The organism is Streptomyces sp. NPDC088354, from assembly GCF_044753585.1.
Taxonomy (GTDB): Bacteria; Actinomycetota; Actinomycetes; order Streptomycetales; family Streptomycetaceae; genus Actinacidiphila.
In genome coordinates, this window is sequence record NZ_JBIVNJ010000001.1 from 641,465 (window position 1) to 693,785 (window position 52,321).

A 52,321-nucleotide genomic window follows, 5' to 3' on the forward strand; every position below is an offset into this window, starting at 1 on the left:
CCCGACTCCTCCCGCGACTCCCTGGCCGGCGCAGGCTGGGAGAGCCAGAAGCCCGGTTCGTACCAGGAGTTGATGCCCGCCCGGGTGGTCAACCTGTCGTGGCTGAACCCGGCCACGCTCTGGAAGGCGCGCAACGGCCCGCTGGCCGCGCTGTTCGGCGACCCGACCGGCGCGGACCGGCAGCGCTGGGTGGCGGGCCAGGTGGAACGCGGAGCCGCGACCGGGGACCTGGTGATCGAGCGGGACGACCCCGACGCGTTCTCGTTCCTCCTGCTCGGCGACACCGGCGAGGGCGACGACCCCCAGTACGCCGTCGTCCCCGGTCTGTTGAAGGCCGGGGAGGGCACGCGCTACGCCGTGATCTGCAGTGACGTCCTCTATCCCGTCGGCAGCGCCAACGAGTACGGCACCAAGTTCTTCCGGCCCTACCGGGACTACGACGCCCCGATCTACCCCATCCCCGGGAACCACGACTGGTACGACGGCCTCACCGGCTTCATGCGGGTCTTCTGCCGCGCCCCGGCGCTCCCGCGGTCCCCCCGGCCCCGCGCGCTCACGCCCGCCTGGTGGCGCACGCTGCTGTGGGCGGAGCCGGACACACCGGACGACGCCCGACTCGACGCGGACCGCCTCATGCGGTCCGCCCCCGCGCAGGCCGCGTCGCTGCCCGGCCCGTACTGGGCCATGGACACCGGGCCGATACGCATCATCGGGATCGACACCGGGCTCCTCGGCGACATCGACCGCGAGCAGGGCGAGTGGCTGCGCCGGGTCTCCCGGGGGCCGCGTCCCAAGATCCTCGTCACCGGCTCCCCGATCTACGTGGACGGCGAGCACCACCCGTGCGCCATCGAGGGCGGCGGCACGGTCGACGAGATCGTCCGCGACCCGGCCCACCACTACGTCGCGGCGATCGGCGGCGACATCCACAACTACCAGCACTACCCGGTCGACGTGGACGGCCGCCGGATCGAGTACGTCGTCTCCGGCGGCGGCGGGGCCTTCATGCACGCGACGCACACCATCCCGCGGGTGGCGGTCGGCGGCGTCACCGAGGACGACTTCCGCTGCTACCCGATGCGCGGCGACTCCCTCGCGTTCTACAGCCGCCTCTACGGCCGCCGGCTGCGCATGCGCCGGTTCTTCGACCTCACTCCGGACCAGGCGGCCGCGGCCCTCGCCGAGCGCCTCGACCTCAAGCCGGTCCGTGCCACCGGCGCGGCGGTCACCGCGCGCACCCGCTTCGTCGCCGGGCTGCTGGGTGCGCCGCCCCGTCCGCACCGCGGGCGCCGGATGCGGCTTCCCGTCCGCCGGGTCCTCACCCGGCTGCTCTCCCCGGGCTCCGCCACGTACAGCCCGCCGTTCTTCAAGAGCTTCCTGCGGCTGGACGTGAGCCCGGCCGCGGTGCGCGTGCGCTGCTTCGCCGCCACCGGACTGCGGGAGCACGAAGTGGACCCGCCGGTCGAGGACGACTTCACGATCCCCCTGCCGGGCGGCGCCTGAGCCACCCGCCGAGGGGGCGCCTGCCGCGCCCCTCGGCAGCCGGGCCACCTGCCTCACCGACGCCTGCCCGTGCACGCTCCCGTGCCCGAACACCTCCACCGCCCGGGTGGTGGAGCGCACCGCTTGGAGGTCGGGTGGACCGGCCGGTGCCGTCGGGGTGGGTGGTCCGTGCGCCGCGTGTCGTGGCGGATGAGGGAGAGGACCGAGGCGCACCGCCGGCCCTGCGCTGCCTGACCGCAAGCCACGCGCAGTCACGGTGCTCCCCGCCCGGAAACCCCTTGCCGGGCCGACGCCACCAGGGTGAACATCGCCGCATGATCGGAGCAGAGGGCCGGATACTGGCGCGGGTCGTCCGGACATGCCACGGCTGCCCGTCCCAGTGGGACGCCTGGACCGTCGGCGGCCGGTACCTGTATCTGCGCCACCGCCACGGCGAGGGCGGCGTCGAGCGGACCCCGGACTCCTGGAACGAGGGACGCCCGGAACTCCTGGTGGAGTGGGACGACGGCACGGCCACCGGCGTCATCGGCCCCGCCGAATTCCTGCTCGCCGCCGGACTCGAACCGGCGCCGGGGGCGTCGATCGCCTAGCGCACGGCGTTGCGTGACCGCGAGAACGCGAAAGAGCCGGCCCGGGGAATCGCGTCCCCGGGCCGCCTCAGCCTCTTGCTTCGCCTATCGAAATTCGATAGATTCCCATCGTTAGTCAATGGGATGAGGGGTCATGGGAAAGCTGACAGTGCACGCGCTGCACGCCGTGCTCGTGGTGGTGCTCGCCGGCACCGTGTTCGTGCAGGTGTCGATGGTGTGGGTGTTGGTGTCGGGGAGCGACCCGGAGGACGGGTCGCTCCCCCTGACGTCGTTCCGCGTGATCACGATCCTGGGCATGGTGGCGGCCCAGGTCGCCCTGGTCGCCGTGTGGCGGCTGGTGACGATGGTGCGACGCGGAACCGTGTTCTCCCACGCCGCCTTCCGCTCCGTGGACGCCGTGATCGGCGCGATCGTGGCGGCCGCCCTCCTGTGGTTCGCCGTCACGGCCGTCAATGCGCCGGGCCAGCGGGAAGACCCGGGTGTCACCCTCATCATGGGCGGGATCGGCGTGGCCATCCTGGGGGTCGCGCTCATCGTGCTCGTACTGCGGATACTGCTCGCCCAGGCCGTGGCGCGCGACGTCGAAGCGGCGCAGTTGAAGGCCGAGTTGGACGAGGTGATCTGATGCCGATCGCCGTCGACATCGACGTGATGCTGGCCAAGCGCAAGATGTCCGTGGGCGAGCTCGCGGACCGCGTCGGGATCACCCCCGCCAACCTTGCCGTACTCAAGAACGGCCGCGCCAAGGCGGTGCGCTTCGCGACCCTCGCCGCGCTCTGCGAAGTGCTCGAATGCCAGCCGGGAGACCTGCTGCGCTGGGAGGCCGAGGTCACCGCGGACGCATGAGCCTTCGGTCACGCATCGGCCCGGGGCGGCGGATCACCCCGGGCCGATGCGGCCGATCGGCTGCCCGATCCGATGCCGGGCCGGCCGGAACCCGCGCCGCCCGGCAGTGCGCTTCACGTGCGGGCCGCCGGGATTCGTCATGCCGCCCAGGAAGCACGCGTGCAACCGAGCCGCGTGAAGGCGGCCCGGTGGGAGACCGTGACGGCGCGGGACGGGAACACTGGGCAGATGTTCATCGAGACTCTTGTGCCGGTGTCGAGTGATCCCGCAGTGGACCTGTTCGTCACGCAAACCGGCGGCTCCGCCGAGCGGCCTCTGCTGGTGGTGCACGGAGGTCCTGACTGGGACCACACCTATCTGCGTGAGCCCGTCGCCGAACTCGCCGACCACCGCCGGATCATCCTGCCGGACCTGCGCGGCTGCGGGCGGTCGACCCGGGGCCTGGCCGATGACGCGTACACCCCCGCAGCGGCGGCCGGCGACCTCGTCCGGCTGCTGGACGCATGGGAGATCGGGCGGGCGGACGTCCTCGGCTTCTCCTACGGAGGGCTGATCGCCCAGCGGCTCGCTCTGGCCGCTCCCGAGCGGGTCCGCCGCCTGGTGATCGCGTCGAGCAGTGTCCTGCCGGTGCCCCCGGACGCGTTCGAGGGCTGGCAGGAGCGCACTGAACGCATGACGGCCGAGGCCGGCGTGTGGTCCGACCCCTCGTTGTCCGGACCCGAACTCACCCGCGCGGCCGCTCTGGCCGCCGCGCCGGCCAACGTCTGGCGCCCGGAGGCTCTGCCCGGTTGTCTCGACGTGCTGAGAGGCATCCGCTTCTCCGCCGAGTGGATGCGGCCCTGGCAGGCCGGCACACTGCCGAGCGCCCGCCATCCGGATGCGGCCCAGCGGCTCGCGGACACCGGCATTCCCGTGCTTCTGCTGCACGGACGCCAGGACATGACCTTCCCCGCTGACCTCGTCGAGACCACCGTCGAGCTGATCCCGACCGCACGAGCCGCGGTGATCGAGGAAGCGGGGCACATGACCCACATCGACCAACCCCGCGCTTGGCTCAAGGCTTTGGACGACTTCCTCTCCGAGGACTGACAGGCCGAGCGGTCTGTCGCGCGGGAAGTGATGCGGGCGCCTGCCGGCACCTGGGCGACCGGCAAGGGCCTGACGGTCAGGCAGGCCCGGTCAGTGCTCCCCGCCGGGGAGCACTGCCACCGGAGAGTCCGTTCTCGCTGCCGCGTGGTGCAGCCGCAACTCGCGGGGGCTCACGCCGTACTCCGCCTTGAAAGCGCGGCTGAAGTGGGGTGCGCTGGCGAATCCCCACCTGTGGGCGATCGCCTCGATCGTCATGAACTGATGCACCGACGAGGCCAGTTCCCTCCTGCACTGCTCCAGGCGCTGCGTCCGTACCCATTCGCCGAGGGTGATTCCCGCTCGGGACAGGGTCAGGTAGAGCTGGCGTACGGACACCTGATGCTCGGCCGCGATACGCGCGGCAGTCAGGTCGGGTTCTGCCAAATGGAGGCGGACGTATTCCTGAACACGATGAAGGAGTGTGTTGTTGAGAGGTGCTCCGGCCAGGTCGTCCCGACCCAGGGTCATGGTGACCACAGCCCTGATCAGGTCGAGACAGGGCTCCGCGAGCAGGGCGGTCTCCGCCTCGTCGGCGGTGGGGTGAGCACGGGCCAGCCGGGTGAAGAACCCGACCGTGGCACCCACGACCGGGCGCTCCGAACTGAGGCCCACGGCTGTGACCTGCTCGAGCAGGGACGGTCGCAGTCCCAGGACGTTCGTCGGGACGCGCACGAGGACCGAATGCATCGTGCCGTGGAAGAAGACCTCATAGGGCTTCGCGTTCTCGAGCACGACGAGATCTCCCGCCCGTGTCACGCCCTGCCTTCCTCCCTGCTGGAACCAGGAGACCCCGGCCTCCTGGAGATGTAGGTGAACGTGCGGCACCAAGTCCTCGTCCACGGGGGGATCAGCACGGCGGAGGCGGGTCACGTTCCAGCCGATTTCCGAGACGGTCACCGACCCCACCGCGCTGGTGGTCGCATTGGCCATCAGGTGATTCGGGTTCGGCGGGAGGCCCACCTCTATGCGGCCGTTGATGGCCCACGAGAATTCACGGACCGCTTCCGCGCGATCGCCGGGAGGCAGCGACGCCACATCAAGTCGATCTGCCATGCGGGCTTCCTCCTGAACCGGTCATGGAGCCTGCGTTGTGCGGGGCAGGCATCCACCGTACTGCGGTAAATCGACCGCTTTACGGGCTTTACTGCATTATGAAACTTTATTTCCGTGTGATCTTGCTGGACGCCGGCGGACCGCGGGTGCCGTCTTGTGAGGCGCCGCCGCTCCCCTTCGGAAGCCGCAGGGGCTCGGGAGCCCGGGGGAGGCGGCCGATCGGCGGCACGGCCGCCACCGGCCGCCGCTGCTGAGGTCGACAGTGGATGCCAAAGGCCCCGCACCATGATCCGTGCGGGGCCTTCTTCCCTGTGCCGAACCGCTCGACGCGAATGGTGGACGCGACGTCGGGACGGGACCGGACCGTCAGTAGCGGGCGCCGATGGGGGCCTGGATGGCGTCGAGGTCGGCGAGGTCGGCGATCGAGAGTTGGAGGTCGGCGGCGCCGGCGTTGTCGGCGAGGTAGGTGGGGTTCTTGGTGCCGGGGATGGGGACGATGTGGGGTCCCTGGGTGAGGAGCCAGGTGAGGGCGATCTGTGCGGGGGTGGCTCCGGTCCGGTCGGCGACGGCGCGGACCTTGGCGGCGATGTCGAGGTTCGCGCGGAGGTTGTCCTGCTGGAAGCGTGGCAGGCGGCGGCGCTGGTCGTTCTGGGGGAGTTCGTCGAAGGAGGTGAAGCGGCCGACGAGGAAGCCGCGGCCGAGGGGGGAGTAGGGCAGGAGGCCGATGCCGTGCTGTTGGCAGTGGGGCAGGACTTCGGCCTGGACGTCGCGGGTCCACAGGGAGAACTCGGACTGGACGCTGGTGACGGGGTGGATGGTGTGGGCGCGCTGGATCTGCTCGACGGTGACTTCGGAGAGGCCGAGGTGGAGGGCCTTGCCGGCGGTGACCGCCTCGGCCATGGCGCCCCAGGTCTCCTCGATCGGGACGTCGGGGTCGACGCGGTGGAGTTGGTAGAGGTCGATGTGGTCGGTGTTCAGGCGGCGCAGGCTGGCGTCGATGGCGGCGCGGACGTGCTCGGGCCGGCCGTTGGGCTTGACCAGTGGGGAGCCGCCGGGGCCGCCGGTGGGGTCGATGGATTCGAGTCCGACCTTGGTGGCGATCACGGCCTGGTCGCGCCGTCCGGTCAGGGCGCGGCCGAGGAGTTCCTCGTTGGTGTAGGGGCCGTAGACGTCGGCGGTGTCGATCAGGGTCACGCCCAGGTCGAGGGCCTGGTGGATGACGGAGACGGAGGTGGCCTCGTCGCGCTGGGTGGCCATGTCGTAGGCGAAGCTCATGCCCATGGCGCCCAGGCCGATGACGCCGACCTCGGGTCCACGGGTGCCCAGGGTGGTAGTACGCATGCCGGTGTTCTGCCTTCGTGTCGGATCGGACTGCTACGACCGATGCTAACTCGACGACCGGTCGTCTACTAAGGTCGGCGGGACCTTGCATCCTTGGCCGGGAGCTGCTGTGGCGTGAGTGATCATGGCGCCGCAGGCTTCCGGCGCGTCGGGCACCCGCGGCCGAGGGCCGATCCGGATGCGGGCGACGTCAGTCTCGGTGACGACGCCGACGAAGGCCACTCGGAGCACCCAGCGCGTCTTCTTGCACATGCGTGGCGCGGCCGTGATCGCGAGAAGGGGCCGGTTCCGGGGGATCACGCCCCTGAACCGGCCGGCCCTGACCCTGTACTCCAGGCAGGGTTCGAGCCTGCGAAGGCGCCTCCATGGACGTCTCCGGTCGTCTTCGGCTTCCTGGTTCCGGGTTCGTCCATCGGCGTTGAGGCCATCTGGTGATGTCGGCTCGCGCCGGTGCCGGTGCTGGGAAGGCACTGCAAGCGGCGTCAGGTGCTCCGGTCGGCGCTGTCAGGAGTGTGCCGATCAGGAGACCTCGACGGCCCACCGCCGGCAGTCCGGAACGCTCAGGAGCTCGGCACCCGGCGGCCGGCCCATACCCTTGATCCGGGTCATTGTTGCCGCCCGTTGCTTCCGCTCAATCGGGCATACGGTGGGTGCGACGGAGTCGCCAGGCGCGGATCTCGCTGTAGAGCACGGCTACCGCAAGGAGCAAGAGCATGGTCTCCGCGCTCGCTGACCATGGTTCAGCGAGCCACCAGTGACCTATGACCACCCACCCGGCGCTGATCAGCACGGCGAGGAGGTAGCCGCGCAGACGGACGCGCAGCCGCATGTCGTGGCGTGGTTCAACTGCCATGACGGCCCCGTGTCATCGCGTGAGGATGCCTGATCACAAGCGTATGGTGCTCACCTCTGCCCGGTAGGTCAATGCTCCCGCAGGGAACCGGTGTTGGAGCGGGTTTCGACTGGCTCCTCTGGAAGTGACGCGCCAAGCACCCTACTTGCGCCGGACTATCGCCCACGGCTTCTGACCTGTGGTGAAGCCGTGCGGTTGTTCTCGTCCGTCAATGGTCGTTCGCCTCGGCCGGCCCGGCGACGGCCCGTGAGAACGGTCGGCGGGCTTCGACGCCCGCACCCGGCGGGAGCGCTCGGCTGGAGATCACAGAGGCCGGCCCAGCAGGCGTCTCGGCCATGAGGTTTTCCCACTGGCCGAGCTCATGGGCGCAGTAGCGCGGCAGCAGGTCGCGGTACTGCTCGAACTCGGCATCGGACGGCGGGCCGTCCGGAGCAGTGCCGGTGTCCACAGGCGCACGCTCGGAGCTCGGCACAGCGGTTTCGCCGGGAGCTGCCGTGGGGCGGAAATTCGGGGCCCGTTCGCCGGCCGCGCATCGGGCTGGCTCTTGCCTGCCCGAATAGCTCGATGTGCGCCCCGATCTTCGAGGCTCGCCCCATGGCGGCTGCTCAGCCACATGGACCGGCTGTTGAGAAGGCGCGTCGCCCGGTGACCGGTCGCCGCATGCCGTGAAAGTAATGGAGACCCCCGGCTATGGCAGCTTGGGGTCTCGTCGTTGAACGCGGGCTCAGTGCCTCGGGGCTGACGACGCTCGGTTCCGCAGCAGTTCGTGAGCCGCTCGGACGACATTGCTGGTGATCTCGTCCCGGGAGATTGTCCAGTCCTCGTTCCAGTCGTCGAGCTGGATGGCGCACGTGACAATGGGCTGCAACTCGGGCGGATATCGGAGTTCCATGGCTGCCTCGGTCCAGACCATGTCCGCGCCTGTTGCGGGGTTGAGTGAACCATCGGCGATCTGATCAGCCAGCCAGTAGGCCAGTTCCCAACGAGCGGCAGTCGGATCGGCTGGTGGTTCGAAGACGAATCCGAGCTCTTCCATCACCTGATCGAACAGCCCGGACGCCTCGGGTTCCTCGCGCCGACCGAGGCCGGCCAGCAGCGGCAGCGACGGCGTGTCCACGTCGACCAGGAGGGCGTCGAGTGCCACTTTGATGAGCCGATCGGAGCCCACGTGGCGTCCGAACGCACGTGACCGCGCGAGCATCTTCAGCTGTTCGACGGCTTCGTCCTCGGTCATGCTGTACCCCCTGTCGACCACGCCGGACCGGCATCGTGTCACGTCAGTGGCTGTCGACCACAAGCGTTCATAGGGCGCTCGAAACGGCGAGTGGGGTGATCGCATCCGGAGAGTCGGCAGACCAGCGGATGGCCGCCATCGAACGCCGCCGTTGATGTCAGAAGTAGATGTCAAAGGCCCCGGACCTCGATCGGTCCAGGGCCCTTTCCCTTGTGCCCCAGGCAGGATTCGAACCTGCGACACCCGCTTTAGGAGTTCGTTCGTGGCTGTGCGCGCGCTGCTACGGCCCTACGACATGGGCCCGAGGCAGGCCGCCTGCTTCCGCCGAGGTCCTCGGGCGTTCGGCTCCGTTGCCGTCATCTTCTGCCGTCGGGTGAGGCACATGGGGGCTGCTGCTGAAGCCACGCTGTTGCTGCGGCTTCAGCCTCTTCTGGCTGGGTCAGTTGGTCCGGCGCCAGCGGAGTGTCCGGGTCGTAGCGGTGACCGGTACGGTCGGCCTCGGCGACGCTGGTGATGGCCAGGTGGGCGCCGTCGCTCAGCGTGAACGTGATGTTGCCCGAGGGCACTCCGGCGGTGGGGGAGCCGAAGGACCGGGTATACGGGCGTCCACGGAAGGAGATTGCGGTGGCCTCACCCGCACTTGCCGTCGAGTTGTCGGTCAGTACAGCCACGGGCGGGACGGGACGGCTCAGCTCGTAAGGGGAGGTCCCGAAGGTCTCTGCCTGGCTGCTCCCGGGGAACTCGCGGTGGAGCTGCCCGCCGCGGATGGCCCAGGACCAGGAGTGGTACGCATCGCCGTTCGGGGCAACAAATCGGCCGAGCCGCCCGTTACCGAACAGCGGTGCGACGGCGGCGATCATGGGGTCCATGCTGCCGCCGCGGTTTCCGCGCAGGTCTACGATCCAGCCGCATACGCCGGCGCGGTCCAGCCTCCGCACGGCGGCACGGGCGGCCTGGACGTACCGCCGGTCCGCCGTGGACCTTCCGAAAAGCCTCTCGGGCAGGACGACAAGTCCAACCCGGCCCGACACGACGCGGCCCGTCGGAACGGGCACCTTGGCGGCCGGGACCGCCTGACTCGCGCTCACCATCTCCGGAGGATCCAACTCGCTGTGCTTGTTGAGGTACCGCGCCGCGTCATCGATGGCACGATGAGTGTCGTCGGCGGTCTGTGCGCCCTGGGCGAGTGAATAGGTCCACTGCCGCAGATCGGCCCAGTCGGTGTGCTCGCTGGCAATGGAGTACTGCTGCAACAGACTCAGCGCGTGATCCAGGTAGGCCCGGGCCTGCGGGGACATACCGTTTGATGCGGCGTTCGGGGAAACCCTGCCTTCAGCCGCCCTCATGGGGACGGCATCGCCCGCGGTGAGCAAAACGGCGCACAAGAGTACATACCCAGCGGTCCGGACCCGGACCGTCACCATGCAGGCCATTGACGTCGTCCCCCCATTGCAGCACCCAGCTTTTGGCGTGCGCGCGAGATGATCTCACCACGTTCAGACAGCGGCAAGCGATCCCGCCGGCGTCGGACCCGACACTGAGTACTGACTTGTAAGTTCAGCCCGGCTCCACGCTGCCTGCTGCCGACGACTCGGGCGACGGCCGGACAGAGACTCTGGTGTACGGCTCTGTCCGGCGTCGTTGATGTCAGCCGTGGATGTCGGAAGCCTTCAGCCTGTGCTCCTACAGACCGCGCAACGCCTCATATAGATCAGCGTATGCTGACCAGCAGTCGATGCTGCCGTCTTCGTACAGGCTGCCCATGTACCAGTCGTCATCATGGACAGGCTTCACGAGGCACAGGCTGTGGAATCCGAGAACGATCTCCGGGTGCAGGACCTCGTCGGGGGCTCCGGGGCGGGCTACCCACTTCACCACCCGGTTTGGATTCAGGGCGACAGCCTCTTTGTCCCCGGATACGTCACGGATCTGCTGAAGGGTCCATCCAGGGGGGAGCTGTGCGTCTGCCATCCATGGATGGTCTCACCCACCAGGCGCGGAGTACCGCTTTAGGAGCGAGGTGGGGCGATCACCGGCCTGACCTGTGGATTCCCCGCCTTGGACGGAGTGGGCGGCGCGTTCCCCTGCGCACCGCGATTCCCCCTGGCTCCCCGCCTGTTCTGGCACGAGAGTGGCACGAGCGCACGGCCCCTCATCGGATGACGCAGATGTCCGGCATGGGCGCTCTCCACTCGCCGAATTCGGCGATGAGGATCCGGCGGGCCAGTTGGCGTGCTTTGATCCACCCTGGATCGCTAAAAAGTGCGCCCTTGGCCCACCGGGCGGCGTTCTGGTCACCGCTCATCTCGTTCAAGACCACGTCTATGTCGTGCAGGTCGGGCAACACATCGCGGCTGAGTTGTCCCTCTTCCACCAGTTGCCCCGTCAAGAGGAAGGCGTGATCGAAGTCCAAGGCGATCTCATCCGTGGGGACGCCGTACTTGTCCAGCCACTCCACCTGGACCGAGGGATCAGCGGCCAGCACGGTGAGCGACTCGACCCACAGGCGCCGGCGGAACGAAGGATCGATAGTGGCCACGGCACGATCCTCGCACGCGCCAGCTGAGCCCTGACGGCTCACTGACCGAGCGCGACGGCCTTTAGCTCACGGCCTCTTCGTCCCGAAGCAATGCATGCGGTGCTGCGACCTGCGGCTGAACCGCCCGTGACCTGGGCGGACTGTCCGGGAGCGTCAGTAATTGTGTGCCCTGGTACGGGGCCGTTGTAGCGCAGTTAGACACTCAGTGATGGCAGATAGCTGTTGCACTCAGGCCTTCAGCCACCGCCGACGATGTTGCCTGTGCGTGGGGAGGCTGGCCGCACTGCGGATGGCATCAGCGACCTCGTCCGCACGTGTTTGCCGACCGAACCATGCGGACGTCGTGGCCTTCTGCACTGCTGTGGCAGTGTATGTCGCGCCATCCTGGGTCGTGATCACTAGGCCCGTATAACCGGGCTCCACTGACGCGATGGTGGCCAAGTGCAGGCTTTGCGTGTGGAACAACCTTGCGATGACCAGAGTGTCTGCCGTGAGCGTGAGGGCGCTCCGCCATAGGTGCCAAGCAAAGATGGCTGAGGCGCCGAGGGCTATGACCAGCACCATGATGGCGCCAGGATCTCCGGAGATCGCATCAGGAGCAGCAAGAACCCCCACTGCCGCGTAGAGCATTGCGACTGCGCCGAGTCCTATGCGGCTGGACAGCTTGGGCCGCCAGGTGCACAACTGATGATGCGAAGTCTTTGGCGCCGGCACCGCGCGGCGCGCGGGCCTGCTACTCGTGGCCGCTGACATCGCCGACAGATGTCCTGCCGTCGTTCCTGGTACTGCGGACTCGGTCGACCACAAGTCCGCCCACTGCAACAAGCATGCAGACCGCGCCTACTCCGAGACCCAACCGCAGCAGCAGCGGCCGCCCTCCGCTCAGCGCGCGGGCTCCGAACCAGATCGCTGCGGCCGTTAGCCCCAGACCTTGCAGCCACCATCTATCGCCTTGGGCTTCCGCCACCGCGCTCTCCTCGACCTTGCGCACGATGATCGCATTATGGATCAACCGCGACTTGCCTGAACCACCGCCTCACACACCCACTCACCTCAGCTCTTGCGTCCCGGGATCACCCGCTGCTGTCGCTGGCGGCGGTCGTGGAGCACCAGTTTGGAAGACGCCGTATGCGGGTGCCGGCTGACCTGGCAACTCCCTGACCTGCGCCGGAGTGTGATTGGCGCCCCTGTTCCCCGTGAGTCCCCGCAATGTCCCGCTGGAACGGGCACGCAACGGGCACGCCGCCACCGGGTGGTGGCCACGAGGTTCGCCCAGAGGCGGCCCAGCCTCTCACCGTCCGCATCAAGCCGAGACCCACTTCGCCATGATCAGACAAGGGGTTCCAGGCCATAGATCGTTAGTCTCCTCCAACGGGAGGAAGCCAAGGGACCTATAGAACGCTCTCGTCCGGACGTATCCGGCGTCCGGATGCGACACTCCGAGGGTCTTGACCTGGAGCACCTGGCAGTCGTCCTTCCTGAGGTCAGTAACGAGAACGTCAACCAGTGCCTTGCCCACGCCTTGCCGATGCCATGCCGGCGCAACAGCCATCAGGTGGATCTCGGCCGACTCGTTGAAATGTCTGCGGTGAAGCAAGACCCCTACGCACTCGGTGCCTGCCTGGGCGACTAGGCCAGGAAGGTGCGTGGCCGACTCCACATACTCGGCGTTGGCCTCCGGGATCCCGAACCATGCAGGAAGCTGATTGAGCAACCGGGAGGTTATGCCTGCAAGCTCGGCGGAGGCTGGGACAGGAAAGATCTGGAAGGCGGCAGAGTCCACCGGTGGATCATGCCAACAAGTCACGGTCGCGGGCACCTGTTTTTTGAGCACTCAACTGCCGGAGAGACAGCCACCCACGAGGCCGGTGGAGCGGCTTTGGGCGGTGTCCTGTCCGGTCTGGGGTCGAGCATGATCAGGGGGCCTTACGCTGGCCGCGGATCGGGCTGGCTCCTGCCTGCCCGCAATAAGCCCGATCGGCCCCCTGGTCTTGCTCGACGTCGGGTCCCGGTCCGGAGAGGTGCGTAAAGCCGCGTAGCCGGCCGCCCCCAGCCACCGCGGTTCTCACCTCATGCCCGCGGGCCTACCTGGTGGGCGCGCGGCGGCGGACGGCGCGCCGAGCGGGACGGAGGCAGGAGCGTGGGCGCGGCCGGACGCGGGCCGCGCGCCCGGCGGAGCGCGAGCGACGCCGGGTGTCTTGATGAGGTAGAGAAATCCGTAACAGGCCTGGTCAGGGGGCCGTGTGTCCTGTCGCCCGTGGGCATGCGTCGAAGCAGCCGGTCTCAATCGGGGTTCAGGGCTGCTCTTTGTCCAGTCGTTCTGCGGCATCGAGCAAACGCTTGGGCAGCTTCGAGCTGGCGGCCAACACCTCGATACCAACGAGGCGTCCTTGCTCGTCGAAGTCGAGGTTGATCATTCCGTCCACCGCGGCAGGATCGCAGGGGTAGCAGCGCGCTACTTTCACGGGCGCTTGTGGATCAGTGAAGTACACGTACGCTGCGTTCGCCTGCCGGTCGTAGGTGACTCTGACGTCTGCCATGGGGGCACTCTAGGCAACTGAAGCTGACATGGTCAGGCCTCGTCGGCTGGTGGCACCGGTACGTTGTAGGTCAGGGTGTAGCGATCGGCTGCGACGATGATGTCGGCGGTTTCGACTGGGCGTTCTCCGGCGAAGTAGGTCCTGGTGATTGCCATGACGGGTACGCCGGGGGCGATCTGGAGGGCTTCGCTCTCGTAAGGGCGCGGTGCTCGTGCGTGCACGTCCTCGGTCACGTGGCTGATGTGCAGGCCGATCGCGTCCATGCGTGGAACCACTCCGGTGATCGCACCGCCTTCTGGCTGCTCGACCGGTGTCCCCTCGGTGATGGCGAGTGCTTCGTATGAGGTGGACAGCATGATGGGCTCATCGTCAGCGAAGAATCGATAGTTGGTCCGTGTCACCGGGGCACCCGGTTCGATCCCGAGACGTTCGGCGATCGCCTTGGTCGCTGTGGTGCGGCGGCTCTGGTACTCCCATTCGGAACGGCGGCCCTCGGCTTCGGTGGCGCGCTTCATGGGTGAGTTGGTCGGCCTCTTGCCGTAGAGGTCGCCAAGGACCCGCCGGCGCATGGGGCGTTGCTCGCGGACGAACGTCCCCCGGCCCTGCTGCTTGATGACCAAGCCTTCGTTCTGCAGGACTTCCACCGCGTTGCGGATCACGATGCGCGATACGCCGTAGTCGGTCATCAGCTCGGACTCGGACGGCAGCTTGTCCCCGGCGCGCAGGGTGTCGTCCGTGATCTGCTGCCGGATGTCGTCGGCGATCTGCAAGTACGCCGGTCGTCCCTGGAATGTGGCCATCGTGCTGGTCTCTCCGTCTACTCGATAAGACAAGTAGACCATGCGTCTCCTGATGACTGAAAGATGGGTGCCATCCAACCCTTGTCGAGTCGTTCTACTCGTTATAACCTTTCTTCTAGTTGGCGATCCGCTCCTGTGAGTGATCGCCGATCGGTCAATGAGAAGGCGCGGTGCCCGCCTGGCAGCTAGTCACCGCGCCCCTGGTTCCCCGAAGGGAAGTTCCATCATGCCTGTGATGCCTGCCCGTGCGGAGGTTGCCGCGTTAACTTCTCGCCCGGCTCCGGTGGTGACGGTCCGTTCGTCTCGTTCCTGCGTGGTCTGTGGCGACCGCCGGTGCCGGGACGTCGCCGCGTGTGCCGCGTACTTCGAGGCTCGGTCCTGGATGGACTGCCCGGAGTGCGAGGGCACGGGTTACGACTCGACCGGGTTCCAGATCTGGTGCCACATGTGCGAGGGCGGCCGTCTGGTCGAGGCTGGCATCGGTGACACGGCCGGTGTGCGACCCGGCACCGAGTGGGCCACGGCCCCGGTGGCGGTGGTCGCGTGACTTTGACGCCTGTTGCCCCGGCGGCTGTGGCTGATGCTGCGGCCGCCTGCGGCACCGACCCCCACACCCTGGCCGACGCGCTACGGCTCGCCAACGACCCCGGCTTCGAGCGGTGGCGCGAACAGGTACAGCGCACCGGTGGCTGTGCCGACCCGATCCACCTGCAAGGGCTCACCGTCACCCGGGACGCCAAGTCCGGGCAGGTTCTCTACTCGTACTCGACCGAGGGGGAGCCGGGTGGCCGGTTACGGGTGGCGTGCGGCAACCGCCGGGCCTCGCGCTGCCCGTCGTGCGCCTGGACCTACGCCGGGGACACCTTCCACCTGATCCGCGCGGGCCTGAGCGGGGATGAGCGCAAGGACGTGCCGGTGGCGGTCCGCACGCATCCGAAGGTGTTCGCCACGCTGACCGCGCCGTCGTTCGGGCCGGTCCACAACCGCCCCGACACCGGCCGCTGCCGCTGCGGCACCGCCCACAGCGAACACGACCCCGAGATCGGCACGCCACTCGATCCCGAGCGGTACGACTACGCGGGCGCGGTGCTGTGGAACAACCACGCGGGCGACCTGTGGCGGCGCTTCACGATCTACCTGCGGCGGGAGATCGCCGCCCGCGCCGGACTCTCGCAGTCGGCCATGCGAGAGCTGTGCCGGGTCTCGTTCGGGAAGGTCGCCGAGTACCAAAAGCGCGGCGCCGTGCACTTCCATGCGATCGTCCGTCTCGACGGCCCCGGTGGTCCGGAGGATGTTCCGCCGTCGTGGGCGAGCGTGGCGCTGCTGGATGCCGCCATCCATGCCGCTGCGGCCCGGGTCTCGGTTCCGATCCCGGCCGCCGGCACCCACCTGGCGCGGGAGCTGCGCTGGGGCCAGCAAGTCGATGTCCGCCCCATCGGCATCGATGACGGCCAGGAGCTGACCGAACAGGCCGTCGCCGCCTACGTGGCCAAGTACGCCACCAAAGCCGCCGAGACCACCGGCACCGTCGACCGCCGGGTCGGCAACCGCGAAGCCCTCGACCTGTTCGACCTCCCCGCCCACACCCGCCGCCTGATCGAAGCCTGCTTCGACCTCGACCCCCACTACCCCGACCGCAAGCTCCGCGCCTGGGCCCACATGCTCGGCTTCCGCGGCCACTTCTCCACCAAGTCCCGCCGCTACTCCACCACCCTGGGCGCGCTGCGCCAGGTCCGCGCCGACTACCGCGCCCGCCAGGAACGCCAGCAACGCGGGCTTCCCGACCCCGACGACACCTTGGAGGGCTCCACGCTCGTGCTCGCCCACTGGACCTACGCCGGACACGGCCACACGCCGGGGGAGTCCTGGCTCGCCGCCACCATCGCCCGCGACATCCGCGCCAACCGCGACACCGCCCGCGAAGCCCTCGCCGACCTGCCCGACGACGACGCGGGGGAGTGGTGAGCGTGGATCGACTCCTGACCGTGCAGGAAGTCGCGGAACTGCTGGGGACCACCGTGCGCTTCCCCCGCCGTCTGATCGAGGAACGCCGGATCACCTTCGTCAAGGTCGGGCGCCACGTCCGCATCCCCGAGAGCGCCGTCTCCGCGTTCATTGCTCAGCACACGATCCGGCCCATGACGGTTCGTGCGGCTGGTCTGAGGAGGGTTGCCTGATGCCGAACACTCAGGGAAGGCGTCGCCGCTTCGGCTCTGTACGGCAGCTCAAGTCGGGTCGGTGGCAGGTGCGATACCGCGACCCGGAAACGGCGCAGCTTCGCAGCGCAGAGGAGACGTACGCGACCAAGACGGACGCGGAAGTCGCGCTGACCCACATCGAGGCGGACATCACCCGCGGCCAGTGGTCCGATCCGGATGCGGGCAAGCTCAGTTTCGGTGACTACGCCGTCGCGTGGCTGAACGACCGGAAGATGGCTGCCCGTACGCGCGAGCGCCACGAATCGGTGGTCCGGCTGCACCTGCTCCCCACCTTCGGTGACCGGTCGTTGGCCTCGATCACGACAGCTCAGGTGCGGGCCTGGCGAACGGCGTGCCTGACACGCACCGGTGAGCCGACCGTGGTCAAGGCCTACCAGGTCTTGAGGGCGATCCTGAACACGGCTGTGGACGACGAACTGATCCGGCGCAACCCGTGCCGGGTCAAGGGCGCTGACCGGTACGACGTGCCGGAGCGGCCGGTCCTCACCGTGACGGAGGTGTACGCCGTTGCGGAGGCGATGGGCCCGCGCTACCGACTGCTGGTTCTCCTGGCGGCCTTCACCGGGCTGCGCTTCGGGGAGCTGGCGTCGCTCCGCCGGCGGGACGTGGACACGGCCAACGCCGTGCTCATGGTCAGGCGCTCGCAGGCAGAGATGCAGACCGGAGCCCTCTTCGACAAGGCGCCGAAGTCCGACGCCGGTATCCGGCCGGTGGCTTTCCCGAGCGAACTCCTGCCGGATGTTGAGCGCCACCTCGACACCTATGCCGGGCCTGGCCGTGACGGTCACGTCTTTCTCGGCCCCCAGGGCGGGCAGCTGCGGCGGAGCAACTTCCGGGACGACTGGATCCGCGCGCGGACCAAGGCGGGTATCACGGCAGACGTGCACTTCCACGATCTCCGGCACACGGGGAACACCCTCGCTGCCTCCGGTGCGAGCCTGCGGGAGCTGATGACCAGGATGGGCCACAGCACTCCGCGTGCGGCGCTGATCTATCAGCACATGGTCAACGGCCGTGATCGCGAGATTGCCGATCGGCTCGGCTCGATGATCCGTAAGGCGCGGGGCGACACAGACTCGTAGTGGGCGTTGTGGCACGGAAATGGCACGGCCGTGACCACGAGAAAGGGCCAGTTTCGGGGATCAAGCCCCTGAACTGGCCCTTCACTACGTGCCCCAGGCAGGATTCGAACCTGCGACACCCGCTTTAGGAGAGCGGTGCTCTATCCCCTGAGCTACTGAGGCCACGCCCGGCGTGGGACAGGGTCCCGGCAGGGCGCTGCCGCCCCGGAGGGCAGCCCAGGACAGGGTAGCGGATCGGGGGCGAGGCGGTGCGGACGTGCACTCGGGCTGCGGCGAACGGTGATGCGGGCGCCCGTGGTGGGGACGCCGGGCGCAGGGCGGCGTCGGTGTGGATCACCGAGCCTCCCGGCGCCGGTCAGTCGGTGTCGGGCCCCTCGGACAGGTCGGCCGCGTCGAGTGCCGAGGTCAGTCGGTCGAGGCGGGTCCGCAGGTCGTTGATGTCGTCGAGGCCCAGGCCGGTGGCGGCGGATATACGCAGCGGTACCTGGAGCGCGCGCTCGCGCAGAGCGGTGCCGTCCTCGGTGAGGTGGACGGTGACCGAGCGCTCGTCGTCGGCGGAGCGTTCGCGGCGTACGAGACCGGCCGTGTCGAGGCGCTTCAGCAGCGGGGAGAGCGTGCCGGAGTCGAGCCGCAGGTGCTCGCCGATCTTCTTCACCGGCAGGGGGCCGTGCTCCCACAGCACGAGCATGGCCAGGTACTGGGGGTAGGTGAGGCCGAGGTCCTTGAGGACGACCCGGTAGACACCGCCGAAGGCACGGGACGCGGCCTGCAGCGAGAAGCAGATCTGCTGCTCCAGGCGCAGGTAGTCGTCGCCGGCCCGCGTGGATCCGGAGGCGGGGGCAGAGACAGGGGCGGTCATGGGACCAGGGTATCTCGACTGCTCCCGTTTTAGTTGTGCGCAACTGAGTTGTGTGCTCTACTTGTCGCAACGAGTTCGTACGCGATCGAAAGAGGACGGATTCCCATGGACGCGCTGTACACCGCTGTCGCCACCGCCAATGGACGTGACGGGCGGGCCGTGAGCTCCGACGGCCAGCTCGACCTCGCGCTGGCCATGCCCCCGGCGATGGGCGGCAACGGTCAGGGCACCAACCCCGAGCAGCTCTTCGCCGCCGGCTACGCGGCCTGTTTCGCCAGCGCGCTGGCCCTGGTCGGCCGGCAGGCCAAGGTCGACACCAAGGACATCTCGGTGACCGCCGAGGTCTCGATCGGCAAGGACGACACGAGCTTCGGCCTGGCCGTGGTGCTCCGCGCCGAGCTGCCGGCGGAGCTGGAGAACGAGACCGGTCACAAGCTGCTGGAGCAGGCCCACGCGGTCTGCCCGTACTCCAAGGCGACCCGCGGCAACATCCCCGTCGAGCTCGTCGTCGAGTAGTCGAGCAGTCGAGCAGTCGAGCGCCCAAGGGTCCGGAAGGACCCCCGGGCCTCGCGGAAGGACCCCGGTCGCCACGGTGCGACCGGGGTCCTTCCCGTTCGCCGCTGAATGTGAGTCAGGTCACAACGGGGGCCGAAATATCCGGGGACAGCCTCCCCGTTTACCCTTGTGTTCGCGCAAGCGGGGACAGCTTCCCCGGATGCGCGGCAACGGACAACCGTCAGGCAGTACACCCGGCACCGTGGGAGAGGGGGACCCGTCATGGCCCAGATCGCCGTGAAACAGCGCGCAGACGCGACCCGCAATCGTGAGCGCATCATGGCCGCGGCCCGCGAGGTCCTCCTGGAGTACGGCGCCGACGCACCCCTCGACGAGGTCGCCCGCCGCGCGGGCGTCGGCAACGCGACGGTCTACCGGCACTTCGCCGACCGCCAGGAGCTCGCAATCCAGGTGGCGCTCTCGGTGATGACCCGGATCACGGACCGCGCCGAGCGGCTGCTCATCGAGGAACCGGACCCCTTCGACGCACTGCGCGCCTTTGTGCACGAGGCCGCCGACGAGCGGGTGGGGGCGCTGTGTCCCATGCTCGTCGCGCGGTTCGGCCAGGGCGAACCGCGCCTGGAGGAGGGCCGCGTCCGGCTGCAGGGCGCCGTCGCGCGCCTGATGGACGCCGCCCGTCGGTCCGGACGGCTCCGCGACGACATCGACGTCGGCGATCTGATGGTGGCGATCAGCCAGCTCACCCGGCCCCTGCCGGGATCGCACTGCGACATGAGCCGTTTCATCCACCGGCACCTGCAGTTGTTCGTCGATGGTCTGGAGGCCCCCGCACGTTCGCCGCTGCCCGGGTCCTCCGTGACGCTCGAAGACCTCCGGGGGCGGGACTGAGCCTCCGCCGGCGGCCGCGCGCCGTGGCCGGCCGACCGGTAATTCACTAGCCGACCATTCATCCGTTACGTACTGTAAGTCGCCTTCGTCTTCTCTGGCTCCATGAGTCGCGCCCGCCCGCATCGGTGCGCGGCGACCATGCGGTCCGCAGAGTTCACCGTCGTGCTCGCCTCTTCCCACCGTTAGTGAGTTCATCCATGTCAGAAACGGCCCACGCCCAGCGCTGGAAGGCGCTGGCCTTCATCGCGATAGCCCAGCTGATGGTCGTCCTCGACGGCACCATCGTGAACATCGCGCTTCCCACCGCCCAGGCCGATCTGGGCATCTCCGACGCCAACAAGCAGTGGGTCATCACCGCCTACGCGCTGGTCTTCGGCGGGCTCCTGCTCTTCGGCGGGCGCATCGCCGACATGTGGGGCCGCCGCCGGACCTTCATCACCGGTCTCATCGGCTTCGCGGCCGCCTCGGCGATCGGTGGCGCCGCGGCCAACGAGGCGGTGCTCTTCGGTGCCCGCGCGCTGCAGGGTGCTTTCGGCGCGCTGCTCGCGCCCGCCGCGCTGTCGCTGCTCGCGGTGATGTTCACCGAGCCCAAGGAGCGCGCCAAGGCGTTCGGCATCTTCGGCGCCATCGCCGGTGGTGGCGGCGCTGTCGGCCTGATCCTCGGCGGTGCGCTGACCGAGTACCTGAACTGGCGCTGGACGTTCTTTGTCAACATCCCCTTCGCCGCCGTCGCCGTCTTCGGTGCGCTCCGGGTCATCCGCGAGCCCGCCGGCAGCCGCAACAACAGCAGCCTCGACATCCCCGGTGCGCTGCTCGCCACCACCGGTCTGGTCTCGCTGGTCTACGGCTTCACCGTCGCCGAGTCCGACGGTTGGGGTGCGGGCAAGACCATCGGCCTGTTCGTGGTCGCGGCCGTGCTGCTGGCGTCGTTCCTGGTCGTCGAGTCCCGTGTGAAGGCCCCGCTGCTGCCGCTGCGCGTGGTGACCGACCGCAACCGCGGCGGTGTGTACCTCTCGCTCGGCCTGGCCATCATCGCCATGTTCGGCCTCTTCCTCTTCCTCGGATACTACCTCCAGGTCGTGCAGGGCTTCTCGGCCCTGAAGACCGGCTTCGCCTTCCTCCCGATGATCGCGGGCATGATCACCGGTTCGACCCAGATCGGCGCGCGTCTGATGAACCGCGTCCGGCCTCGGCTGCTGATGACCCCGGGCTTCGTGCTGGCGGCTCTGGGCATGCTGATCCTGACCCAGCTCGAGGTCGGCAGCTCCTACGCGGGCCTGATCCTGCCGGCGGAGATCCTGCTCGGCCTCGGTATGGGTACGGCGTTCATGCCGGCCATGAGCCTGGCCACGCACGGTGTGCAGCCGCGTGACGCGGGTGTCGCGTCCGCCATGGTCAACACCTCGCAGCAGGTCGGCGGCGCCATCGGTACCGCGATGCTCAACACCATCGCGGCCAGCGCCACCACCACGTGGATCGCCGGCCACGCCGCCGACGCCCGCACGCTGGGCAAGCAGGGCTTCATCAACGCGGCCGCGGTGCACGGCTACTCGACCGCCATCTGGTGGGCGGCCGGCATCCTGGCGCTGTCGGCGATCATCGCCTTCACCTTCATCACCGCCGGGCACGGCGGCAGTGTGGTGGCCGCGTCGTCCGAGGACGGCGCGGAGGGCAACGCCGAGGACCTCGTCGTCCCCGTGGTCGCCCACTGACCCGGGACGCCCCGGCGCGACGTTCGAAGGGCCCCGCTTCCCCTGGGAAGCGGGGCCCTTCGGCCTTCCCTGGTTCCTTGCGGCTCCCGCCGGGTGAGCCGGGGGAACCGGGGGAACCGGGAGGGATCAGCCGAACTGCACGGATCGCTTGGCCAGACCCATCCAGAAGCCGTCGATGACGCTGCGCTGCGTGCCGAGATCGCCCTCGGCCGCGCCCATGGCGACGAAGAGCGGGGCGAAGTGCTCGGTGCGCGGATGGGCGAGTGCCCCCGCGGGGGACGTGTGCGAGAAGTCCAGCAGCGCGTCGACGTCCTGGGCGTCCAGCGCGCGCCGGCCCCAGTCGTCGAACTCGGTGGACCAGCCGGGGACGCCTCCGGCGTGCCGCAACGCCGCCAGGTTGTGGGTGAAGAAGCCGCTGCCCACGATCAGCACGCCCTCGTCGCGCAGCGGGGCCAGCTTCCGTCCGATGTCCATCAGCTTCTGCGGGTCGAGCGTGGGCATCGAGACCTGCAGTACCGGGATGTCCGCGTCCGGGAACATCTCCACGAGCGGGACGTAGGCCCCGTGGTCCAGGCCCCGGTCCGGGATGTCCTGCACCGGGACGCCCGGACCGCGCAGCAGTCCCCGCACCGAGTCGGCCAGCGCGGGCGCGCCGGGGGCGGTGTACCGGACCTCGTAGTAGTGCCGCGGGAAGCCCCAGAAGTCGTACACCAGCGGGACGGTGGTGGTCGCGCCGAGCGCGAGAGGGGCCTCCTCCCAGTGCGCGGAGACCATCAGGATCGCCGTGGGGCGGGGCAACCCGGCGGACCAGGCGGCCAGTTCACCGGGCCAGACGGGGTCGTCGGCGAGCGGCGGGGCGCCGTGCGACAGGTACAGGGCGGGCATGCGCATGGGGGCCTCCTCAGGCCGGGAGGTCGAGGGTGTGATGGGTGTGCTCGGCCTTCGCGCGCAGGTAGCGGACATTGGCCTGCGAGAGGTGCACTCCGGTCGGCACGCGTTCGGCGATCGTGATACCGAGGGCGGACAACTGCCCTGCCTTGTCCGGGTTGTTGCTCAGCAGGCGGATCGTGTCCACGCCGAGCGCGCCGAGCATCTGGGCGGCGGCGGTGTAGTCCCGCTCGTCGTCGGCCCGGCCGAGCGCGCGGTTGGCGGCGTAGGTGTCCAGGCCCCGGTCCTGGAGGGCGTAGGCGTCCAGCTTGGCGTACAGGCCGATACCGCGGCCCTCCTGGCGCAGGTAGAGCAGATAGCCGCCCTCGGCGGCGACGCGCTCGACCGCCTCCCGCAGCTGGGGCCCGCAGTCGCAGCGCTGGGAGCCGAGCACGTCTCCGGTCAGGCACTCCGAGTGCGGGCGGACGAGCGGTACCGGCGTCCCGTCGTGCGCGCCGAGGCCGAGCGCGATGTGCTCTTTGCCGTCGGCGAGGCCGGTGAAGGTGAGGACGTCGGCGTCGGTCGTCCAGCCGTCGGAGAAGCGCAGCGGGACGCGCACGCGCGTACGGACGGCTGCCTGGGGGAGTGCGGGTGCGGTCGTCATGGCCCTCCTTGCCCGATTCCTTGAACTTTCAAGCGAGCACCCAGGACGCTACCCCCGATTGCTTGAGGTTTCAAGATAACTTCGTACCATGGGCCCATGACGACGAGCAGCCCTCAACCCCGCTGGCTGAGCGACGAGGAGCAGCGCGCCTGGCGCGCCTACATGGCATCGACCCAACTGGTCTCCGACGCCCTGGACCGGCAGCTCCAGCGGGATGCGAACATGCCGCACGCCTACTACTCGCTGCTGGTGTGGCTCTCGGAGACGCCCGAGCGCCGTATGCGGATGACGGAACTCGCCGAGCGCTCGAAGATCACGCGCAGCCGGCTCTCGCACGCCATCGCGCGGCTGGAGGAGAACGGCTGGGTGCGCCGTGAGAGCTGCCCGTCCGACCGGCGCGGCCAGCTCGCCGTCCTGACCGACGAGGGCTTCGAGGCGCTCGCCGCCGCTGCGCCGGGGCACGTCGAGGCGGTGCGCGGGGCGATCTTCGACCGTCTCTCGCCGGAACAGATACGGCAACTGGGCGACATCTGCCGGACCATCGCCGAGGGGCTGCAGCCGGAGAAGGGGGCGTCGGCCGACCTGCCGTGGCTGCGCTGACAGGCGCCGGCCCGATTCAAGGGGTCAAACGCCGGAGGTGAGCTCCTTCTCGTACCAGGCGACGTCCCAGTAGCGGCCGAACTTCCTGCCGACCTCGCGGAACACGCCCACCGGGCGGAAACCGAAGCGGGCGTGCAGCCTCGCCGACGCCTCGTTGGGCTGCGCGATGCCGGCGTAGGCGCGATGCACGTCCTCGTTCCGCAGGGCGTGGAAGAGCGCGGTGTAGAGCAGGGTGCCGACGCCCCGGCCGGCCGCGCCGGGCGCGCAGTACACGGAGGTCTCCACCGAGGTCGCGTAGGCCGCCTTCGGGCGGAACGGGCTGCTCGTCGCATAGCCGAGGAGGCGGCCGGCCGGGGCAGCCGTGTCCGGAGTTTCCGCCGATCCGAGGGTTTCTGGGGATTCGAGGGCAACCAAAAGGCGGTGCGGTCCGTCTTCCGGGTGGGAGAGCAGCCATGGACGGCGCTGTTCCAGGGAAAGCGGTTCCAGGTCGAAGGTGACGGGCGTCGCGCGGACGTAGTGGTTGTAGAGCTCGGTGAGGGCCGGCAGGTCCTCCTCCCGACCCGGTCTGACCTGCACTTCCGGGTACTTCGGCAATGATCCACCTCTCGCTGTGGCCGGACAGGGTACTGCAAGATCGTAAAAAATGGGGGTGCGCATGGGAATTGTGTCCGGATTCCAGTCGTTATCCCTTTTCGAGTGGGCAGCCGAGAGGTAGTCGCGAAGCTGCTGAGGGGCAGCTCATTCGACCGACACCCGACCGAACCTTCGCAAGGGAGCACGCATGGCAACCCGTGCCGTCGCCCGCAGCACCACCGGCGGGAAGAGCAGCGCTCGCGCGCACGGCCACGGCGAGATGGCCGACCGCGACCTCGTCGGCATGTACCTCGACGAGATCGCGCGCACGCCGTTGCTCGACGCCGCGCAGGAAGTCGAGCTTTCCAGGGCGATCGAGGCCGGCGTCTACGCCGAGCAGCTCCTCGCGGGTGAGGAGCTGGGTTCGGGAGGCGGCGCCGACCGCGAGGAACTGGAGGCGATAGCCGCCGCAGGTGCGCGGGCCAAGGACGTCTTCATCCGTTCCAACCTGCGTCTTGTCGTCGCCGTGGCGCGACGTTACCCGCGCAGCGGCCTGCCGCTGCTCGACCTGATCCAGGAGGGCAACGCGGGCCTGGTCCGCGCCGTCGAGAAGTTCGACTACGCCAAGGGCTTCAAGTTCTCCACGTACGCGACATGGTGGATCCGTCAGGCCATCACCCGGTCCATCGCGGACCAGTCGCGCACGATCCGGCTTCCCGTCCACCTGGTGGAGGAGCTGGGACGTGTGCGCCGGGTGCAGCGCGAGTTCAACCGTGAGCACGGACGTGATCCGGAGCCCGCGGAGATCGCCGCCGAACTCGACTCCACGCCGGAGCGCATCGCCGACGTGCTGGACTGGGCGCGCGATCCCGTGAGCCTGAACATGTCGGTGGACGACGAGGGCGAGACCCAGTTCGGCGATCTTGTCGAGGACACCTCGGCCGCCTCGCCGGAGGACTCCGTGCTCGTCATGCTGCGGCGTGAGGAACTGGAGGACCTGATCGACCGGCTCGACGACCGGACCGCGTCCATCATCCGGGCGCGCTACGGGATCGTGGACGGCCGTGAGCGCACGCTGACCGAGGTCGGCAAGCAGCACGGCCTGACCCGGGAGCGGATCCGGCAGATCGAGAAGCACGCCCTGGCCGACCTGAAGCGCATGGCGCGCCAGACGGGGCTGTCCATCGAGGCGGCCTGACCACCTGCGGGCGCCCACCGCGGCGCCCGCAACAACCCCCCACCCAAGACTCGGGCTCCGGTGCCACCCCCCTGCACCGGGGCCCGACCCCTGTCCCGGGCCGGCCGGCCGGTCGGGGCGGGCCCGTACCCTGGACCCATGAGCAGTCCCGACCCTCGCCCCGCCTCGCAGCCCGCCCCCGGCCGCCCGCGTGAACCGCGCGACCCCGCGACGGCGCTGGTCTTCGACGACCCGCTGGACCGGCAGTCGAGCGACGACACCGACGCGGGCTGGGGCGACCGCCAGGGGCAGGGCGGTGCGGGAGATCTCGCGCGCTTCCTCGACGAGAAGCCCCCGCACCACATCTGAGACGGACGCGCCGTGGCTACCGGTACGTCCGGTTCCCGCCGCCGTGGTCGTAGGGCGCCGGGACGGTGTGACCGCCGCCGCCGTTGCCCTGCTGACGCGCGAGCAGGTCGCGGATCTCGGTGAGCAGCTCCAGCTCGGTCGGGCCGGCCGCGGCCTCTTCGCCCTTGCCGGCCTTGCGCCGCTCGTTGAGCTTGTTCATCGGGAGGATCAGCAGGAAGTACACGACCGCGGCCGTGATGAGGAAGGTCAGCGCGGCACCGGCCACGGAGCCCCACAGCAGGCCCACGCCCTTCGTGAGCTCGCCACCGGAGGCGACGCAGGGCTTCTCGATGCAGACGATGTAGCCGTCGAGGTTCTTGGTGCCGATGGCACCGATCACCGGGTTGATGAGGCCCTTCACGAATGCATCGACGATCTTGCTGAACGCCGCGCCGACGACGACGGCGACAGCGAGCTCGACGACATTGCCACGCAGAAGGAAGGCTTTGAAGCCCTTCAAGGGACGATTTCCTTTCGAACGACCGTGCATGTTCGGCCTACGGAACCCTGACGAAGCAGTGGGCCCCACCACGGGACGGACGGCGGAACCCGGGGGTCCGTGAGCGGTTCGGCATCTGAGGGTACGGGCTCGGAGGCCGTGCGACACAGCTCTGTCCGACTCGCCCCGACCCGCCCCCTCCGCACCTGGACACCCCGGTCCGCGATCACCGCAGCGCGAGCGACAGCGGGGTCTGCGCCGCGGCGCCGGAGAGCGCTGCGGCCGTCGCACGGGGAACCGACAGCACGATCAGCGCCCCGCTCCCGCCGCCCACGCTGTCGGCGCCGAGGCCGGCGGAGAACCCGTCGGACTCGCGCGGCACGGCGACCACGGGCGCGGCCCGCGTGACGATCCGCGCCGCGGCCATCACGTCCACCCGGTCGCCGGGGCGCACGAGCCGCACCGCCTGGGCGTCCGCGATCCGCACCGGCGCGCGCACCGTGTCGCGCGCCGCGGCGACCGCCGCCGGCACCGGCCCCGCCCGGCCGGACCACGCGGGTCGGGGGGCCTCCCGGGGTGCGGCGGCCGCGACCGCCGCGGCCGCCATGGCCAGACCCGCCGCGGCCATCCGTCGGCGGCGGCGCAGCAACCGCCGCAGGCGGTGGCCTCCGCCGCCCGCCCTGATCGGTGCGAAGTCCGGCACCGGGCACGGCGCCGGCGCCCCGGCGCCCGCCCGGCGGATCGCACCCGCACCCGCAGCCGCGGTCGTCACACCGTTCATGCCGTCCACCCCGTTCATGCCGTCCACCCCGCCCAGGCCGTCCACCCCGCCCAGACTGTCCACGCAGTTCATGCCGTTCATGCCCGTCACACTCTCCATATCCGTCACACCCTCCACATCGTCAGACCCGTCACCGGGACCACCCGCGGCACTCGTCGGCACCGCCGGACCCTGCCGCAGACGGCGGTCCGGGGCGGCACGGACCACGATGCACCAGCGCGCCGACGGCCGTTCCCGGCCTGTGGATTACTCGCGGGTTGTGGAAAACTTCGTCGCCCGGTCGAGGGGACAAAGGGCCCAGACCTGGCGGCACGGCCCCGGCGGTGATGTGCTGGTCAGTGAAGCGAAGCGCCTGAGCCCGACAACGGGAGGTGGTCGACGTGCCCAGGCAGACCTTGCACGACGACCTGTCCGGAAACGCCAGGTCCCACCCGGGCGACGTGGCCCGCCGCGTCGCACAGCGGCGGGAGCAACTGGGCCTCAGCCGCGAGGAAGTGGCCGCACGGGCCGGGATGACACCCAGCTATGTGCGCTACATCGAGGAGCAGTGCCATCACACCATCGGCACCAATGCCCTGCTCCGCCTCGCGGGCGCGTTGCGGACCACGGCCAGCCGGCTGCTCGGGGGCGACACCGAGAACTGCCCGGACGAGGTGGCGACCGGACAGCCCGTGCCGTGCGACCTCGACGCCGGTGAGTGCTGGAACCGGCTGGCCGGACAGGACGTCGGCAGGATCGCGCTGACCACCGCCACCGGTCACCCCGCCGTGGTGCCGGTCATCTACTCCGTGGTCGACGGCACCATCGTCTACCGCACGGCGCCGAAGGCCCCGCCGGCCGCCGGGCACGGCATCGAGGTCGCCTTCGAGGTCGATCGATTCGACGCGTGCCTCAGCGCCGGCTGGAGCGTGCTGCTTCTCGGAATCGTCGAGCACGTCACCGACTCCGACGAGGTGCGTGCGCTGGCCGAGGGCGCCCACCCCGACCCGTGGGCCGACGGCACCGACGACCTGTGGATACGCATCGTCCCGTCCAACGTCACGGGATGCCTGATACGCGTCGAGTGAGCCGCGCCCCATGTGCCATGTGCCGCGCCCCGCGTGCCTCAGTCCGGTACGAGCACGGCGGCGCCGTTGACGCGGTCGGCGGCCAGATCCCCCAGGGCCCGGTCCGCCTGGTCCAGCGGATACGGGGTGACGGTCACCCGGATCCCGATCCTGGCTGCCAGCGCCAGGAACTCCTGTCCGTCCTGTCTGGTGTTGGAGGTGACACTGCGCAGATTCCGTTCCTGGAACAGATGGCGCTGATAGTTGAGCGTGGGGACGTCGGTGAGGTGGATGCCGGCGACGGCCAGCGTGCCACCGCGGTCCAGGGCCTCCAGGGCCACCGGCACCAGATCGCCGACGGGCGCGAAGAGGATCGCCGCGTCCAGTGGTTCCGGGGGCCTGGCGTCGGCACCGGCCGCCGAGGCCGCACCGAGCTCCAGCGCGAGCTCGCGCGCCTTCGCCGACCGGGTCAGCACATGCACGGTCGCGCCCTCGGCCAGCGCGACCTGTGCGGCGATGTGCGCCGAGGCCCCGAAGCCGTAGATGCCCAGGCGTCCTCCGGGCGGCAGATCGCTACGGCGCAGCGCGCGGTAGCCGATGATCCCGGCGCACAGCAGGGGCGCCAGGTGCACGGCGTCGCGGCCGCCGGCGTCCTCGGGCAGCGCATACGCGTAGTCCTCCGGGACGGTGGTGAAGTCCGCGAAGCCGCCGTCGGCGTCCCAGCCGGTGTAGAGGGAGTCGGGGCACAGGTTCTCCCGGCCGGACCGGCAGTGGACGCAGTTCCCGCACGTGCCGCGCAGCCAGGCGACGCCTACCCGGTCGCCCTCGGTGAATCGGCCGGCGAACTCACCGGTGGCGATGACCCGCCCGACGACCTCGTGCCCGGGCACGGTCTCCCGACGGTGCGGGGGAAGGTCCCCCTCGGCCAGGTGGAGGTCGGTCCGGCAGACGCCGCACGCCTCGACGCGCAGCAGCAGCTCCCTCGGCCCCGGCACCGGTTTCGGCCGCCCGACGCGCACCAGCGGCTCCGTGAGCATGGGACCGGGCCGGTCGACGACCCAACCGCACAGCATGTCTCCAGTCTGCGGCCCGGGGCCGTCCCCACGCACGGCGAAACGACCCGGGGGACGACGGCGGGGTACGCCGAAGGCCCCCGGTCGTGGTCGACGGGGGCCTTCACCCGAAAGTGGGGCGCCGCTCGGGCGATCCGCTCAGGCGGCCGCGCGAGCACTCCGCTCAGGCGGCGGAGGTGCTTGCCGAGCTCGACGAGGAGCCGCCGGTGCCCGAGGAGCTCGAAGAGCCCGAAGAAGACGAGGACGACGACGTCGCCGACGACTTCGCGTCGGACCCGCTGCCGGCCTTGGCCGCCGGGGCGCTGCTGGACGACGAGCCGCGGCTGTCGGTCCGGTAGAAACCGGAACCCTTGAAGACAACGCCGACCGCGGAGAAGACCTTGCGCAGGCGGCCGTGGCACGCCGGGCACTCGGTGAGCGCGTCGTCGCTGAACTTCTGCACCGCCTCGAGGCCCTCGCCGCACTCGGTGCACTGGTACTGGTAGGTCGGCACTTGCTCCTCCTGGCACTCTGGTTCAGTGAGTGCTAACGACGGTCAATAGTGCAGCATTCCGCGGCGTCAGTCCACCGTGACCGCCACTCGGTGACCGATACCACTGCCGTCGCCGCGTGCCGCGACCAGTCCCGCGGACCGCGGGGCGAGCCTGCCGCGCAGTGCCAGCAAGGTGATCAGCGCCAGTGCGGTACCGGCCAGGGGCACGGTGAATCCGGCGCTCGCACCGATGCCGTCCGCGAGCCGGCCGGCGGCCGTGGCTGCCGCCGCCTGCCCGAGCGCGACCGCCCCCGTCAGCCAGGTGAAGGCCTCCGTGCGGACCTGCGCGGGCACCAGCGACTCCACCAGCGTGTAGCCGGTGATCAGTGCCGGGGCGATGGTCAGCCCCACCAGCAGCCCGAGGCCGCCGAGCAGCGGAACGGCGTGCGCAGCCCAGAGCATCGAGGTAGCCGCGGTCAGCGCGGTGTAGCCGACGACCATCCGCCGCCGGGGCCCGGACTTCCAGGCCACCGCACCGCAGACGATGCCCGCCAGCATGTTGCCCGCCGCGAAGGTGCCGTACAGCAGGCCGTTGATGCCCGGCCGCCCGATCTCCTCGGTGAAGGCCGTCATCGAGACCTGCATGCCGCCGAAAACGGCGCCGATGCCGAGGAAGGCGACCGCGAGCACCCGCACGCCCGGCACGGTCAGCGCCGAGGGCTGCCGCTCACGGGCGCCGTCCGCGGTGCGGGCGGCCGGCGCCGGAGCGGTCCGCCGCTGCACCGCGAAGATCAGACCGCCGGCCAGCGTCAGCGCGGCCTCGGCCAGCAGCCCGGCCGCCGGGTGGACGCCGGTGCTCAGGGCTGTGGCCAGCACCGGCCCGATGACGAACGTGAACTCGTCGGTCACCGACTCGAAGGCCGCTGCGGTCTGCAGCAGCGGGGAGTTCTCCGGCAGGGTGGCGGCCCAGCGGGCGCGCACCATCGGCCCGATCTGCGGCACGGAGGCGCCCGCCGGCACCGCCATCGCCAGCAGCGCCCACAGCGGGGCGTGGGCGAGGGCGAGCAGCGCCAGCAGCGTCACGGCCGCCGTGTGCACGATCACACCGGGTACGAGGACCGCGCCCTGGCCGAAGCGGTCGGCGAGCTTGCCGCTCTGCGGGGCGAACAGCGCCATGGCGACGCCGGTGACGGCGGACACCGCCCCCGCGGTGCCGTAGGAGCCGGTGGTGTGCTGCACCAGCAGCACGATGCCGATCGTCAGCATCGCGAAGGGCTGCCGGGCGGTGAACCCGGGCAGCAGGAACGTCCACGCACCGGGGGTGCGCAGCAGCTGTCCGTAACCGGGGCGCCCCGCGCCGGACGCGCGGTCCCGGAGGCCGCGCCGTTCGCGCCGGTCCCGGTGGGGCCTCAGCGGCGAGCGACGGGAGGAGCGAGTGACCGTGGATGCCACGGCCCGGGCCTTTCTGCCGCCTGGTAGCGCACCCTGGACGCCTGGTCGCGTACGGTGCGCCGAGAGCTGTCCTCTCGCGCTTGACCGAGGTAGATACCGGGTGTCCGGCCGCCGGGCGGTCGCGCCAGCTCTGCGTCAGGCAGAGTTGGTGGTGACTGTCGTGCAGCCATGTTAACGGCTGGTTTCGCGGCCTGATTCCAGCCATCCGGCCAGCTTGCCGCCCCGGCCGACCGCGCGCAGCCGCGCCTCGGCCCTGTCGCGCACCGGGTCGGTCGCGACGACCAGGAGTTCGTCGCCGGTCCGCAGCACGGTCGTCGGCAGCGGTACGAAGCTCTTGCCCTCGCGGACGACCAGCGTGACCGCAGCCCCGGGCGGCAGCCGCAGTTCGTTGACCTCCACGCCGTGCATACGGGACCGGTCGGGGATGCGCATCGACAGCAGGTGGCCGCGCAGCCGTTCCAGCGGGGCGGATTCGATGCCCAGGTCCTCGGCGGCGCCCGGGTCGTCGATCCGCAGCATCTTGGCGAGCCACGGCAGGGTCGGCCCCTGCACCAGGGTGTAGACGATCACCAGCACGAAGACGATGTTGAAGATCCGCTCGCTCTGCTCGACCTCGGCCACCATCGGGATGGTGGCCAGCACGATGGGTACCGCGCCGCGCAGTCCCGCCCAGGAGAGCAACACGTGTTCGCGGAAGGGCGTTCGGAAGGGCAGCAGACTCGCCGTCACCGACAGCGGCCGCGCCACCATCGTCAGCACGAGCCCGACGACGATCGCGGGCACGATGTCGTCGCCCAGTTCGTGCGGGGTCACGAGCAGGCCCAGCAGGACGAACAGCCCGATCTGCGCGATCCAGGCGAGCCCCTCGGCGAAGCCGCGGGTGGCGGGCCGGTGCGGCAGTTTGGCGTTGCCGAGTACGACGGAGGCGACGTAGACGGCGAGGAAGCCGGAGCCGTGCGCCATGGCCCCGCTCGCGTACGCGAGGACGGCGATGGCCATCACCGCGATCGGGTAGAGGCCGGAGGCGGGCAGCGCCACGTGCCGCAGGGCGTACGCGCCGAGCAGGCCGACCGCCAGGCCGACGACGGCGCCGATCGCCAGCTCCAGGAGGATCTCGCCCAGCAGGACGCCCCAGTTGTGCACCGGCCAGTGCTCGGAGAAGGCGACGACCAGGATGACCACGGGAGCGTCGTTGAAGCCCGACTCGGCCTCCAGGACACCGGTCAGCCGCGTGGGCAGCGGCACCCGGCGCAGCACGGAGAAGACCGCCGCCGCGTCGGTGGAGGACACCACGGCGCCGATGATGATCGACTGCCGCCAGTCGAGCCCGACGAGGTAGTGGCCGCCCGCCGCGGTGACGCCGACGCTGACCGCGATCCCGAGGGTCGCGAGCACCGTGGCGGCGGGAACCGCCGGTTTGATCTCGCGCCACTTGGTGCCCAGACCACCTTCGGCCAGAATCACCACAAGTGCCGCATATCCCAGCACTTGGGTCAATTCGGCGTTGTCGAATTTGACGCCGAGGCCGTCCTGCCCGATGGCGACGCCGATGCCCAGGTAGATCAGCAGGGTCGGCAGTCCGCTGCGCGACGACAGGCGCACCGCGACCACTGCGATGAGCAGCACGGCGGCGCACACCAGCAGGAGCTCGTTGAGGCGGTCGACAGTCAGGAGCCCGTCCTTTCACTGCAGTTCATTGCCTTGCCTAATATTTTACCTGTGCTTGAGGTCGCTGCGATCTCCACGGGCCGTCCGGGAGCGGCTTCTGCACCGCTTCCGTACAGCTTCCGTCCTCGCTTCCGGCACCGCTTGGGAGGCCGCTGGGCACTACGCCTAAGGTGGCCCCTAGCAATCGGTCCACCCTGCCCTCGAAGGACATCGATGCCCCCCAAGACAAAGTCCCGCCGCGTGCGCCTGATCGTGATCGGGGTCGTACTCCTGCTGGTGGCGGGCATCGCCTTCGGGTCGTACTGGAGCGTGGCGACCGTCCGCGCGTCCCTCCCGCAGACCGCCGGCACCCTGCAGCTCAAGGGCCTGTCCGGGCCGGTCCAGGTCAAGCGGGACGGCAACGGCATCCCGCAGATCTACGCGGACACCCCGCAGGACCTCTTCCGCGCCCAGGGGTACGTCCAGGCCCAGGACCGTTTCTACGAGATGGACGTGCGCCGGCACCTCACCGCAGGCCGCCTCTCGGAGATGTTCGGCAGCGGCCAGGTGGAGACCGACGCCTTCCTGCGCACGCTGGGCTGGCGCGAGGTCGCGCAGACCGAGTACGACACCAAGCTCTCGCAGACCACCAAGGACTACCTGCAGGCCTACTCGGACGGTGTCAACGCCTACTTGGCGGGCCACAAGGGCGCCGACCTGTCCGTGGAGTACGCGGCCCTGTCGCTGACCAACGACTACACCCCGGAGAAGTGGACGCCGGTCGACTCGGTCGCCTGGCTCAAGGCCATGGCCTGGGACCTGCGCGGCAACATGCAGGACGAGATCGACCGCGCGCTGCTGACCAGTCGGTTGAACGCGAAGCAGATCGCCAGTCTCTACCCGGCGTATCCGTACGCGCGGCACCGGACGATCGTGGACAGCGGAACGGTCAATACCGTCACGGGTGCGTACGAACCACCCAATTCCGCCACCGGCACCGGCACCGGCGCTGGCACCGAGACGGGCACGGGCACGGGCACGGGCACGACGGGAACCGGCACCGGCACCGACACCGGCTCGACCGTCGACGAAGCCGCCGGCAACCTGCAGTCGCAGCTCGCCTCGCTCTCCGGCACCCTCGACCAGATCCCGGCGCTGCTCGGCCCCAACGGCAACGGCATCGGCTCCAACTCATGGGTCGTCGCCGGCGGCCACACCACCACCGGCAAGCCGCTGCTCGCGAACGACCCGCACCTGGCGCCCCAGATGCCCTCGCTCTGGTACCAGATGGGCCTGCACTGCACGGCGGTCTCCAAGGCCTGCCCCTTCGACGTCGCCGGCTACACCTTCTCCGGAATGCCGGGCGTGGTCATCGGCCACAACCAGTCGATCGCCTGGGGCATGACCAACCTGGGAGCCGACGTCACCGACCTGTACCTGGAGAAGCTGAGCGACGACAGCTACTTCTACGACGGCAAGCAGCTGCCCCTCAAGACCCGCCAGGAGACGATCAAGGTCGCCGGGGGAGCGGACCGCACGATCACTGTCCGCAGCACCAACAACGGCCCGGTGGTCTCCGACCGCAGCTCCGAGCTGCTCAAGGTCGGCGACAGGGCGCCGGTGGACAACTCCGCGCCCGACCGGGGCAACGGCTACGCGATCTCCCTGAAGTGGACCGCCCTGCAGCCGTCCAAGACGATGGACGCGGTGTTCGAGCTGGACACGGCGACCGGCTGGGAGGAGTTCCGCGCCGCGGCCCGCGACTTCGCCGTCCCCTCGCAGAACCTGATCTACGCCGACGGCAAGGGCGACCACGGCAACATCGGCTACCAGGCCCCCGGGCAGGTCCCGACCCGCGCCGCGGGCTACGACGGCACCTACCCGGCCCCCGGCTGGGACCCGAAGTACCAGTGGGGCAAGCCGATCCCGTTCGACGCCATGCCGTGGGAGTTCAACCCGCCCCGCGGCTACATCGTCACCGCCAACCAGGCCGTCGTCGACCAGCGCAAGTACCCCTACCTGCTCACCCAGGACTGGGGCTACGGCACGCGGAGCCAGCGGATCAACGACCTGATCGCGTCCAAGATCAAGGACAGCGGGCTGGTCTCGATGGACGACATGCAGAAGATGCAGAGCGACAGCAGCAGCGAGATCGCCAAGCTGCTGGTGCCGTACCTGCTGAAGATCGACATCAAGAACGACAAGGACGACTACGTCCGCAACGCGCAGAAGCTGCTGGAGAGCTGGGACTACAACCAGGACGCGGACTCCGCGGCCGCGGCCTACTTCAACGCGGTCTGGCGCAACACCCTCAAGCTCGCCTTCGGCAACAAGCTGCCCAAGGAGCTGCGGCCGAAGGGGCAGTGCCTGACCGTGCCGGCGACCGACCGGTCCGGTCCGGTCGACGACCTCAGCGGCAAGTCCAAGCTGGTGCGCGAGTGCGGCCAGCGCGACGCCGACCAGGCGCAGCCGGACGGCGGCGACCGCTGGTTCGAGGTCGTGCGGTCGATCATCAAGGACGAGGACAACCCGTGGTGGACCACGTCCCCCACGGCCTTCTTCGACAAGGACAGCGGCAAGCCGCGCACGACCCGCGACGAGCTGCTCGCCCAGGCGATGAAGGACGCCCGCTACGAGCTGACCGCCAAGCTCGGCAAGAACATCGACACCTGGAGCTGGGGCCGGCTGCACCAGCTGGAGCTGCGCAACCAGACGCTGGGCACCGGCGGTCCTGCCGTCGTCCGCTGGCTGCTCAACCGCGGTCCCTGGAACCTCGGCGGCGGCGAGGCGGCGGTCGACGCCACCGGCTGGAACGCGGCCGGCGGCTACGAGGTGGTCTGGGTGCCGTCGATGCGGATGGTGGTCTCGCTGGACGACTTCGACAAGTCGCGGTGGATCAACCTCACCGGCGCCTCCGGGCACGCCTACAGCGCGCACTACTCGGACCAGACGACGAAGTGGGCCAAGGGCGAGCTGCTGCCGTGGGCGTTCACCAAGCAGTCCGTGGACGCGAGCACCGACGACACGCTCGCGCTGACGCCGTAAAGCGCTGACGCCACCACGCCGGGGACGCGGGCAGTGGACGTACGTCGAGGGGGCGGGCCCGCGGGCCCGCCCCCTCGCGCGTTCAGCGGCTCCCCGGCCGCCCGAAGCGCCGCACGCCGTCCGGGGTGACCACCGCGTCCACCGGCCGGTCGTGCGGCTCGGCGGGCACGTGCTCCAGCACTTCGTGCCCGTACAGCAGGACCACCAGGGCCGGCGTCGCCCCGCCCGCCTCCAGCCGGGTCAGCACGCGGTCGTAACTGCCGCCGCCGCGGCCTAGGCGCAGGCCGTTCGCGTCGGCGGCGAGACCGGGCAGCAGCACGGCGTGGGCGCCCGTGACGGCATCCGGGCCGAGGCGGCGGCCGGTGGGCTCGTACAGGCCGTGCGACGTCCGCACGAGCGCGTCCGGGCCCTCGTAGGCCCCCCAGTCCAGATCGTTGTCGGGCAGCAGGACGGGCAGCAGGACCCGCGCGCCGCGCTCGCGCAGCGCCTCCAGCAGCGCACGGGTGCCCGGTTCCGCGCCCATCGAGACGTAGGCCGCCACGGTCCTGGACGCTCCGGACAGCTCGGGCAACTCCAGCGCGTGCCGGGCGATTCCCCGTTCCGCCTCCTCGCGGAAACCTTCCGTGAACCCACTCCTCATCCGCAGGAGGGTTTTCCGCAACTCGGCCTTGCTACCGTGACTGCCACTCATTTGGCCCACAATCGCCGCCTATACCCGTCATGCAACCGGAACTTCATCTTCACCTCATATGCAGCGGATATTGTGCAGACCATGACTCACGCGCGTACTCGGATCAGCAAGGCTGTCATCCCCGCAGCCGGCCTCGGCACCCGTTTCCTCCCCGCCACCAAGGCGACACCCAAGGAAATGCTTCCGGTCGTGGACAAGCCCGCCATCCAGTACGTGGTCGAGGAGGCCGTCGCGGCCAACCTCTCCGATGTCCTCATGATCACCGGCCGCAACAAGCGCCCGCTCGAGGACCACTTCGACCGCAACTACGAGCTCGAAGAGGCCCTGACCCGCAAGGGCGACGAGTCCCGGCTCGCCAAGGTCCAGGAGTCCAGCGACCTGGCGACCATGCACTACGTCCGCCAGGGCAACCCCCGGGGCCTCGGCCACGCGGTGCTCTGCGCCGAACCGCACGTCGGCGACCAGCCCTTCGCGGTCCTGCTCGGTGACGACCTGATCGACCCCCGCGACCCGCTGCTCAGCACCATGATCGACGTCCAGGAGCGGCACGGCGGCAGCGTCGTCGCGCTGATGGAGGTCGATCCCGGCCAGATCCACCTCTACGGCAGCGCGGCGATCGTCCCCACCGACGACGACGACGTGGTCCGGATCACCGACCTCGTCGAGAAGCCCGCACAGGGCGAGGCGCCCTCCTCGTACGCCATCATCGGCCGCTACGTCCTGGACCCGGCGATCTTCGGTGTGCTGGGCAAGACGCAGCCCGGCCGCGGCGGCGAGATCCAGCTGACCGACGCCCTGCGCGAACTGGCCCAGGAGGGCGGCCCGGACGGCCCCGTGCACGGCGTGATCTTCAAGGGCCGGCGCTACGACACCGGAGACCGCGCCGACTATCTGCGTGCCATTGTCCGACTGGCATGCGAACGTGATGACCTGGGCCCGGACTTCCGGACCTGGCTGCGTTCGTACGTCAACGAGGAGATGCAAGCTTGAGCAGTAGCACGGCCGCCGGTGCCGATCGCGTCTGGTCCGTCTCGGAACACCTCGACAACATCCTCCGGCAGCTGAGGCCCCTGGAGCCGATCGAGCTGCAACTGCTCGACGCCCAGGGGTGCGTGCTCGTCGAGGACGTCATGGTGCCGGTGTCGCTGCCGCCCTTCGAGAACAGCTCGATGGACGGCTACGCGGTCCGCACCACCGACACCCAGGGCGCGGACGACGAGCACCCGGCCGTGCTCACGGTCATCGGTGACGTGGCGGCCGGCAGCGGCGAGCCGCCGACCGTCGGCCCGGGCGAGGCCGCTCGGATCATGACCGGCGCCCCGCTGCCGCCCGGCGCCGAGGCCGTCGTCCCGGTCGAGTGGACCGACGGCGGCAGCGGCGAGGCGGGCCCGGTCACCGGCATGTCCGCCGCGAGCCGTACGCCCGAGGCGTCCTCGGGCGAGGTCCGGGTCTACCGGCAGGTCGAGGCCGGCGCGCACGTCCGCGCCCGCGGCAGCGACGTGGCCGCCGGTGAACTGGCCCTCGCCGCGGGCACGGTGCTGGGGCCGCCGCAGATCGCGCTGCTCGCCGCCGTCGGCCGTGCCGCGGTGCGGGTGCGCCCCCGTCCGCGGGTCGTCGTGGTGTCCACCGGCAGTGAACTCGTCCCGCCCGGCGAGGCGCTGGGCCCCGGCCGTATCCACGACTCCAACAGCTACATGCTCACCGCCGCCGCGCGGGACGCCGGCGCCCAGGCGTACCGCGTCGGGGCGGTCGCCGACGACGCCGAGACCTTCCGCGCCACCGTCGAGGACCAGCTGATCCGCGCCGACCTGGTGGTCACCAGCGGCGGCGTCAGCGTCGGCGCGTACGACGTGGTGAAGGAGGCGCTGGGCGAGGAGATCGAGTTCCGCACGCTGGCCATGCAGCCCGGCAAGCCGCAGGGATTCGGGTTCGTCGACGCGGGCGCCCGCGCCGAGACGGAGCCCTCCGGGGAGGACGAGGAGGCGGCCGTGGAGCCGGAGCGCACCCCGCTGGTCGCGCTGCCGGGCAACCCGGTCAGCGCGTATGTCTCCTTCGAGCTGTTCGTGCGCCCCGCCATCCGCACGCTGATGGGCGTCGAGCCGGTCCACCGGCCGTCGCTGCGGGCGGTCTGCCCGGCGGCCGTGACGTCCTCGCCGAAGGGCAGGCGCCAGTTCCTGCGCGGCCGCTACGAGGCCACCGCCGGCACGGTCACCCCCGTGGGAGGGGCGGGATCCCACCTGGTGGGGGCACTCGCCCACGCGAACTCGCTGATCGTGGTCCCGGAGGACGTCACGGAGATCGCCGCGGGCTCCGAGGTCGACGTGGTACTGCTCGACTGAGCGGGTAGCGTACTGCCCACGCGAGCACGCGCGAGCAGTGGGAGTGTCCGTAGCGATGACAGAACAGCAGCGCCTGACGCACGTCGACGACGCGGGCGCGGCCCGTATGGTCGACGTCTCCGCGAAGGACGTCACCACCCGCACGGCACGCGCCACCGGGCGGGTCCGGGTCTCGCCGCGCGTCATCGAACTGCTGCGGGGCGAGGGCGTCCCCAAGGGCGACGCCCTCGCCACCGCGCGCATCGCTGGCATCATGGGCGCCAAGCGCACCCCCGACCTGATCCCGCTCTGCCACCCGCTGGCGGTCTCCGGGGTGAAGGTGGACCTCGCCGTGGGCGACTCCTCCGTCGACATCACCGCCACCGTGCGGACCACCGACCGCACGGGCGTCGAGATGGAGGCCCTGACCGCGGTCAGCGTCGCCGCGCTCACCGTGGTCGACATGGTCAAGGCCGTGGACAAGGGCGCGGTCATCACGGACGTACGGGTCGAGGAGAAGACCGGCGGCAAGTCCGGGGACTGGAGCCGTAGCTCGTGAAGGCGCTCGCGATCACCGCGTCCAACCGCGCCGCCGCCGGGGTCTACGAGGACCGGGGCGGCCCTCTCGTCGTCGCCGGGCTCGCGGAACTGGGCTTCACCGTGGACGGCCCGCGCGTCGTCCCGGACGGCGAGCCCGTCGGGCACGCCCTGCGGCAGGCGGTGGCGGAGGGCTACGACGTCGTCGTCACCACCGGCGGCACCGGCGTCTCGCCCACCGACCGCACCCCCGAGGTGACCCGCGACGTGCTGGACTACGAGATCCCCGGCGTCGCCGAGGCCATCCGCGCCGCCGGCCGGGAGAAGGTGCCCACGGCGGCGCTCTCCCGTGGCGTGTGCGGCGTGGCCGGGCGCACCCTGGTGGTGAACCTTCCCGGATCCACCGGCGGTGTCAAGGACGGGCTGGCCGTGCTGGCCCCCTTGCTGGTGCACGCCGTCGACCAGCTCCGCGGCGGCGACCACCCTATGTCTGGGAGACCGAGCTGAACGTGTCCTGGCCGGCCGAGCTGGCGGACGGGGACGTCCTCCTCCGCCCGATAAAGATGCGCGACCAGCGTGCCTGGCGCGAGGTCAACCGCCGCAACCGCGACTGGCTGCGGCCGTGGGAGGCCACCGTGCCGCCCGCCCCGCCCGGCCACCTCGCCCTGCGGCCCACCTACCGGCAGATGGTCCGGCACCTGCGCCACGAGGCCGCCTCCGGCCGCATGATGCCGTTCGTCATCGAGTACCAGGGACGGCTGGCCGGGCAGATCACCGTGGCCGGCATCACCTGGGGCTCCATGTGCAGCGCCCACATCGGCTACTGGGTCGACGAGGCGGTCGCCGGGCGCGGCGTGATGCCGACCGCCGTCGCCCTCGCGGTGGACCACTGCTTCCGCGCGGTCGGCCTGCACCGCATCGAGGTGTGCATCCGGCCGGAGAACCGGCCGAGCCGGCGCGTGGTGGAGAAACTCGGCTTCCGCGACGAAGGACTGCGCCCCCGCTATCTGCATATCGACGGGGCGTGGCGCGATCATCTGGTGTTCGCGCTGACGGCGGAGGAGGTGCCGGAGGGAATGCTGCACCGCTGGCATCAGGCGCGACCCGGCACAGCTCACAAATAAAATATCTGTTCGAAATACGTCGCCGATCCGACTCTCGCACGAACGCAATCAGAAAAAAATTTCGGCGTATCAGCCAGATCGTGCGACACACCGCGCCAAATTGCGTATCCCCCGTCGCGAACCCCCCTACCGTGTGATGCGTGAGCAGCAGCGGCCTCATCTACGCAGTCATCGTCGGGGCCTGGGCTGCCTACTTGGTGCCGATGTGGCTCCGTAGGCAGGACGAGCTCAACGAAGCGCGCCCGACGGAACGCTTCAGCACCGCCATCCGGCTGCTGTCCGGACGCGCGGCGCTGGAGCGCAGGTACGCCAAAACGGCGGACCCGGACGAGGAGACCGAGGGAGACCCCGCGGTCGACGTCCGGGACCTTGCCGTGCCCGCGCCCGAGGTGCCGGCCCAGCCCAAGCCGCTGCAGGCCAAGCCGCAGCCGCAGGCGCAGGCCGGGGCGCAGTCGAAGACCAAGAAGCCCAATCCGCGGGCCAAGGTGCTCGCCGCGCGCCGCCGCACCACCACGCTGCTCTTCCTCGGCTTCACCTTCGGCATGATCGTGGCCGCCGTCGGCGGTGTCGCCTTCCTGTGGGCCCCGGGCATCCCCGCGGTGCTGCTCACGATCTACATCGCCCACCTGCGGGCGCAGGAGCGCCGCCGCTTCGAGGTCAAGCTCGACCAGCGCCGCGCCGCGGAGGCCGCCAAGCGTCTCCGTGACGCCCGCACGGTCCGTGAGCACGCCCCCGAGGCCCCCGACGTGGCCGAGCCCGCGCCGCTGCCCCCGCCCGAGGAGCCGGCCACGGCCGACCGCCGCGCCCTCGTGGAGCAGACCGATCACGCCGAGTGGGTCGACCAGCAGCGGACCCCCACCGAGGACACCTGGGAAGTCCCGGCTCCCCGCCCCACCTTCTCCACGGCCCCCGTCACCCCCCGCCGCACCCGCGACCGCAGCCGCACCCCCCTCTTCGACCAGCACTCCGACCGCGACCGCCCCCGCGCCGCCAACGAGTGACCCGCCGGGGGTGAGCGGAGCACCCCCGCCGGGATGCTAGAGTTTTCCTCGTTGCAAGGGCCTGTGGCGCAGTCCGGTAGCGCACCTCGTTCGCATCGAGGGGGTCAGGGGTTCGAATCCCCTCAGGTCCACAACAACGGGCCGTTCACGACTTAGGTCGGGAACGGTTCACGAGATCCCATCCAGATCGCTTGTCTGGATGGGATTTCCTGCATTTCAGGCTAGGTACGGCTCGGATACCGCTTCGGGGAGCCCCGTCCGGTGCCGAGGGCACGGCGAGCGGAGCCGGCGATGGTCGCGCGGGCATGGCGAAGCGGCCGTGGGACCGGAGTGCTGGTGGTCCCACGGCGCGGCGGTGTGGCCTCGCTTGTGCCTGCCGGACGTCTACGTGGCGGGGTTCTCGGGCGGCGGGGTGAGGATGTCGCTCTCTTCGAGGACGTCCCTCGCCTCGTACGGATCGGGCGTCTGGGGAACCTCGCCGATCGTGTAGTACTCCGCCTTCCACAGGCGTCGCTCGCGGAGGAACGACTCGATGGTCCTCAGGTTCTCGACCATGAGCTGGACGGCGGTCAGCAGGGTCTGCGCGACCCGTCCGCGGCTCTGCCGCTTCTCGCGGGCGTGCAGAAACGTGTCGACGTTCTTGGCGCGGCCGTTGAGCCCTTCGATGTGGCTGCGCAGGCCGCGGTAGGCGCGTTGCCAGAGCGCGCGGCCCCAGGGGAGTTCCTGGCGCAGTTTGGGCATCACGTCGGCCGGCACTGTCACCGTGGACTGTTGGCAGATCGCGGGGCGTTGGTGCTTGGGGCTGTTGGGCGGCCGGACCGTTGGGCGTGCCCCGGGATGGGCGCGACGGGCGCGTGGATTGTCCAGGTCGACGGTGTGCGCGGCGCGGGCCGTGCGTGGCGGCTGTGTGCGGCGCCGCGATCGGTCGGCGTCCGCGTCGCGCTCCTGGGCCCAAGGGCAGGTGACGCGCGGGCTGGTGCCTGCTGCGGGGCACTGGCGGCGTTCCAGCCCGCGGTGGTCTGCGGACTGCTTCAGGGGCAGGACGTAGGGGTCTGCCTGGACGATGAGAGGCAGCAGTTCCTCCCTCTGGGAGCTGCCCTTCGCGGCGGACATCTGGTGGTAGGCGTCGATGATCCGCTGCGGTGTGTGGGGGCACAGCAGGTCGCCCGCGATGGCGATGGTTCCCTCGGGGGCGTCCTTCTCCTTCTTGACCATGGTGGTCTTGTAGTCGAGGACGACCTTGTAGCCGAGAGCGCGTACGGGGGCGTGGAAGTTCTCGACCTTGGCATCGGAGTAGGCGAGGTCCCCGGCGATGAATCCCTTGACGGGCCAGAGCCGCTGGACGATCTGCAGCAGGCGGACGGCTTGGGGACCGATGTCTTTGCTCGGCGCGTGGATGGCCATGCCCATGCACAGTTGGGGGTAGCGACGGGAGGTGGACGGGTCGCTATGTCCCGCCACCAACAGCGTGGCGCTGTAGCCGAAGGTCTCATCACCGCCGCCGGAGACGTGCAGGCCGGCCGTCACTTCGAGCGACGCGTGTCGCCGGGTGCTCGGCCGGGCCCAGGTAGGGACCGCGGTTGTGTCCACCGACAGATCGCCACGCCAGTCGTTCATCAGACCGCGGGCGACGGCGATGCGGACGGGCACCAGGACGAGCCGGTTGGCGATGCGCGAAAGCGCGTGCGAGGCATCGAGATTGCGCGGATGGGCCCAGGCCTGACAGTACGGCTCTGTTTCGTGGCGGGCCATCCGGGTCCGCCGGTCGTGCCGGGCCGGGTCCAGCAGGGTCGTGATGCGGGACCACGCGTCGTAGAAGCGCTTCGCCGAGGCGTGCGTGGCATCGATGTCCGTCGCATCGACCGGTCTGAGCCCGAAGTACTGCAGCCAGTGCTTGCGCAGACGGAACTGCATGCACTCCCAGGCGTCGTCGATGTTCGTGCTGCGTGTCTCGCGAGCGGCGAGGATCAGGCCGACCAGCACGGTTTCGGCGGGGAGACCGCGAGGGCCAGGACGGGCGGCCTCCAACGGGGCGAGGTCGTCGAGAATGCCGCTGGCCCGGACGAGGTCGAGGACCTGCCGCACATGGCGGTCGTTGAGCTTGGAGGGATGCGGTGACGGCGCCGGCCTGCGCTCTTCACGCTTGTGCGTCATGCCCACCCCCGCAGCAGGCGAACGGCGGCGTCTTTGGAGATCTCTGGCACCCAGGCCAGGTAGGGAGCGAGAGAGGCGGCGGACTGCAGGCCGGCGGCCTTGGCGACGAGGTCGGAAGGGACTCGGTCGCGGAGGAGGGAGACGATCCAGGTCGCGCGCAGGCGTCTCATGTCCGGGACGGGGACCTTGCGATCACGAGGCCGGTTTCTGTCGACCCAGTTGCTGATCGCGTTCTTCGGGTGCTCCACCTCGCGGTCTGGGGCGTACAGGTACCGGTGGCCCGCGGTGCTGGCGAGTTCGGCGAGGGTCTCCTCCCAGAGCGACCGGCAGACGATCAGCCGGTCGCTGCCAGGAACGCGGACGACAACCGCATCGCTGGTCAGGACGTGAATGTCCGTCCCGCGCACAGCGAGCATCTCTGCGGGGAACAGGCCGCAGCCGGCACCCAGAGCAAGCATCGCCCGGGCGTTGCCACGGCCGGTGGGGGTGGGCGGAAGGTTGTCCGCCCACACGGCCAGGCGGGTGAGGGCGCTCGCGCTGTAGGGCCGCGCGCGGGATCGGTCGGCGCTCAGGTGCGGCCGCGCCGGCTCGCCGCGCTCGACCCAGACCAGCACCTCGCGGACCCTGCTGAGCAGCGATGCGTAGGTCTGGAGCGTGCTCGGAGCGTGCTTCGTGCCCGTCAGCAGGCAGTGGGTGATGGTCGATTGGTCCAGCCACACAGCCGGGTCGCGGGGCACGCCCGCTCGCTCGGCATGGACAGCGAGCATCGCCACCACACGCAAGACCGTGGTGAGCCGGTACGGAACGTGGTCGGCCACGGTCGCGACGAGCATCCGCACGCCGTCGGCAACCGCCTCCCACTCCGGCGGTGCGTCTTTCGGGCGGTACCGCAGGATCGCATGACTCATCTCTGGCTCCAGCACGACATGCCACGAATAGCGGCTAATCAAATAGCCGCATTGCTGGACATAGTGCACGTCGACGTGGAGGAGCGCATCTCGATGCCCGGTGGCACGCACCGCAGCACGGCCCCGAGGGACTTTGCCGTGGACCCGGACCTGTGGCCCCACGCGCCGCTGCCCGGGCACCCGCAGGCGGGGGTCGTCCAGGCCCTCGCGCGGGCCCTGGAGCGCGAGATGGCGCGTCAGGGCCTCAGCCTGAGGCAGTTGGCGCAACTGAGCGGGATCAACCGGCAGGTCATCGCGAACCTGCTCCGGGGGGACAGTTGGCCCGACGTCGTCACCGTCAGCCGCCTTGAGGACGGTCTCGGGATGCCGCTGTGGCCCGGGGCGACGAGCCCTGCGTCGGCCGTCGCTGGAGACATGAAGTGACACGTATGCCTACTTTCCGCACATTCTCAGGTGGAATGGCAGGGTGAAATCGGCCACGCGTCCCCGAGCGGAGATGCTCTCCACTAATCTCGGGTGTACGTGAACCATGATCAGGGGCACGTGAGGTGCCGCCGGGGGGCAACCCGGCGGCACCACCCCTGAAGCAGTGACCAGGAGCGCGTGGTCTGCGTCAGGCGGCCTCCGAGGTGTTGTCGGCGCGAGCGATCTCGTAGACACCGCGGGAGACCTTGACTACAAGGCCCTTGCGCGTGAGGCGATTCAGGGCCGTTCGGACGTTTTCGGTGGGTCGCTTTGAGCTGCGCAACTTGTCGGTTCTTCCCTGATCTCTCAGGCGGTTGATGGCTTCCAGGACGTCACGGACGCGCAGGGGCCGGTTCGCGCTTGCCATGAGGTTCATGATCAGGTCCGGAAGCGTTGCCGTGCCTGACTCGTTATCGACTTCCGTCACGGCAGGCTGAGGATCGTCTGTTGGGGTGAGGTCCTCAGCCTCTGCGTCCCGATCCTCGACGGTTTCGCCCTCAGTCGCTTCGCGTGGTTGCTGCGGAGAGACGCCCAGGTCGGGCAGCGACTCGATGAGTGACGTGTAGAGGGCCTCGAGACGGGCCAGGCGCCCCTCGGCTTGGGCGAGTTGCGATCGCAGAGTGGAACAGCCCTCGTGCTGCTGCTTCATCTGCTCGTGCACCAAGGTCAGGGTGTCCAGCACGGCGGAATGCGCGCCTGATTCCATCGGCATGCTTCCTCCTGCGTCATGGCCAACATCAACCAGGCGCAAGCGTAGGGGACTTGTCGGGTATGACGGGCCAAGATCCAGGAAATCCGGCGACGGAAAACAGAGCTTGCCAGACACGGTCGGTTCTGGACTGCACGCGACGGTTGCAACCGACCAGGCGCCTGGTTTGGTTGCGACTGCCGGACTGCCTGGAACCGAGCCTGACGGGTCGGTCTCTCCTGTCGTTGTGCGTGCTTGGGGCGGATGTACCAGTCGGCCATGCGAGCCGGCTCGGCGTAGCTCGACTGGGGTTGCGTCCGCAGCGCCGGGGCGGGTGCCGAGACGCTCGTGCCTGGACTGTGCGATCAACGTACTGAAGTCCCTGAGGGGTGCCGACATTTGCTATCCGCTGGCTGTGACGGCCTCTGATTGCAGAGCGATCCGGCGAGCTGCGGCGGCAGTAATCTGCTCGGGCCCGAACTCGGCGACCAAGCGGTCCAGCAGCGTGTTCAGACGCGCAGCCTCATCGGCTCGATCTCGGGACATGCCGTCACGCAGGACCCGAGTCGCGTACTCATCCGGATCCTGCCCGGAGGCTGCAGCGGCATCTCGCACCCTCGCGTAGACCTCGTCGCTTACTTGCACACTGAGCAAGTGCATGCCGTCCTTGCCAGGATATGCGGTGGACAAGGTGTCGATGGGCAGCAGGTCGCCCAGTGCGGCCCAGACGCCGCTCAGAGCAACCTGCCGGTTCGCAGTCCTGATCACGGTGAGCAGACGGGTCCGGTCGGCCGAAACCGCCAGCGGGATTGGGCATTTGTGTCGGGCAGCCCTGAGCTCTCTCTTGAGGGCTGGGCGAATCAAGGTGACCTCGATGGCGTGCACTGGCATAGCCGCTCCTTGTGGGGGATCTATATGGGAGTCCGTCGATGGGAGCAGTCGGAGACGAGTCATCGCCCGCAATTGGCCAGACGCCGCCGACGGTCTTCGACGGATCTCAGAAGAGCGTGATCGGTCCGGCCGGCAGCCACCCATCGAGGTAGCCGTCGACGAGATCGGTGGTGCGGTCGGAGTGCGGTTCCCGAAGGACATCGTCAAGTACTGCACGCGGCGTCCACCGAGCCTTCAGGTCGGGGCGGTCGGTGGCGAATGGGGCAGAGAGCATTGGGGGGCCGATGCGCGCCAGGAAGACGTGCTCCTCCACCCGTACGGCCGATGTGCCGTCCGGAGGACGGGCCCAGCGTCGCCCGATCACGGAGCCCCAACGCACGGCTCGCCCTCCGAAGTAGCGTTCCGCCACTCGAGCAGCGGCTTCCGCGTAGGACTCCGTCGATCTGAGGGAACTTTGCGGCAAGGCCCAATGTGGCGGATCCGAATCAGGGCACGGGAAAAGAGCCACCCTCTCATCAGTGTCGATCGCGACGAGGGTGGCCATGCGGCGAAATCGAGGAGCAAGGACATCCATGAGAGCAGCATCGAACACGGCTAGACAAATAGCCACTGGGTTGAGCCGGGAGAGCGGTCGATACCATATGCCAAGTGACTGCCGATTCTGGTGTGCGACGCTTCGTGCGGCCATTGCGTCGGGCCAGGCCGAGGTTGTCCGTAGAAGGCTGGCTCGACCGGTCGTGCTCGGTGGTAAGCAGCAGCGGGATCCGCTCAGCAGAACATCCTCCGAGTCCCGTCCATTGCCGTGGCGGCCGATGCAGTGCGGGCTGGCGCGCTTCGGGGGCATCCGCCGATGTTGCGACGGTTTGAGCACCGAGAACCGCATCAACCGGGCATCGGGAGGGCGCCGTCCCGTGCCAGCGGGCGCGGCCAGGACACCATTGCCCTGCGGTACCTCATCGTGCGGGCGCGATCTGCCTGCGGACCTCAGGGTTCGCGTTTGACTCGAACAAATCTGCGCCGTAAATTGAGCAGTGTTCAAGTTGCACGGTGTTCAAGTTCGGGATGAGGGGTGTTGCGATGACGACCGCCACGTCGGTTGCCTTCCGGCCCGGGAGGGCGTTGCTGGCGCTCTCCCTCTCGGTGGCCGTGGTTCTTCTGGGGAGCACCATCCTCAATGTGGCGCTTCCACAGATGCAGAAGGCACTCGGTGCCGGGGCCACGGGCCAGCAGTGGATTCTGAACGCGTACACGTTGACCTTCGCGGGCTTTCTGCTGGTCGCGGGGAACGCGGGCGACCGGTTCGGGCTCAAGCGTCTGCTGGTCTGGGGGACGGCAGGATTCGCGCTCACCACTGCGATCGCCGGGTGCCTGGACTCGGTTGCCTGGGTGATCGTCATGCGCGCACTGACCGGCGTTGCCGCGGCGACCATCATGCCGACCAGTCTTGCGGCGATCCTCCGGATCTTCCCGGCGGAGAACCGGGCCCGGGCGATCACGATCTGGGCCGCGGCGTCCGGTCTCTCCCTCTCGCTCGGTCCACTGCTGGGCGGGGTCATGCTCAGCGCAGGGCTCTGGTGGGGTTCGGTCCTGGAACTGGTCGCCGCGTTCGCCGTGCTCGCACTCCTGGCGACGATCTTCTGGGTCCCGGAGGTCGCGGGAAGCGGTTCGGGTGATCTTCGCGTTCAGCCGGTGGCCGGCTCGCTCGCGGGAATCTCCCTGCTGGTCTACGGAGTGATCCACGTCAACGAGGGCGGATGGGTCACGGCCGGCACCCTGGTGCCCCTGATGGCGGGCATCGTCGTTCTGCTGGGTCTGGTCGTCACGGAGATCCGTCATCACGAGCCCTTGGTCGACATTGCCCTCTTCCGGCACCCGTCATTCACCATCGCGGCGACGGCGCTGACCCTCGGCTCATTCGTCGTCTTCGGCTACCTGTACGTCGACACCTTCTACCTCCAGGAGGAACGGGGCTTCTCGCCGCTGCAGACCGGGCTTCTGCTGCTTCCGCTCTCGGCGGGACTCGTACTGGGCGCGCCGCTGTCGCGGCGGTTGTCTCAGCGGATGGGCGCGCGGTTCGCACTGGCAATGGGGCTCGGCCTGATGGCTGTCGCATTCGTCGGCATGGTCGGTCTCGGTGCGCATACCAACGTCACCTGGTTCATGCTCGAAGCCTTTGTGCTGCAGTTCGGTTTCGCGCTGGTGCTGTCTCCGGGAATGACGCTGGCCTCCTCCTCCGTGCCGCCGCAGCGAGCAGGCGCTGGATCCGCGCTGCTGAACACCCTGCGCCAGTTGGGCAGCGCGCTGGGCGTCGCGGTCCTGGGATCGATCCTGTGGTCTCACTTCGCGGGCGGCATGGACGTCCGGCTCGCCAATGTCCCGGCAGGTGTGCGCGAGGCCGCCTCTTCCTCGCTGACCTCCGCCCTGGCGACGGGTAACCGCGCCGCCCTTCAAGCGGCCGGGCCGTCCTTCCTCGGTGCGATGCACACCGTTTCCCTTGTCGCGGCCGGTGTGTCGGCGGTCGCCGTGGCGGCCACGGTCTTCTTGGGCACGGGTAGCCGATCCCGAGTCCCGCAGCAGCCGACGGCCGAGGCCGCAGGCGAACCGGTCTGGATGGGCCGGTGAGCGGCTTGCCGCCACCCAGCCGGCTCCCAGGCCGAACCTCATCAGGCGGTGCCTCACCGACCGAGCATTAGGGTGGGCCTTCGGAGGTTCGTGTGTTCGCTCGTACGCACCGGTGGCCGCCAGCCGTCCGGCACCACCGAACACTCCAGGACCACCGCTCTCAGAAGGAACAGCACCATGCGTTTGAGTCGCGCGATAGTTCTCAGCAGGGCGCTTGAGCTGCTTGACGAAGCGGGCCTGGAAGCGCTGACCATGCGCAAACTCGCCACGGCGCTCGACGTGCACGTCGGCGCCCTGTACTGGCACTTCGACGACAAGAAGGCACTGCTGGACGCCATGGCGGAGGAGATTCTGTCCGGGATCGCCGCCCCCGACCCCTCGTTGGAATGGCGAGCACGGCTGACAGGTCTGGCCGGTGCGCTGCGCCAAGCCATGTGCTCACGTCGCGAAGGCGCACGACTGGTCGCGGGAACGTTTGTGGTGCAGCCGAACACCCTACGTACCGGACGGGCGCTCACAGACACGCTGCTGGACGCCGGCGTCGTCCCGGAGCGCGCACCAACGCTTGCTTTCGCGCTCTTCTACTACGTGCTCGGCCACACCATCGAGGAGCAGGCTCGCGACAGCATCCCGCATGAGTCATTCGAGGCCATGTTGTCCGAGGCCGAGGCTGAGGCCGCCCGCGCAGGCGAAGACCCCGATACGTCACTGCGGGCCATGTACGCCGTCGACGCGGGCGAGCGCTTTTTCAGCGGCCTGAATGTTTTCCTCGACGGGCTGGCAGCCGAGGGGGCGCAGCGGCCGCACCGGCCGAGTTGACCCTGCCCCACTCGCTCGCAGGGGCACACGTTCCCCCGACGGTCATGCCTGGACCACCGACGTAACGGTGGTCCAGGCATGGGCGTCGACGACCCAGGTGCGCGCCCGTTTTCATGCCGCCACCTTGTATTGAAGGGCTGCCCGAAGTCGTCAAAAGCGACTGTCCCCGTACCTGGCGAACCGGCTCGCCGCCATTGATGAACGCCCATGGCCCGGGGGACATCCACGGCGGTGCGAACCGACTCCGCGGTCAGGAGGAATGAGAGGAACCGGAGGCCGCCGCGTCGGTGATCTGGCGAGGCGTCGTTCCCAGCCACCAGGCCGGGTGGGCGGATCCCTTCGTGGTGCGGCCGTCATTGTGGACGTAGTAGCGCTCATCGCGGCCCGGGGTACTCAGCTCTCCCGCCAGCGCCCGCTCGAGCCATTCGGCCCCGAAGCGGAAGACTTCTCCCGCGGTACCGCCCAGTGGATGGAACTCGTTCTCGTAGACGCGCATCTCCTTGGGCGCCCGAACCCGCTCATATGTGGCGAGAGCCTGCTCCAACTGGGTGAGTTCGTCGAACTCGCCGATCCCCATCAGCAGTGGACACGTGATGTCCGAGACAAGAGCGCCCAGGGGCATGCGCTGCGCCAACTCCGCGTCGAAGAGATCCTCGTCGGTGTAGCCGGACATGTACATGTAGTTGTTCTTGAAGCTGGGCTGCGCCCGTTCGAAGATCGTCTCGAAGTCACCGGAGACCGCCTCGAAAGTTGCCACGGCGGCGAGCCGGGAGTCGGTCGCCGCCGCACGCATGCCCCAGTAGCCGCTCATGCTGATCCCGAACATGCCGATGCGCCGGGCGTCGACCTCAGGCAGCTCCGCCAGGTAATCGATGTAACGACCGATGGCCCGCTCGTAGTTGGTCAGGTCCACCGCCAAACCGCCCGCACGCGACTCGCCCTGGCCCGGCCCCTCGATGGACAGGGCCACCACGCCGCGGGAGGTGTAGTACCGCTCGGCGGCGTAAATGTAGTCCTCCTTGATCATGTCCATTCCGGGGCCGAGGATTACGGTGGGCGCACCTCGTACCTCGCCGGCGGGCAGGTGGAGCAAGGCATAGATGTGCTTGCCCTCGAAGTCGAGGACCACCCGGCGCACCCGGTTGCCGCGCAGCTCGGAGAGACGGGCCACACAGTGATTGCACCGGTCACGGAACGCGGTCTTGCGGGGGTCTCCCGCGTCGAAGACGGAGTACTGGGCCCGCCCCCACATCACGGCCCCACGCAGATAAAGATCCGCAGCCGTCTGAGCGAAGCCCTCCGCCTCATGGTGCGTCGCGCGCTCCTCCGCCTGGGCGGCCACGGTGGCCCAAGCCTTGGGAAGCATCGCGCCGCTACGGACCTGCGTGAAGACCTTGTCGAAGTCGGTGTGATCGTGACCCAGCTGTTCCATGGTGCCCTTGGCGGCCGGGTGCAGCGCGTCGAAGCCGCCCTGGGCGATGGCGATGTCGAGTGCCCAGTTCTGTCCGGTGGAGCGCGCGGTCATGACGGATCCTCTCGTTCGACCCCCACCTTCGTCTCAGAGGACATCTTCTCCCGTCGTTTTATCCTGCTATACGCGCTTGGACCGGAGTGTCGCCCGTCGAGCAAAGGCCGTTCACCGACGTCGAGAGAGCCGGCGCGCATTGCCACGTCGGCGGACAGGCGCGGGGAGTATCAGGCACGTCTGAGCTCGAACAATTTGTGCCTCGTAAGTTGGCCGGGCCAAGCTCGGCTCGACGAGCGATGCGACGGACAGCCCGTCAGGTCGACGTTCAGGCCGCACATGAAGTGCTCGCGCACCGCGGGTCAGCGCTGGAGGATCTCGACCAGGCGGGGGACCTGGGACGTCATGCCCTGGTGCACGAAGTCCGTGAGGTCCGCGAGGGACTCCGCGCGGTGCGTCTCCAGTCCGTAGCCGCGGGCGAGGTCCAGGACGTCGATCCCGGAGATGTCGAGGTAGTCGCCCTTGGGGACGTGCAGGATCTCGGAGAATTCCTCCAGGGCCCGGTATCGGTGGTTGGTGCAGACCACGTATGTCAACGGCACCCGGTAGCGGGCGGCACTCCACAGGGCGGAGGTGGTGTACTGCGTCGCGCCGTCCCCGATCAGGGCGACGACGGGTCGCTCGGGGCGGC

At 69.6% G+C, this 52,321-nt stretch carries 55 protein-coding genes and 2 tRNA genes (1 of these 57 only partly in view); 27 read left to right on the top strand and 30 right to left on the bottom strand.

Annotation, left to right across the window (positions count from 1 at the left end; all coding sequences use genetic code 11):
- The 5 genes from ACIP98_RS02995 to ACIP98_RS03015 form a co-directional block, all read left to right on the top strand.
- Positions 1-1,503: the 3' portion of a metallophosphoesterase family protein gene (locus tag ACIP98_RS02995; RefSeq protein WP_401973353.1), read on the top strand. Its footprint begins 3 nt before the window's first position; the window shows 1,503 of its 1,506 coding nt (coding positions 4-1,506); its start codon lies off the left edge, out of view; its stop codon occupies positions 1,501-1,503.
- Between the two features lie 314 nt (positions 1,504-1,817).
- On the top strand, positions 1,818-2,093 hold the full coding sequence (locus ACIP98_RS03000) for a hypothetical protein (RefSeq protein ID WP_401973355.1): 276 nt from the start codon (positions 1,818-1,820) through the stop codon (positions 2,091-2,093).
- A gap of 133 nt (positions 2,094-2,226) precedes the next feature.
- Positions 2,227-2,718 (top strand): DUF2975 domain-containing protein, encoded by a 492-nt coding sequence (locus ACIP98_RS03005; RefSeq protein ID WP_319663047.1) that lies wholly within the window; start codon positions 2,227-2,229, stop codon positions 2,716-2,718.
- On the top strand, positions 2,718-2,939 hold the full coding sequence (locus tag ACIP98_RS03010; RefSeq protein WP_319663048.1) for a helix-turn-helix transcriptional regulator: 222 nt from the start codon (positions 2,718-2,720) through the stop codon (positions 2,937-2,939). Before ACIP98_RS03005 ends, ACIP98_RS03010 begins: the two co-directional genes overlap by 1 nt.
- A 228-nt stretch (positions 2,940-3,167) precedes the next feature.
- Positions 3,168-4,028 (top strand): alpha/beta fold hydrolase, encoded by an 861-nt coding sequence (locus tag ACIP98_RS03015; RefSeq protein WP_401973357.1) that lies wholly within the window; start codon positions 3,168-3,170, stop codon positions 4,026-4,028.
- Positions 4,029-4,118: 90 nt separating this feature from the next.
- Here ACIP98_RS03015 and ACIP98_RS03020 read toward each other — a convergent pair whose 3' ends face one another.
- From ACIP98_RS03020 to ACIP98_RS03070, 11 genes are all read right to left on the bottom strand, one after another.
- On the bottom strand, positions 4,119-5,120 hold the full coding sequence (locus ACIP98_RS03020; RefSeq protein WP_401973358.1) for a helix-turn-helix domain-containing protein: 1,002 nt from the start codon (positions 5,118-5,120) through the stop codon (positions 4,119-4,121).
- Between the two features lie 366 nt (positions 5,121-5,486).
- Positions 5,487-6,461 (bottom strand): aldo/keto reductase, encoded by a 975-nt coding sequence (locus tag ACIP98_RS03025; RefSeq protein WP_401973360.1) that lies wholly within the window; start codon positions 6,459-6,461, stop codon positions 5,487-5,489.
- A 631-nt stretch (positions 6,462-7,092) separates the two neighbouring features.
- Positions 7,093-7,314 carry a hypothetical protein gene (locus ACIP98_RS03030; protein WP_401973362.1) on the bottom strand — a complete coding sequence of 74 codons (222 nt, stop codon included), beginning with the start codon at positions 7,312-7,314 and terminating at the stop codon, positions 7,093-7,095.
- Between the two features lie 208 nt (positions 7,315-7,522).
- Positions 7,523-7,762, bottom strand: a complete 240-nt coding sequence (locus tag ACIP98_RS03035) for a hypothetical protein (protein ID WP_319663051.1) — start codon at positions 7,760-7,762, stop codon at positions 7,523-7,525.
- Positions 7,763-8,038: 276 nt separating this feature from the next.
- Positions 8,039-8,548 carry a hypothetical protein gene (locus ACIP98_RS03040; RefSeq protein WP_401973364.1) on the bottom strand — a complete coding sequence of 170 codons (510 nt, stop codon included), beginning with the start codon at positions 8,546-8,548 and terminating at the stop codon, positions 8,039-8,041.
- A gap of 356 nt (positions 8,549-8,904) precedes the next feature.
- Positions 8,905-9,846, bottom strand: coding sequence for a S41 family peptidase (locus tag ACIP98_RS03045; RefSeq protein WP_401973365.1), 942 nt, complete (start codon positions 9,844-9,846; stop codon positions 8,905-8,907).
- Between the two features lie 385 nt (positions 9,847-10,231).
- On the bottom strand, positions 10,232-10,519 hold the full coding sequence (locus ACIP98_RS03050) for a hypothetical protein (protein ID WP_401973367.1): 288 nt from the start codon (positions 10,517-10,519) through the stop codon (positions 10,232-10,234).
- Between the two features lie 181 nt (positions 10,520-10,700).
- Entirely contained in the window at positions 10,701-11,087 is a 387-nt protein-coding gene (locus ACIP98_RS03055) for a hypothetical protein (protein WP_401973368.1), read from the bottom strand.
- Between the two features lie 1,303 nt (positions 11,088-12,390).
- Complete coding sequence (locus ACIP98_RS03060; protein ID WP_401973370.1) at positions 12,391-12,870, bottom strand: GNAT family N-acetyltransferase; 480 nt, start codon at positions 12,868-12,870, stop codon at positions 12,391-12,393.
- Positions 12,871-13,381: 511 nt separating this feature from the next.
- Complete coding sequence (locus ACIP98_RS03065) at positions 13,382-13,627, bottom strand: DUF2283 domain-containing protein (RefSeq protein ID WP_401973372.1); 246 nt, start codon at positions 13,625-13,627, stop codon at positions 13,382-13,384.
- Positions 13,628-13,659: 32 nt separating this feature from the next.
- Positions 13,660-14,427: a GntR family transcriptional regulator gene (locus ACIP98_RS03070; protein ID WP_401973374.1), complete on the bottom strand. Its 768-nt coding sequence runs from the start codon at positions 14,425-14,427 to the stop codon at positions 13,660-13,662.
- Between the two features lie 313 nt (positions 14,428-14,740).
- Here ACIP98_RS03070 and ACIP98_RS03075 point away from each other — a divergent pair, with 313 nt between their 5' ends.
- From ACIP98_RS03075 to ACIP98_RS03090, 4 genes are read left to right on the top strand one after another with little or no spacing between them, the layout of a single operon-like run.
- Positions 14,741-14,974, top strand: coding sequence for a hypothetical protein (locus ACIP98_RS03075; protein WP_401973375.1), 234 nt, complete (start codon positions 14,741-14,743; stop codon positions 14,972-14,974).
- 26 nt (positions 14,975-15,000) lie between these two features.
- Positions 15,001-16,392 carry a replication initiator protein RepSA gene (repSA, locus tag ACIP98_RS03080; protein ID WP_401973377.1) on the top strand — a complete coding sequence of 464 codons (1,392 nt, stop codon included), beginning with the start codon at positions 15,001-15,003 and terminating at the stop codon, positions 16,390-16,392.
- A complete protein-coding gene (locus ACIP98_RS03085) occupies positions 16,386-16,604 on the top strand; it encodes a helix-turn-helix domain-containing protein (RefSeq protein ID WP_401973379.1) in 219 nt (72 codons plus the stop codon). The genes repSA and ACIP98_RS03085 overlap by 7 nt, the downstream gene beginning before the upstream one ends.
- Positions 16,604-17,728, top strand: a complete 1,125-nt coding sequence (locus ACIP98_RS03090) for a tyrosine-type recombinase/integrase (RefSeq protein WP_401973380.1) — start codon at positions 16,604-16,606, stop codon at positions 17,726-17,728. The genes ACIP98_RS03085 and ACIP98_RS03090 overlap by 1 nt, the downstream gene beginning before the upstream one ends.
- A gap of 89 nt (positions 17,729-17,817) precedes the next feature.
- On the opposite strand, the gene ACIP98_RS03095 is transcribed toward ACIP98_RS03090, so the two are convergent.
- Positions 17,818-17,890 (bottom strand) — tRNA-Arg (locus ACIP98_RS03095).
- A 193-nt stretch (positions 17,891-18,083) separates the two neighbouring features.
- Positions 18,084-18,587: a MarR family winged helix-turn-helix transcriptional regulator gene (locus ACIP98_RS03100; RefSeq protein ID WP_401973382.1), complete on the bottom strand. Its 504-nt coding sequence runs from the start codon at positions 18,585-18,587 to the stop codon at positions 18,084-18,086.
- A 105-nt stretch (positions 18,588-18,692) separates the two neighbouring features.
- Here ACIP98_RS03100 and ACIP98_RS03105 point away from each other — a divergent pair, with 105 nt between their 5' ends.
- The 3 genes from ACIP98_RS03105 (at position 18,693) to ACIP98_RS03115 (ending at position 21,703) form a co-directional block, all read left to right on the top strand.
- A complete protein-coding gene (locus tag ACIP98_RS03105; protein WP_319663054.1) occupies positions 18,693-19,103 on the top strand; it encodes an organic hydroperoxide resistance protein in 411 nt (136 codons plus the stop codon).
- Between the two features lie 261 nt (positions 19,104-19,364).
- Positions 19,365-19,991: a TetR/AcrR family transcriptional regulator gene (locus tag ACIP98_RS03110; RefSeq protein WP_319663055.1), complete on the top strand. Its 627-nt coding sequence runs from the start codon at positions 19,365-19,367 to the stop codon at positions 19,989-19,991.
- Positions 19,992-20,188: 197 nt separating this feature from the next.
- Complete coding sequence (locus tag ACIP98_RS03115) at positions 20,189-21,703, top strand: MFS transporter (protein WP_319663057.1); 1,515 nt, start codon at positions 20,189-20,191, stop codon at positions 21,701-21,703.
- A 126-nt stretch (positions 21,704-21,829) separates the two neighbouring features.
- Here the strand turns inward: ACIP98_RS03115 and ACIP98_RS03120 are convergent, their stop codons facing one another.
- Both ACIP98_RS03120 and ribA read right to left on the bottom strand, forming a co-directional pair.
- A complete protein-coding gene (locus ACIP98_RS03120; RefSeq protein ID WP_319663083.1) occupies positions 21,830-22,588 on the bottom strand; it encodes a class III extradiol ring-cleavage dioxygenase in 759 nt (252 codons plus the stop codon).
- 16 nt (positions 22,589-22,604) lie between these two features.
- Positions 22,605-23,234, bottom strand: coding sequence for a GTP cyclohydrolase II (gene ribA, locus ACIP98_RS03125; RefSeq protein WP_319663058.1), 630 nt, complete (start codon positions 23,232-23,234; stop codon positions 22,605-22,607).
- 96 nt (positions 23,235-23,330) lie between these two features.
- Here ribA and ACIP98_RS03130 point away from each other — a divergent pair, with 96 nt between their 5' ends.
- Positions 23,331-23,834: a MarR family winged helix-turn-helix transcriptional regulator gene (locus ACIP98_RS03130; protein WP_401973385.1), complete on the top strand. Its 504-nt coding sequence runs from the start codon at positions 23,331-23,333 to the stop codon at positions 23,832-23,834.
- Positions 23,835-23,858: 24 nt separating this feature from the next.
- Here ACIP98_RS03130 and ACIP98_RS03135 read toward each other — a convergent pair whose 3' ends face one another.
- On the bottom strand, positions 23,859-24,428 hold the full coding sequence (locus ACIP98_RS03135; RefSeq protein WP_401973386.1) for a GNAT family N-acetyltransferase: 570 nt from the start codon (positions 24,426-24,428) through the stop codon (positions 23,859-23,861).
- Between the two features lie 187 nt (positions 24,429-24,615).
- Between ACIP98_RS03135 and ACIP98_RS03140 the strand changes: the two genes are divergently transcribed.
- Both ACIP98_RS03140 and ACIP98_RS03145 read left to right on the top strand, forming a co-directional pair.
- Positions 24,616-25,605: a sigma-70 family RNA polymerase sigma factor gene (locus ACIP98_RS03140; RefSeq protein ID WP_319663063.1), complete on the top strand. Its 990-nt coding sequence runs from the start codon at positions 24,616-24,618 to the stop codon at positions 25,603-25,605.
- Positions 25,606-25,743: 138 nt separating this feature from the next.
- A complete protein-coding gene (locus ACIP98_RS03145) occupies positions 25,744-25,953 on the top strand; it encodes a hypothetical protein (RefSeq protein WP_319663064.1) in 210 nt (69 codons plus the stop codon).
- Positions 25,954-25,969: 16 nt separating this feature from the next.
- On the opposite strand, the gene mscL is transcribed toward ACIP98_RS03145, so the two are convergent.
- Positions 25,970-26,452, bottom strand: a complete 483-nt coding sequence (gene mscL / locus ACIP98_RS03150) for a large conductance mechanosensitive channel protein MscL (protein WP_401973388.1) — start codon at positions 26,450-26,452, stop codon at positions 25,970-25,972.
- 205 nt (positions 26,453-26,657) lie between these two features.
- Positions 26,658-27,311, bottom strand: coding sequence for a hypothetical protein (locus ACIP98_RS03155; RefSeq protein ID WP_401973390.1), 654 nt, complete (start codon positions 27,309-27,311; stop codon positions 26,658-26,660).
- A 281-nt stretch (positions 27,312-27,592) separates the two neighbouring features.
- Between ACIP98_RS03155 and ACIP98_RS03160 the strand changes: the two genes are divergently transcribed.
- The gene (locus tag ACIP98_RS03160; protein ID WP_319661802.1) at positions 27,593-28,279 is read left to right on the top strand and encodes a pyridoxamine 5'-phosphate oxidase family protein; all 687 of its coding nucleotides are present in this window, start codon (positions 27,593-27,595) and stop codon (positions 28,277-28,279) included.
- A gap of 38 nt (positions 28,280-28,317) precedes the next feature.
- Here ACIP98_RS03160 and ACIP98_RS03165 read toward each other — a convergent pair whose 3' ends face one another.
- The 4 genes from ACIP98_RS03165 to ACIP98_RS03180 all read right to left on the bottom strand — a co-directional run bounded on the left by ACIP98_RS03165 (position 28,318) and on the right by ACIP98_RS03180 (position 32,926).
- On the bottom strand, positions 28,318-29,328 hold the full coding sequence (locus ACIP98_RS03165) for a zinc-dependent alcohol dehydrogenase family protein (protein WP_401973451.1): 1,011 nt from the start codon (positions 29,326-29,328) through the stop codon (positions 28,318-28,320).
- 166 nt (positions 29,329-29,494) lie between these two features.
- The gene (locus ACIP98_RS03170) at positions 29,495-29,824 is read right to left on the bottom strand and encodes an FmdB family zinc ribbon protein (RefSeq protein ID WP_401973392.1); all 330 of its coding nucleotides are present in this window, start codon (positions 29,822-29,824) and stop codon (positions 29,495-29,497) included.
- 66 nt (positions 29,825-29,890) lie between these two features.
- Positions 29,891-31,135: an MFS transporter gene (locus tag ACIP98_RS03175; protein WP_401973453.1), complete on the bottom strand. Its 1,245-nt coding sequence runs from the start codon at positions 31,133-31,135 to the stop codon at positions 29,891-29,893.
- Positions 31,136-31,426: 291 nt separating this feature from the next.
- On the bottom strand, positions 31,427-32,926 hold the full coding sequence (locus ACIP98_RS03180; protein WP_319661821.1) for a potassium/proton antiporter: 1,500 nt from the start codon (positions 32,924-32,926) through the stop codon (positions 31,427-31,429).
- A 210-nt stretch (positions 32,927-33,136) separates the two neighbouring features.
- On the opposite strand from ACIP98_RS03180, the gene ACIP98_RS03185 reads away from it, so the two are divergent.
- The gene (locus ACIP98_RS03185; protein ID WP_401973394.1) at positions 33,137-35,947 is read left to right on the top strand and encodes a penicillin acylase family protein; all 2,811 of its coding nucleotides are present in this window, start codon (positions 33,137-33,139) and stop codon (positions 35,945-35,947) included.
- A gap of 82 nt (positions 35,948-36,029) precedes the next feature.
- Here the strand turns inward: ACIP98_RS03185 and ACIP98_RS03190 are convergent, their stop codons facing one another.
- Positions 36,030-36,638 (bottom strand): 5-formyltetrahydrofolate cyclo-ligase, encoded by a 609-nt coding sequence (locus tag ACIP98_RS03190; RefSeq protein WP_401973395.1) that lies wholly within the window; start codon positions 36,636-36,638, stop codon positions 36,030-36,032.
- Positions 36,639-36,719: 81 nt separating this feature from the next.
- On the opposite strand from ACIP98_RS03190, the gene galU reads away from it, so the two are divergent.
- The 7 genes from galU (at position 36,720) to ACIP98_RS03225 (ending at position 41,749) form a co-directional block, all read left to right on the top strand.
- Positions 36,720-37,628, top strand: a complete 909-nt coding sequence (galU, locus tag ACIP98_RS03195; RefSeq protein WP_319661796.1) for a UTP--glucose-1-phosphate uridylyltransferase GalU — start codon at positions 36,720-36,722, stop codon at positions 37,626-37,628.
- Positions 37,625-38,977 carry a gephyrin-like molybdotransferase Glp gene (gene glp, locus ACIP98_RS03200; protein WP_401973397.1) on the top strand — a complete coding sequence of 451 codons (1,353 nt, stop codon included), beginning with the start codon at positions 37,625-37,627 and terminating at the stop codon, positions 38,975-38,977. Before galU ends, glp begins: the two co-directional genes overlap by 4 nt.
- Positions 38,978-39,032: 55 nt before the next feature.
- Positions 39,033-39,515: a cyclic pyranopterin monophosphate synthase MoaC gene (moaC, locus tag ACIP98_RS03205; RefSeq protein WP_319661794.1), complete on the top strand. Its 483-nt coding sequence runs from the start codon at positions 39,033-39,035 to the stop codon at positions 39,513-39,515.
- Entirely contained in the window at positions 39,512-40,000 is a 489-nt protein-coding gene (locus ACIP98_RS03210) for a molybdenum cofactor synthesis domain-containing protein (protein ID WP_319661793.1), read from the top strand. The genes moaC and ACIP98_RS03210 overlap by 4 nt, the downstream gene beginning before the upstream one ends.
- Positions 39,997-40,617, top strand: coding sequence for a GNAT family protein (locus ACIP98_RS03215; protein ID WP_319661820.1), 621 nt, complete (start codon positions 39,997-39,999; stop codon positions 40,615-40,617). The genes ACIP98_RS03210 and ACIP98_RS03215 overlap by 4 nt, the downstream gene beginning before the upstream one ends.
- Before the next feature lie 140 nt (positions 40,618-40,757).
- A complete protein-coding gene (locus ACIP98_RS03220; RefSeq protein ID WP_401973399.1) occupies positions 40,758-41,618 on the top strand; it encodes a hypothetical protein in 861 nt (286 codons plus the stop codon).
- A 57-nt stretch (positions 41,619-41,675) separates the two neighbouring features.
- Positions 41,676-41,749 (top strand) — tRNA-Ala (locus tag ACIP98_RS03225).
- Positions 41,750-42,002: 253 nt separating this feature from the next.
- Here ACIP98_RS03225 and ACIP98_RS03230 read toward each other — a convergent pair.
- Together ACIP98_RS03230 and ACIP98_RS03235 are read right to left on the bottom strand one after the other, a co-directional pair.
- Positions 42,003-43,772 carry a hypothetical protein gene (locus ACIP98_RS03230; RefSeq protein ID WP_401973401.1) on the bottom strand — a complete coding sequence of 590 codons (1,770 nt, stop codon included), beginning with the start codon at positions 43,770-43,772 and terminating at the stop codon, positions 42,003-42,005.
- On the bottom strand, positions 43,769-44,749 hold the full coding sequence (locus ACIP98_RS03235; RefSeq protein WP_401973403.1) for a hypothetical protein: 981 nt from the start codon (positions 44,747-44,749) through the stop codon (positions 43,769-43,771). Before ACIP98_RS03235 ends, ACIP98_RS03230 begins: the two co-directional genes overlap by 4 nt.
- Here ACIP98_RS03235 and ACIP98_RS03240 point away from each other — a divergent pair.
- Positions 44,732-45,103 carry a helix-turn-helix domain-containing protein gene (locus ACIP98_RS03240; protein ID WP_401973405.1) on the top strand — a complete coding sequence of 124 codons (372 nt, stop codon included), beginning with the start codon at positions 44,732-44,734 and terminating at the stop codon, positions 45,101-45,103. The two genes, ACIP98_RS03235 and ACIP98_RS03240, sit on opposite strands and share 18 nt — an antisense overlap.
- 190 nt (positions 45,104-45,293) lie before the next feature.
- On the opposite strand, the gene ACIP98_RS03245 is transcribed toward ACIP98_RS03240, so the two are convergent.
- The 3 genes from ACIP98_RS03245 to ACIP98_RS03255 form a co-directional block, all read right to left on the bottom strand.
- Positions 45,294-45,857 carry a hypothetical protein gene (locus tag ACIP98_RS03245; protein WP_401973407.1) on the bottom strand — a complete coding sequence of 188 codons (564 nt, stop codon included), beginning with the start codon at positions 45,855-45,857 and terminating at the stop codon, positions 45,294-45,296.
- Positions 45,858-46,235: 378 nt separating this feature from the next.
- Positions 46,236-46,718, bottom strand: a complete 483-nt coding sequence (locus tag ACIP98_RS03250; protein WP_401973409.1) for a hypothetical protein — start codon at positions 46,716-46,718, stop codon at positions 46,236-46,238.
- 112 nt (positions 46,719-46,830) lie between these two features.
- Entirely contained in the window at positions 46,831-47,037 is a 207-nt protein-coding gene (locus ACIP98_RS03255; RefSeq protein ID WP_401973411.1) for a hypothetical protein, read from the bottom strand.
- Positions 47,038-47,801: 764 nt separating this feature from the next.
- Here ACIP98_RS03255 and ACIP98_RS03260 point away from each other — a divergent pair.
- Both ACIP98_RS03260 and ACIP98_RS03265 read left to right on the top strand, forming a co-directional pair.
- Positions 47,802-49,346 carry an MFS transporter gene (locus tag ACIP98_RS03260; protein ID WP_401973412.1) on the top strand — a complete coding sequence of 515 codons (1,545 nt, stop codon included), beginning with the start codon at positions 47,802-47,804 and terminating at the stop codon, positions 49,344-49,346.
- Positions 49,347-49,523: 177 nt separating this feature from the next.
- Complete coding sequence (locus tag ACIP98_RS03265; protein ID WP_401973414.1) at positions 49,524-50,165, top strand: TetR/AcrR family transcriptional regulator C-terminal domain-containing protein; 642 nt, start codon at positions 49,524-49,526, stop codon at positions 50,163-50,165.
- Positions 50,166-50,415: 250 nt separating this feature from the next.
- On the opposite strand, the gene ACIP98_RS03270 is transcribed toward ACIP98_RS03265, so the two are convergent.
- Complete coding sequence (locus ACIP98_RS03270; protein ID WP_401973416.1) at positions 50,416-51,690, bottom strand: alpha/beta hydrolase; 1,275 nt, start codon at positions 51,688-51,690, stop codon at positions 50,416-50,418.
- Between the two features lie 302 nt (positions 51,691-51,992).
- The coding region (locus tag ACIP98_RS03275) for a thiamine pyrophosphate-dependent enzyme (protein WP_401973418.1) at positions 51,993-52,321 on the bottom strand (329 nt) is incomplete at its 5' end.

Coding starts and splice junctions, on each gene's coding strand:
- ACIP98_RS03000 (WP_401973355.1), top strand. CDS start 1,818: ATGATCGGAGCAGAGGGCCGGATACTGGCGCGGGTCGTCCGGACATGC.
- ACIP98_RS03005 (WP_319663047.1), top strand. CDS start 2,227: ATGGGAAAGCTGACAGTGCACGCGCTGCACGCCGTGCTCGTGGTGGTG.
- ACIP98_RS03010 (WP_319663048.1), top strand. CDS start 2,718: ATGCCGATCGCCGTCGACATCGACGTGATGCTGGCCAAGCGCAAGATG.
- ACIP98_RS03015 (WP_401973357.1), top strand. CDS start 3,168: ATGTTCATCGAGACTCTTGTGCCGGTGTCGAGTGATCCCGCAGTGGAC.
- ACIP98_RS03020 (WP_401973358.1), bottom strand. CDS start 5,120: ATGGCAGATCGACTTGATGTGGCGTCGCTGCCTCCCGGCGATCGCGCG.
- ACIP98_RS03025 (WP_401973360.1), bottom strand. CDS start 6,461: ATGCGTACTACCACCCTGGGCACCCGTGGACCCGAGGTCGGCGTCATC.
- ACIP98_RS03030 (WP_401973362.1), bottom strand. CDS start 7,314: ATGGCAGTTGAACCACGCCACGACATGCGGCTGCGCGTCCGTCTGCGC.
- ACIP98_RS03040 (WP_401973364.1), bottom strand. CDS start 8,548: ATGACCGAGGACGAAGCCGTCGAACAGCTGAAGATGCTCGCGCGGTCA.
- ACIP98_RS03045 (WP_401973365.1), bottom strand. CDS start 9,846: ATGTCCCCGCAGGCCCGGGCCTACCTGGATCACGCGCTGAGTCTGTTG.
- ACIP98_RS03050 (WP_401973367.1), bottom strand. CDS start 10,519: ATGGCAGACGCACAGCTCCCCCCTGGATGGACCCTTCAGCAGATCCGT.
- ACIP98_RS03065 (WP_401973372.1), bottom strand. CDS start 13,627: ATGGCAGACGTCAGAGTCACCTACGACCGGCAGGCGAACGCAGCGTAC.
- ACIP98_RS03070 (WP_401973374.1), bottom strand. CDS start 14,427: ATGGCCACATTCCAGGGACGACCGGCGTACTTGCAGATCGCCGACGAC.
- ACIP98_RS03090 (WP_401973380.1), top strand. CDS start 16,604: ATGCCGAACACTCAGGGAAGGCGTCGCCGCTTCGGCTCTGTACGGCAG.
- ACIP98_RS03100 (WP_401973382.1), bottom strand. CDS start 18,587: ATGACCGCCCCTGTCTCTGCCCCCGCCTCCGGATCCACGCGGGCCGGC.
- ACIP98_RS03105 (WP_319663054.1), top strand. CDS start 18,693: ATGGACGCGCTGTACACCGCTGTCGCCACCGCCAATGGACGTGACGGG.
- ACIP98_RS03110 (WP_319663055.1), top strand. CDS start 19,365: ATGGCCCAGATCGCCGTGAAACAGCGCGCAGACGCGACCCGCAATCGT.
- ACIP98_RS03115 (WP_319663057.1), top strand. CDS start 20,189: ATGTCAGAAACGGCCCACGCCCAGCGCTGGAAGGCGCTGGCCTTCATC.
- ACIP98_RS03120 (WP_319663083.1), bottom strand. CDS start 22,588: ATGCCCGCCCTGTACCTGTCGCACGGCGCCCCGCCGCTCGCCGACGAC.
- ribA (WP_319663058.1), bottom strand. CDS start 23,234: ATGACGACCGCACCCGCACTCCCCCAGGCAGCCGTCCGTACGCGCGTG.
- ACIP98_RS03130 (WP_401973385.1), top strand. CDS start 23,331: ATGACGACGAGCAGCCCTCAACCCCGCTGGCTGAGCGACGAGGAGCAG.
- ACIP98_RS03140 (WP_319663063.1), top strand. CDS start 24,616: ATGGCAACCCGTGCCGTCGCCCGCAGCACCACCGGCGGGAAGAGCAGC.
- ACIP98_RS03145 (WP_319663064.1), top strand. CDS start 25,744: ATGAGCAGTCCCGACCCTCGCCCCGCCTCGCAGCCCGCCCCCGGCCGC.
- ACIP98_RS03155 (WP_401973390.1), bottom strand. CDS start 27,311: ATGGAGAGTGTGACGGGCATGAACGGCATGAACTGCGTGGACAGTCTG.
- ACIP98_RS03185 (WP_401973394.1), top strand. CDS start 33,137: ATGCCCCCCAAGACAAAGTCCCGCCGCGTGCGCCTGATCGTGATCGGG.
- ACIP98_RS03190 (WP_401973395.1), bottom strand. CDS start 36,638: ATGAGTGGCAGTCACGGTAGCAAGGCCGAGTTGCGGAAAACCCTCCTG.
- galU (WP_319661796.1), top strand. CDS start 36,720: ATGACTCACGCGCGTACTCGGATCAGCAAGGCTGTCATCCCCGCAGCC.
- moaC (WP_319661794.1), top strand. CDS start 39,033: ATGACAGAACAGCAGCGCCTGACGCACGTCGACGACGCGGGCGCGGCC.
- ACIP98_RS03230 (WP_401973401.1), bottom strand. CDS start 43,772: ATGACGCACAAGCGTGAAGAGCGCAGGCCGGCGCCGTCACCGCATCCC.
- ACIP98_RS03245 (WP_401973407.1), bottom strand. CDS start 45,857: ATGCCGATGGAATCAGGCGCGCATTCCGCCGTGCTGGACACCCTGACC.
- ACIP98_RS03260 (WP_401973412.1), top strand. CDS start 47,802: ATGACGACCGCCACGTCGGTTGCCTTCCGGCCCGGGAGGGCGTTGCTG.
- ACIP98_RS03265 (WP_401973414.1), top strand. CDS start 49,524: ATGCGTTTGAGTCGCGCGATAGTTCTCAGCAGGGCGCTTGAGCTGCTT.
- ACIP98_RS03270 (WP_401973416.1), bottom strand. CDS start 51,690: ATGACCGCGCGCTCCACCGGACAGAACTGGGCACTCGACATCGCCATC.